Annotated in this window: 43 protein-coding genes and 1 pseudogene; 20 read left to right on the top strand and 24 right to left on the bottom strand. The window is 70.5% G+C overall.

The window, feature by feature from the left end:
* On the top strand, window positions 1-976 hold a 976-nt coding region (locus QMG73_RS35335), incomplete at its 5' end, for a non-ribosomal peptide synthetase (RefSeq protein ID WP_281903131.1).
* Window positions 977-1,843: 867 nt separating this feature from the next.
* On the opposite strand, the gene QMG73_RS35340 is transcribed toward QMG73_RS35335, so the two are convergent.
* From QMG73_RS35340 to QMG73_RS35355, 4 genes are read right to left on the bottom strand one after another with little or no spacing between them, the layout of a single operon-like run.
* Window positions 1,844-3,127: an MFS transporter gene (locus QMG73_RS35340; protein WP_281903132.1), complete on the bottom strand. Its 1,284-nt coding sequence runs from the start codon at window positions 3,125-3,127 to the stop codon at window positions 1,844-1,846.
* Window positions 3,120-4,079, bottom strand: coding sequence for a GNAT family N-acetyltransferase (locus QMG73_RS35345; protein ID WP_281903134.1), 960 nt, complete (start codon window positions 4,077-4,079; stop codon window positions 3,120-3,122). The genes QMG73_RS35340 and QMG73_RS35345 overlap by 8 nt, the downstream gene beginning before the upstream one ends.
* Window positions 4,076-5,245, bottom strand: a complete 1,170-nt coding sequence (locus tag QMG73_RS35350; protein ID WP_281903136.1) for an argininosuccinate synthase domain-containing protein — start codon at window positions 5,243-5,245, stop codon at window positions 4,076-4,078. The genes QMG73_RS35345 and QMG73_RS35350 overlap by 4 nt, the downstream gene beginning before the upstream one ends.
* Before the next feature lie 10 nt (window positions 5,246-5,255).
* The gene (locus QMG73_RS35355; RefSeq protein ID WP_281903138.1) at window positions 5,256-5,792 is read right to left on the bottom strand and encodes a GNAT family N-acetyltransferase; all 537 of its coding nucleotides are present in this window, start codon (window positions 5,790-5,792) and stop codon (window positions 5,256-5,258) included.
* A 277-nt stretch (window positions 5,793-6,069) separates the two neighbouring features.
* On the opposite strand from QMG73_RS35355, the gene QMG73_RS35360 reads away from it, so the two are divergent.
* From QMG73_RS35360 to QMG73_RS35370, 3 genes are all read left to right on the top strand, one after another.
* Window positions 6,070-8,886: an AfsR/SARP family transcriptional regulator gene (locus QMG73_RS35360; protein ID WP_407676898.1), complete on the top strand. Its 2,817-nt coding sequence runs from the start codon at window positions 6,070-6,072 to the stop codon at window positions 8,884-8,886.
* A gap of 84 nt (window positions 8,887-8,970) precedes the next feature.
* Complete coding sequence (locus tag QMG73_RS35365; RefSeq protein WP_281903141.1) at window positions 8,971-9,252, top strand: hypothetical protein; 282 nt, start codon at window positions 8,971-8,973, stop codon at window positions 9,250-9,252.
* A 26-nt stretch (window positions 9,253-9,278) separates the two neighbouring features.
* Window positions 9,279-11,165, top strand: coding sequence for a RiPP maturation radical SAM C-methyltransferase (locus QMG73_RS35370; protein WP_281903143.1), 1,887 nt, complete (start codon window positions 9,279-9,281; stop codon window positions 11,163-11,165).
* 3 nt (window positions 11,166-11,168) lie between these two features.
* Here QMG73_RS35370 and QMG73_RS35375 read toward each other — a convergent pair whose 3' ends face one another.
* Window positions 11,169-11,834 (bottom strand): response regulator, encoded by a 666-nt coding sequence (locus QMG73_RS35375; protein WP_281903145.1) that lies wholly within the window; start codon window positions 11,832-11,834, stop codon window positions 11,169-11,171.
* 243 nt (window positions 11,835-12,077) lie between these two features.
* On the opposite strand from QMG73_RS35375, the gene QMG73_RS35380 reads away from it, so the two are divergent.
* The 3 genes from QMG73_RS35380 (at window position 12,078) to QMG73_RS35390 (ending at window position 14,293) form a co-directional block, all read left to right on the top strand.
* Window positions 12,078-12,608 carry a GNAT family N-acetyltransferase gene (locus QMG73_RS35380; RefSeq protein WP_281903147.1) on the top strand — a complete coding sequence of 177 codons (531 nt, stop codon included), beginning with the start codon at window positions 12,078-12,080 and terminating at the stop codon, window positions 12,606-12,608.
* Between the two features lie 132 nt (window positions 12,609-12,740).
* Complete coding sequence (locus QMG73_RS35385) at window positions 12,741-13,793, top strand: helix-turn-helix transcriptional regulator (protein WP_281903149.1); 1,053 nt, start codon at window positions 12,741-12,743, stop codon at window positions 13,791-13,793.
* Window positions 13,790-14,293 carry a hypothetical protein gene (locus tag QMG73_RS35390; RefSeq protein ID WP_281903151.1) on the top strand — a complete coding sequence of 168 codons (504 nt, stop codon included), beginning with the start codon at window positions 13,790-13,792 and terminating at the stop codon, window positions 14,291-14,293. Before QMG73_RS35385 ends, QMG73_RS35390 begins: the two co-directional genes overlap by 4 nt.
* On the opposite strand, the gene QMG73_RS35395 is transcribed toward QMG73_RS35390, so the two are convergent.
* From QMG73_RS35395 to QMG73_RS35410, 4 genes are all read right to left on the bottom strand, one after another.
* Window positions 14,290-14,973, bottom strand: coding sequence for a cation diffusion facilitator family transporter (locus tag QMG73_RS35395; RefSeq protein WP_281903153.1), 684 nt, complete (start codon window positions 14,971-14,973; stop codon window positions 14,290-14,292). The two genes, QMG73_RS35390 and QMG73_RS35395, sit on opposite strands and share 4 nt — an antisense overlap.
* Entirely contained in the window at window positions 14,973-15,302 is a 330-nt protein-coding gene (locus QMG73_RS35400) for an ArsR/SmtB family transcription factor (protein ID WP_281903154.1), read from the bottom strand. The genes QMG73_RS35395 and QMG73_RS35400 overlap by 1 nt, the downstream gene beginning before the upstream one ends.
* Before the next feature lie 377 nt (window positions 15,303-15,679).
* Entirely contained in the window at window positions 15,680-16,210 is a 531-nt protein-coding gene (locus tag QMG73_RS35405) for a hypothetical protein (RefSeq protein WP_281903156.1), read from the bottom strand.
* A complete protein-coding gene (locus QMG73_RS35410) occupies window positions 16,207-18,120 on the bottom strand; it encodes a hypothetical protein (RefSeq protein ID WP_281903158.1) in 1,914 nt (637 codons plus the stop codon). The genes QMG73_RS35405 and QMG73_RS35410 overlap by 4 nt, the downstream gene beginning before the upstream one ends.
* 295 nt (window positions 18,121-18,415) lie before the next feature.
* Here QMG73_RS35410 and QMG73_RS35415 point away from each other — a divergent pair, with 295 nt between their 5' ends.
* The gene (locus QMG73_RS35415; protein ID WP_281903160.1) at window positions 18,416-18,784 is read left to right on the top strand and encodes a RidA family protein; all 369 of its coding nucleotides are present in this window, start codon (window positions 18,416-18,418) and stop codon (window positions 18,782-18,784) included.
* A gap of 112 nt (window positions 18,785-18,896) precedes the next feature.
* Window positions 18,897-19,403: a nuclear transport factor 2 family protein gene (locus QMG73_RS35420; RefSeq protein WP_281903161.1), complete on the top strand. Its 507-nt coding sequence runs from the start codon at window positions 18,897-18,899 to the stop codon at window positions 19,401-19,403.
* A gap of 91 nt (window positions 19,404-19,494) precedes the next feature.
* Here the strand turns inward: QMG73_RS35420 and QMG73_RS35425 are convergent, their stop codons facing one another.
* The 3 genes from QMG73_RS35425 to QMG73_RS35435 form a co-directional block, all read right to left on the bottom strand.
* A complete protein-coding gene (locus QMG73_RS35425) occupies window positions 19,495-19,743 on the bottom strand; it encodes a hypothetical protein (RefSeq protein WP_281903163.1) in 249 nt (82 codons plus the stop codon).
* Between the two features lie 458 nt (window positions 19,744-20,201).
* A complete protein-coding gene (locus QMG73_RS35430) occupies window positions 20,202-20,828 on the bottom strand; it encodes a glycine-rich domain-containing protein (RefSeq protein ID WP_281903164.1) in 627 nt (208 codons plus the stop codon).
* A 254-nt stretch (window positions 20,829-21,082) separates the two neighbouring features.
* Complete coding sequence (locus QMG73_RS35435; RefSeq protein WP_281903166.1) at window positions 21,083-21,841, bottom strand: hypothetical protein; 759 nt, start codon at window positions 21,839-21,841, stop codon at window positions 21,083-21,085.
* 390 nt (window positions 21,842-22,231) lie between these two features.
* On the opposite strand from QMG73_RS35435, the gene QMG73_RS35440 reads away from it, so the two are divergent.
* From QMG73_RS35440 to QMG73_RS35450, 3 genes are all read left to right on the top strand, one after another.
* Window positions 22,232-22,945 carry a TetR/AcrR family transcriptional regulator gene (locus QMG73_RS35440; protein ID WP_281903168.1) on the top strand — a complete coding sequence of 238 codons (714 nt, stop codon included), beginning with the start codon at window positions 22,232-22,234 and terminating at the stop codon, window positions 22,943-22,945.
* A 326-nt stretch (window positions 22,946-23,271) separates the two neighbouring features.
* Window positions 23,272-23,625, top strand: a complete 354-nt coding sequence (locus QMG73_RS35445; protein ID WP_281903170.1) for an HflX-like GTP-binding protein — start codon at window positions 23,272-23,274, stop codon at window positions 23,623-23,625.
* A gap of 157 nt (window positions 23,626-23,782) precedes the next feature.
* The gene (locus tag QMG73_RS35450) at window positions 23,783-24,226 is read left to right on the top strand and encodes a hypothetical protein (protein WP_281903173.1); all 444 of its coding nucleotides are present in this window, start codon (window positions 23,783-23,785) and stop codon (window positions 24,224-24,226) included.
* Between the two features lie 223 nt (window positions 24,227-24,449).
* On the opposite strand, the gene QMG73_RS35455 is transcribed toward QMG73_RS35450, so the two are convergent.
* A complete protein-coding gene (locus QMG73_RS35455) occupies window positions 24,450-25,388 on the bottom strand; it encodes an SDR family NAD(P)-dependent oxidoreductase (protein WP_281903176.1) in 939 nt (312 codons plus the stop codon).
* Between the two features lie 184 nt (window positions 25,389-25,572).
* On the opposite strand from QMG73_RS35455, the gene QMG73_RS35460 reads away from it, so the two are divergent.
* Entirely contained in the window at window positions 25,573-25,701 is a 129-nt protein-coding gene (locus QMG73_RS35460; protein WP_281903179.1) for a DUF4383 domain-containing protein, read from the top strand.
* Between the two features lie 88 nt (window positions 25,702-25,789).
* On the opposite strand, the gene QMG73_RS35465 is transcribed toward QMG73_RS35460, so the two are convergent.
* The 5 genes from QMG73_RS35465 to QMG73_RS35485 all read right to left on the bottom strand — a co-directional run bounded on the left by QMG73_RS35465 (window position 25,790) and on the right by QMG73_RS35485 (window position 29,408).
* Complete coding sequence (locus QMG73_RS35465) at window positions 25,790-26,146, bottom strand: Rho termination factor N-terminal domain-containing protein (protein WP_281903180.1); 357 nt, start codon at window positions 26,144-26,146, stop codon at window positions 25,790-25,792.
* A 33-nt stretch (window positions 26,147-26,179) separates the two neighbouring features.
* Window positions 26,180-26,749: a hemerythrin domain-containing protein gene (locus tag QMG73_RS35470; RefSeq protein WP_281903181.1), complete on the bottom strand. Its 570-nt coding sequence runs from the start codon at window positions 26,747-26,749 to the stop codon at window positions 26,180-26,182.
* Window positions 26,742-27,959, bottom strand: a complete 1,218-nt coding sequence (locus QMG73_RS35475) for a hypothetical protein (RefSeq protein WP_281903182.1) — start codon at window positions 27,957-27,959, stop codon at window positions 26,742-26,744. The genes QMG73_RS35470 and QMG73_RS35475 overlap by 8 nt, the downstream gene beginning before the upstream one ends.
* Before the next feature lie 375 nt (window positions 27,960-28,334).
* On the bottom strand, window positions 28,335-28,712 hold the full coding sequence (locus QMG73_RS35480) for a peptidase inhibitor family I36 protein (RefSeq protein ID WP_281903183.1): 378 nt from the start codon (window positions 28,710-28,712) through the stop codon (window positions 28,335-28,337).
* A gap of 57 nt (window positions 28,713-28,769) precedes the next feature.
* On the bottom strand, window positions 28,770-29,408 hold the full coding sequence (locus QMG73_RS35485) for a class I SAM-dependent methyltransferase (protein ID WP_281903185.1): 639 nt from the start codon (window positions 29,406-29,408) through the stop codon (window positions 28,770-28,772).
* Between the two features lie 141 nt (window positions 29,409-29,549).
* On the opposite strand from QMG73_RS35485, the gene QMG73_RS35490 reads away from it, so the two are divergent.
* Window positions 29,550-30,197 carry a DivIVA domain-containing protein gene (locus QMG73_RS35490; protein WP_281903188.1) on the top strand — a complete coding sequence of 216 codons (648 nt, stop codon included), beginning with the start codon at window positions 29,550-29,552 and terminating at the stop codon, window positions 30,195-30,197.
* Between the two features lie 13 nt (window positions 30,198-30,210).
* Here QMG73_RS35490 and QMG73_RS35495 read toward each other — a convergent pair.
* Window positions 30,211-30,534 (bottom strand): annotated as a pseudogene (locus tag QMG73_RS35495) (phosphoketolase family protein); the annotation flags it as partial.
* Between the two features lie 4 nt (window positions 30,535-30,538).
* Window positions 30,539-31,516 (bottom strand): phosphotransferase, encoded by a 978-nt coding sequence (locus QMG73_RS35500; RefSeq protein WP_281903190.1) that lies wholly within the window; start codon window positions 31,514-31,516, stop codon window positions 30,539-30,541.
* 207 nt (window positions 31,517-31,723) lie between these two features.
* Between QMG73_RS35500 and QMG73_RS35505 the strand changes: the two genes are divergently transcribed.
* Together QMG73_RS35505 and QMG73_RS35510 are read left to right on the top strand one after the other, a co-directional pair.
* A complete protein-coding gene (locus tag QMG73_RS35505) occupies window positions 31,724-32,440 on the top strand; it encodes a DUF4142 domain-containing protein (RefSeq protein ID WP_281903192.1) in 717 nt (238 codons plus the stop codon).
* Between the two features lie 84 nt (window positions 32,441-32,524).
* On the top strand, window positions 32,525-33,007 hold the full coding sequence (locus tag QMG73_RS35510) for a MarR family winged helix-turn-helix transcriptional regulator (RefSeq protein WP_407676899.1): 483 nt from the start codon (window positions 32,525-32,527) through the stop codon (window positions 33,005-33,007).
* A 27-nt stretch (window positions 33,008-33,034) separates the two neighbouring features.
* On the opposite strand, the gene QMG73_RS35515 is transcribed toward QMG73_RS35510, so the two are convergent.
* From QMG73_RS35515 to QMG73_RS35530, 4 genes are all read right to left on the bottom strand, one after another.
* Window positions 33,035-34,402, bottom strand: coding sequence for a cellulase family glycosylhydrolase (locus tag QMG73_RS35515; RefSeq protein ID WP_281903195.1), 1,368 nt, complete (start codon window positions 34,400-34,402; stop codon window positions 33,035-33,037).
* 80 nt (window positions 34,403-34,482) lie between these two features.
* The gene (locus tag QMG73_RS35520) at window positions 34,483-35,169 is read right to left on the bottom strand and encodes an NADPH-dependent F420 reductase (RefSeq protein WP_281903197.1); all 687 of its coding nucleotides are present in this window, start codon (window positions 35,167-35,169) and stop codon (window positions 34,483-34,485) included.
* Between the two features lie 13 nt (window positions 35,170-35,182).
* On the bottom strand, window positions 35,183-36,214 hold the full coding sequence (locus tag QMG73_RS35525; protein WP_281903201.1) for an LLM class flavin-dependent oxidoreductase: 1,032 nt from the start codon (window positions 36,212-36,214) through the stop codon (window positions 35,183-35,185).
* A gap of 262 nt (window positions 36,215-36,476) precedes the next feature.
* Complete coding sequence (locus QMG73_RS35530; protein ID WP_281903203.1) at window positions 36,477-37,112, bottom strand: SMI1/KNR4 family protein; 636 nt, start codon at window positions 37,110-37,112, stop codon at window positions 36,477-36,479.
* Between the two features lie 36 nt (window positions 37,113-37,148).
* Here QMG73_RS35530 and QMG73_RS35535 point away from each other — a divergent pair, with 36 nt between their 5' ends.
* The 4 genes from QMG73_RS35535 (at window position 37,149) to QMG73_RS35550 (ending at window position 51,379) form a co-directional block, all read left to right on the top strand.
* Complete coding sequence (locus tag QMG73_RS35535; protein WP_281903205.1) at window positions 37,149-37,784, top strand: DUF2461 domain-containing protein; 636 nt, start codon at window positions 37,149-37,151, stop codon at window positions 37,782-37,784.
* A 137-nt stretch (window positions 37,785-37,921) separates the two neighbouring features.
* Complete coding sequence (locus QMG73_RS35540) at window positions 37,922-42,814, top strand: non-ribosomal peptide synthetase (protein WP_281903207.1); 4,893 nt, start codon at window positions 37,922-37,924, stop codon at window positions 42,812-42,814.
* The gene (locus QMG73_RS35545) at window positions 42,801-46,040 is read left to right on the top strand and encodes a non-ribosomal peptide synthetase (RefSeq protein WP_281903210.1); all 3,240 of its coding nucleotides are present in this window, start codon (window positions 42,801-42,803) and stop codon (window positions 46,038-46,040) included. The genes QMG73_RS35540 and QMG73_RS35545 overlap by 14 nt, the downstream gene beginning before the upstream one ends.
* A complete protein-coding gene (locus QMG73_RS35550; protein ID WP_281903211.1) occupies window positions 46,037-51,379 on the top strand; it encodes a non-ribosomal peptide synthetase/MFS transporter in 5,343 nt (1,780 codons plus the stop codon). The genes QMG73_RS35545 and QMG73_RS35550 overlap by 4 nt, the downstream gene beginning before the upstream one ends.
* Window positions 51,380-51,501 lie beyond the last annotated feature (122 nt).

The raw sequence follows: 51,501 nt of genomic DNA on the forward strand, positions 1-51,501 counted from the left end.
GGACATCCCCACCGACCAGATCAGCACCCAACACAACTTCTTCACCCACGGCGGCAACTCCCTGCGCGCCATCCAACTCATCTCCCGCATCCACGACACCCTGGGCCACCACATCGACCTCCGGCAGGTGTACCTGGACGCGACGATCAGCGGCATCGCGGCCGCGATCGACAGGCAACCCGTCCCGGCAGCCGCCCAGCCACGACAGGAGCTGCTCGTGCCGTTGCGCGCCAACGGATCCCGGCCGCCGCTGTTCTGCGTACACCCGGTTGGTGGATCCGCCGCGCCGTATCTGGCCCTGACCGGCCTGCTCCCCGCGGACCTGCCGGTCTACGGGTTCGAGGCGGCCGGACTGCACGGCGGTGAGCCGCTGCGCGCCGTACCGGAGATGGCCGAGCGGTACCTGCCGGAGCTGCTCGCGCGCCAACCACGCGGGCCGTACCACCTGCTGGGCTGGTCGGCTGGCGGTCTGATCGCGCTCGAACTCGCCGCCCGGCTGCGCGAACGAGGTGAGCCGGTGGCGTTGCTGACCCTGCTGGACACCGTCGCGCCCCGCCCCGACGACCCGCTCCCGAACCACGCCGAGCTGCTCGCCCACTTCGCGCACGACGTCGCCGCCCAGGCCGGCGTCCCGGCGCCGGCGTTGGAGCTGCACGGGTTGCCCGAAAACGAGCGGGCCGCGGCCGTGACGAAGGCGTTGGAGCGGGCCGGTCTCGTCCCCGCAGGGATCGAAAGGGAGCTGCGGGCGCGGATGGACGTCTTCATCGCGACGTCGCTGGCAGCCCGCACGTACCGCCTCCCGACCATCCACAGTGGCGCGACGCTGCTGACCGCCCGGGAGCGGCGGGACGGACGGACCCCGCGCTGGCCGGCGCACGCGAGCCGGATCGAGGTGCCCGGCAACCACTACACTGTCCTGCGAGAGCCCCACGTGACCGCCCTGGCCGCGATAGTGACCGACCTGCTCGACAGCTGATCAGTCCACATAGGTCACGAGCGGCAAGACCCGGGGATTTCGAGCTACCGCGACGCTCGTCGCGGTCCCTACCGTTGCTCCCGCGGCCCCACCCTCCGCGTGCCGGCGGGTTTGACCGTGGGAGCGCGTACGGCGAGGCCGCGGGAGCAACGGCCTAGCGCCCGACGGACATCGCGGTAGCCCAGACCTCGCTCCTGGTTTTGACCTTGTCGCGCGCGAGAGGGCCAGACCACCCCGCGCTCATCCTGTCCCGGCGCCGCCGCCCACCCGCGACCGCGCGCCGGCCCCGCCCAGCCCGCCGATCAAGGGCGTATGCCCGTGGTTGGATCTCTAAACCGCGTGCGTCCGCCGCGAGGCCGGCCGGGCACGGCGTGTCGCCACGCCCTGTCCGCCGATCAAGGGCGAACGCACGCGGTTGGATCTCTTCTTCGCGTGCGTCCGCCCCCAGGCCGGCCGGGCACGGCGTGTCGCCACGCCGTGCGCGCCGATCAAGGGCATATGCCCGCCATCTCTTTCCGCGTGCATTTGCCCTTGATCGATGCGAATGGCCTTGATCGGCGCGCACCGCGCACCGCGCACCGCGCACCGCGCGGCGACAGGCCGCCGCCACCCCCAAACCCCGGCGACCAGCCCCGGTCGCGACGGCGCGCGGCCTCACACCCCGAGGGTCCGCCGATCAAGGCCATGTGCGTGGATCAAGGGCGAACGCACGCGGTTTTGAGATCGAACCACGTGCATTCGCCCTTGATCGGCGGAAGGGTGGCGCCGCGCGCGGCGTGCGCCCCCGCGAGCCCCGCGAGCCCGCGGTGCGCGGCGCGAGCCCCGCGCGCGCCGCGCACCCGCGCACCTGGCCCCGCGCGGCGCGGGTTACTTCGTCGCTGCCGCGGCGGGGGTGGGGGTTGGCTCGTCCGGGACCTCTGTGGGGAGTTCGCGGACGGTGCGGACCGCGGGGACCAGCGCGACGAGCACCGTGGTGATCAGCAGGATGCCGCCGCCCACCATCGCCGCCCGCAAGCCGAACAGCTCGCCGGCGAGCCCCGCGCCGAACCCGCCCAGCGACTGGGCGCCGTACGAGATGAACTTGTAGGTAGCGGTCATCCGGCCGAGCATCTGGTCGTTCGTGACCGCCTGCCGGAGCGTGATGCCGACGACGTTCGAGACGATGAGCATGCCGCTCACGGAGAAGGCCACCACGAGCGCCGCGACCGTCACCGGACTGTGCGCGGGGATCAGGCCGAGGCTCAGGACGGAGGCCCACGCCAGGCCCTTGGCCCAGATGTAGGACGAGCCGGCACCCAGCGCCGCGATCATGCGGGTGGCGAGGAGGGCGCCCAACGCGGCCCCGATCGCGCCGAACGACTGGACGAAGCCGATCGTCGCCGCGTTGAGCTCCAGGGTCCGCACGGCGAAGACCGGGAAGAGCGTCATCACCCCGGTGGTGAAGAAGTTGTAGAGCGCTGAGCTGAGCGTCAGCGACCGCAGCACCGGCTGCCGCGCGACGTACCGCAGCCCTTCCCAGATCTGCCGGCGGCGACTCTCGCCGGGTGTCGCGGGTTGGATGGTCTCCTGTACCCGCATCCACCGCAGGCTCACCGCGGAGGCGACGAAGGTGAACGCGTCGACGATCAGCGCGAACGGCGCGGTCACCACCTGGGTGAGCACGCCGCCGATGTTCGTGCCGGCCAGCAGCGCGAAGGAGCCGCTCGTCTGCAGCCGGCTGTTGGCTCGCATCAGATCGGAACGGCGCACGATCGACGGCACGACCGCGTAGTAGGCCACTTCGAACAGGACCGAGCCGACGCCGTAGAACAGCATCAGCCCGACGATGATCTCCAGGTTCACCATGCCCAGCAGGGTCAGGACCGCCACCGCGACCAGGATCGCGCCCCGGCTGAGGTCGGCGAAGAGCATCACCGGGATCCGGCGGCGCCCGTCGATCCAGGCGCCCGCCCACAGCGTGACCAGCAGGTAGGGGACGGTCTCCGCCAGTGTGATGAGACCGACCTCGAAGGCCCCCGCGTCGATGGCGTAGATGGCCAGCAGCGGGAGCGCGACGTACGTGACGTTGATGCCCACGAGCGAGATCGACTGTCCCGCCCAGAGCTTGTGGAAGTTGGTGTTCTGGTTCAGTGCGGGCCGCTCTTCAGTCATCCGCGCTCATCTCCACGGCGAGTTCGTAGGTGACCGTTCGGGTGGTCGCGGTGAAACCGATCCGCTCGTAGACACCGGTCGCGCCGTGCGCGTTGTCGGCGTCCACCTGCAACCGGACGCTGTGCCAGCCAGCGCCGGCCGCGGTCGCCAGCAGCGTCTTCAGCATGCACGTAGCGAGTCCGCGACGCCGCCACGGCTTGCGGACCCCGAGGTGTCCGATGTAGACGGTTCCGGGATCCACCCCCCGGTGCGGCACGATGTAGCCGGCCAGCTCGTCGCCGTCGAACACCAGGACGCACAGCTCCGGCAGGAAGGTGTTCCGCTCGACGTTGCGCGCGGCCCAGCGTTCGTAGTCGTGGACCTGGGTGGCGAAGTGGCCGGCGAAAGCCTCCGTGTCGGCGGCGTAGAGAGCGCGCGCGAAGCCGGGCTGGTAGCTGTCTGCCCGCAGCCCATCGGGCAACGGGACCGGTCGTGCGCCCGCGGTGGGCGCGCTCATGCCCGTCCAGTAACGGCTCGCCGTCATGCCGGCGCGGCGGTACAGGCGTATCGCCGCCTCGTCCTGCACAGGGGTGGTGGCGTGCGCGGTCCAGGCGCCATCCGCCCCGGAGGCGCCGCGCATCCGCGCGGCGCGGTCGAACTGCCAGCGCAGCAACTCGCGGCCGACGCCGGCGGCACGCCGGTCCGGAAGCACGCCGCCGAATAGCCAGACCCGGTCTCCGCCGGCGGGTGGAGCGATCACCAGGCCGGCGGCCACGATACGGCCATCGGCGTCGAGCCGTAGCGTGGAGTCGCGCTCGGGGTCGGCGAGGGCGGTGGTCAGGTACTGCCCCAGCTGCCCGGGCGTGGAGGACGGCGGGAAGCCGACGTGCTCCTCCAGCGCGTTGAACATCGCGGCGAGCCCGGCCGCGTCGGCGGGCGCGTACGGCCGCTGCCGCAGGTCGCTGCCGGTCACTGTCCCGCGACCTGCCAGTGGTGGCCGCCCCGGTCGAACCGGGTCTGCTGCGCGACACCGGGCGACTCGGCGGCGAGGTTCAGGTCGCTGACGAAGATGTTTCCCTTGTAGACCTCGACGGTCACGGTGCCGGTCGCGCTCGCCGCCAGCGCGTCGGCCGACGCCCGCGCGGCCAGGGTCGCGGTCTCGTAGAGGCGGCCCTCGTACACCGCCCGCCCGAGGCGGCGGGACAGCGAGTGCATCAGCTCGGCCGACGCCTTGTCCAGGCTGAGCTGGTACAGCGCGGCGACGCACTGCCCGAGCACCTCCAGGCCGGGTGCCTCGTACACGCCGCGGCACTTCGTGCCGTTGACCCTGTTCTCCACCACGCTGCGCGGCGGGACGCCACCTCGGCCGCCGAACTCGTTGGCCATGAGCACGGCCCGCAACGCCGATACCGGTTCACCGTTGATCTCGACCGGGCGGCCGGCGACGAAGCGGACGCGCATCAGCTCGGTCTCGTCCGGCGCGGCGTGCGGCCAGACCGTCATGATCGGATCGAGTACGCGTGCCGGCGTGCTCACCCGCTCCAGCTGCGTGCTCTCGTGCGCGATGCCACCGAGGTTCTCCTCGACGGAGTAGTCGACGAACCGGCCGTACTCGGCGGGCATCCCGCGATCGAGCAGGTAGTCGGTCATGCTGCGCCGGTTGGGGAAGCGCTCCAGCAGCCAGCTGTTGGTCCACGGTGCGAAGACGGCGAGGTCGGGGGCGAGGGCCTCGGTGTAGCGGGCGAACCGGCCCTGGTCGTTGCCGCCGCCCACACAGCCGTGCGCGAGTACCGTGCAGCCGGCCGCGCGCAGCGAGTCGGCCAGGCCCGAGACGAGCGCCGCGCGGGAGGCGCCGGTGGTGTTCCAGTACCCGCCGTCGTAGGTGGCCTGGTACTTCACGAACTCCAGGTACAGGTCGGCCAACTGCTCGCGGAGGTCGACGACCTGTGTCTTGATGCCCTGGCTGGTGAGCAGTTCGGCGCCCTCGGCCGCGTGATAGGGCGTGGTCTGGCCGAGGTCGGCGACGAAGGCGACCGTCTCCACGCCGTTCTCGGCCAGCCAGAGACCGACCGCCGTGCAGGACAGGCCGCCGGACATGAGAATTCCGACGCGGTGGCTCCGCAGGTCGGCGAGCTTCATGGTCCACTCCTCAGATGGATGGTTGCGGGCGCGGATCGTCGCGCAGCACGGCGTACAGCAGCAGGCTCCGCCAGGCACCGCGGTGGAAGTAGGCGCCGCGCAGCAGCCCCTCCCGCGCGAAGCCGGCGCGCTCCAGAGCCTTCTGCTCGGCGACGTTCTCCACGTCGGTCAGGGCCTCGACGCGGTTCGCGGTCGTGTAGCCGAACAGGTGATCCACCAGCAGCCGTTGCGCCGCGGTGCCCAGCCCGCGGCCCCGGCACTCCGGCACCAGCGCGATGCCGATCTCGTAGCATCCGCCGGGCGGGCCGCCGTGGGGTTTCGGCCAGTAGCTCGCCACACCGACGGCGGGCTGGTCCGCCTCGCACACCGCGAGCGCCGTGTGCTCCGCGCTGACGTATCCGTCCTTCTCCCAGCGACGACGCCGTTTGCGCGGGTCGACGAAGCCGAACCATTCGAACGGGCCCACCGTCTCCGGGTCCGTGCCCCACCGGTCCAGAAAGGAGAGATCCACTTCGGTGAACGCGCGCAACGCGAGCTTGTCTGTCACGGAGCCCCCTCGCTCGACGGATGGCTCGAACCTACGGTCGCGACCGGTCCGCGTCGTCCGTGCCGCTATGAGCCCCGGCGGCGCCCGTGTCGTCACCACGACGACTACCGGTGGCGGTGGCACCAACACGTGCCGTGCGTACCGGGGACGGCTACGATCCGATAGGCCACTCCGGATGGTTGGCTCATTGAAGATCCCAGGTATCTGTCGGGCTAGATCGGTTATCTGTTGAGCGACGGGCCATCGCGCGCAGAGGCAGGTGGACGGGGTGATTGCCTTGCGGATCCAAGTGCTCGGCCCGCTGCGCGCGTGGCGCGGCGAGGAGCCCGTTGAGCTGGGCCGGGTCGGCCAGCGAGCGGTCCTCGGCCTGCTGGCGCTCGCCGGTGGCCAGCCGCTGTCGCGGGCCGAGCTCGTCGACGCGTTGTGGGGCGACGCGCCGCCGCCCAGCGCGGCCAACGTGATCCAGACGTCCGTCAAGCACCTGCGCCGGCTCCTGGAGCCCGACCGGCCGCCCCGCACCCCGAGCGCGATTCTGCCCGCGGTCGGCGACGGGTACGCGCTGCGCCTGCCGGCCGAGAGCGTGGACCTGGTGCGGTTCCGCCACTTGGTCTCCACCGCCACCGGTGCGCAACAAGCCGGCGACCAGCGGCGGGCCGCCGAGCTGCTCGGCGAGGCGCTGCGGCTGTGGCACGGCGGTCCACTGGCCGACATCACCATGCTCGCCGGCCACCCGAAGCTGGTGGCGCTGGCCGAGGAGCGGCGCGCCATCGTGGGCCGCTACGGCGAGCTGATGATCGCCACCGGCGCCGCCGGCGAGGCGCTGCCCGCGCTGGAGGAGGTCGCGGCCGAACAGCCGCTGGACGAGGCCGCACAGGCCCGCTTGATCCGCGGCTATCGGGCCGCCGGGCGCCGGGCGCAAGCCTTCGTCGCGTACGACCGCATCGGGCACCGGCTGGCCGACGAGCTCGGCGTCGACCCGGGCCCCGACCTGGTGGCCGCCCACGCGTCCCTGCTCGCCGAGGACGAACAGCCCAGCGGCGCCGGTACGCCTCGCGTCGCCGCCCAGTACCCGGTGCCTTCGCAACTGCCGGCCGACGTCGCGTCGTTCACCGGTCGCGACAGCCACCTGCGGCAGCTGGACGATCTGCTGGCCGGCATGACCACCGGCCGGCCCAGGGCGGTGGTCATCTCGGCCGTGTCCGGCACCGCGGGAGTCGGCAAGACCGCGCTGGCGGTCCACTTCGCCCACCGGGTCCGGCACCGGTTCCCCGACGGGCAGCTGTACGTCAACCTGCGCGGGTTCGATCCGAGCGGGTCGGTGATGAGCGCCGCCGAGGCGGTCCGCGGCTTCCTGGACGCCTTCGGGGTGCCCGCTGAACGCATCCCGGCCAGCCTGCACGCGCAGGCCGCCCTGTACCGGAGCCTGATCGCGGACCGGCGCGTGCTGGTACTGCTCGACAACGCCCGCGACGCCGAGCAGGTCCGCCCGCTGCTGCCCGGCACGCCCGGCTGCCTGGTACTGGTGACAAGCCGCAACCAGCTCACCAGCCTGGTCGCCACCGACGGGGCGCACCCGGTCACGCTCGACCTGCTGTCGTCGACCGAAGCCAAGGCACTGCTGGCCCGGCGGCTCGGCGCCGACCGGGTAGCGGCCGAGCCCGACGCGGTGGACGAGATCATCACGATGTGCGCGCGGCTGCCGCTGGCCGTCGCCATCGTGGCCGCGCGTGCGACCACCCACCCCGGCTTCCCGCTCACCGCGCTCGCCGACCAGCTGCGCGCGGCCGGTGGCCTCGACGCGCTGACCGCCGACGATCCGACCAGCGACGTGCGCACGGTCTTCTCCTGGTCGTACCACGCCCTCACCGCACCGGCGGCCATGCTCTTCCGGCTGCTCGGACTCCACCCGGGCGCGGACATCACGGCGCCGGCCGCGGCGAGCCTCGCCGGCGTACCGACCGCGCAGGTGCGCCAGCCGCTGGCCGAGCTGGTCGGCGCGCACCTGATCACCGAGCGCAGCCCCGGCCGGTACGTGCGGCACGACCTGCTGCGCAGCTACGCCACCGAGCTGCTGCACGCCCGCGACACCCAACAGAGCCGGCGCGCCGCGCTGCACCGGCTGCTCGACCACTGGGTGCACACCGCCCACGCCGCGGATCGCCTGCTCGACCCGCATCGGGAGCAGATCGCGCTGGCGCCGCCCCAGCCAGGGGTCGCCCAGGAAGCCCTGGTACACCACGAGCAGGCGCTGGCCTGGCTGACCAACGAGCACCCCGCGCTGCTCGCCGGCGTCGAGGCCGCCGCGGCCGAGGGCTTCGACACCCACACCTGGCAGCTGGCGTGGGCCATGACGACCCTGCTCGAGCGGGGCGGGCACTGGCACGACCTGGCCGCGGTGCAGCACGCCGCCCTGCGTGCCGGCGAGCGCCTCGACGACCAGCGCGTGCGTGCGCACGCGCATCGGCGGCTCGCCCATTTCCACATCTGGTTCGGGCGCGACGAGGCGGAGACCCACCTGCTGCGGGCACTCGACCTGTACCGGGATCTCGGCGACGGGTGCGGCCAGGCCCGTACCCACCTGAACCTCGCGGTCATCTGCGAGCGGCGCGGGGAGCACCACGCGGCGCTCAGGCACGCGGAGCAGGCCGCCGGCATGTTCCAGCACGCCGGCGACCGGTCCGGCCAGGCCGACGCCTGCAACGCGGTCGGCTGGTACCAGGCGCACATCGGCAGCCCGCAGGACGCGCTCGCGCACTGCCAGGAGGCGCTGCGGCTGTACCAGTCGGCGGGCGACGAGAAGGGCGAATCACACGCCTGGGACAGCCTCGGATTCATCTACAACCTGCTCGGGCGCCAGCAGGAGGCCATCCGGTGCTACCGGCGTGCGCTCGCCCTGCGGCGCAAGGTCGGCTACCGGTACTTCGAGGCCCGCGCGCTGCACAGCCTCGGCGACATCCAGCGGGCCGTCGGCGAGGTGGACTCCGCCCGCGTCGCCTGGCAGGAGGCGCTGGTCATCCTCGACGCGTTCGGACATCCCGAGGCCAACCAGGTCCGGGCCAAGCTGCACACGGTCGGCGCCATGTCGGCTGGTTGATGACATCGGCATAGGTGAAAGCTTGACGACCCGTAATCGACGCGGGGAGCATTGCTTCGGTTCTCGTTACGTTCGGAGGTCTTCGTGCCCAACATCGAGCATGGCCAGAGCTACACGAACGGCGGCGACACGGACGGCAGCGACAAGGAAGGCGGCGACACCGAGGGCCTCGCGCGCAACCTCCTGGCGGCCGCCGTGCTGTCCGGCATCGTCATCGGCGTTTCCGGCACGGGTGCCGCCGCGGCCGAGCCGGCCGCGACGCGGACGGAGAGCGCCGACAGCATCCGCGCGCAGTTCGACGAGGCGTTCACACCCGGGGAGGAGTGGATCGCTGGCGGGCCCGGCGACATCGGGCTGATCCACTGAGTACGGTGGCTATCTCACTGAAAGCGATGGCTATCCCGTTGGACAGCGCCACCCGCGACCGGCACGCGGCCTGGCCGGTGGTCCTCGTTTCGATGCCGTTCATGGGCATCTACCGCCCGTCCATCCAGCTCGGCCTGCTCAAGGCGATCGCCGGCCAGTACGGCTTCCCGGTCCGGACCCTGCACGCGAACCTCGACCTCGCCGCGCGGATCGGCGCCGACTACTACAGTGGACTGTCCCAGCACCGCGGCCGGATGGTCGGCGAGTGGCTGTTCTCGGTGGCGGCTTTCGGTGACGCCGCGCCCGATCCGGAAGCCAAGCTGCTCGACGAGTTCGCCGACGAGCTGTCGTATCTGGCCGACTCACCGGAGCAGCTGCGAGATCGATTGCGGCGCACCCGCGAGCAGGATGTCCCGGCCTACCTGGACGCGCTCGTCGACACGTACCCGTGGGGCGAAGCGCGCGTCGTCGGTTTCACCTCCACCTTCCAGCAGAACGTCGCGTCGTTCGCGCTGGCACGGCGATTGAAGCAGCGCTGGCCGGAGCTGGTCACCGTGTTCGGTGGGGCGAACTTCGACGGCGAGATGGGACTGGAGGTGGTCCGCTCGGTCGACTGTGTCGACTTCGCCGTCATCGGCGAGGGCGACGTCGCCTTTCCCCAGCTGCTGTCCGCGCTGGCCGCCGGAGCCGACCCTGGCGCGGTGCCGGGTGTCGCCCGCCGGGTCGACGCGACGGTGGCGGCCACCCCGGCGGCGGCGCCGTTGCCGCATCTCGACGAGCTGCCCGTCCCCGACTATGCCGAGTACTTCACCCGGGCCGAAAACCTGTCGCTGCTGCCCAGGGTCGGAAACCGCCATCTGTGGATACCGTTCGAGGCGGCCCGCGGATGCTGGTGGGGAGCCAAACACCACTGCACGTTCTGCGGGCTCAACGGGACGACGATGCGGTTCCGCGCGAAGTCACCGGACCGGGTGCTCGACGAGCTCGCTGAGCAGGCACGGCGGCACGGCAGCTTCCGGTTCGAGGCGGTCGACAACATCCTCGACCCGGCGTACCTGAAGCGGCTCTTCCCGATCCTGGTCGACACCGAGACCGGCTACGAGTTCTTCTACGAGGTCAAGGCGAACCTCACCCGCGAGCAGCTGAAACTCATGGCGTTGGCGGGGCTTCGCCGGATCCAGCCCGGCCTCGAGTCGCTGAGCTCGAGCGTGCTGCGCCTCATGCGCAAGGGCGTGACGGCCGCGCAGAACGTCAACCTGCTTCGCTGGGCGCAGTACTACGACATGGACGTGGCGTGGAACATCTTGTGGGGCTTCCCGCGGGAGTCCACACAGGACTACGCCGATCAGGCCGCGCTCGTGCCGCACCTGCTGCATCTTCAGCCACCGCGCGGCGTCGGCCGGCTCTGGCTGGAGCGCTTCAGCCCGCTCTACGCCGACGAGGCGACGTTTCCGCTGCGCTCTCGGACCCCGGAGCACAGCTACCGCTACGTGTATCCGGACAGCGTCGATCTCGACAAGGTGGCCTACTTCTTCGAGTACGACCCGGTGGAGGCGCTGCCAGACAGCGCGTACCAGGAGCTCGACTCGGCCGTCCGGGGCTGGCAGGCGGCGTGGGCAGGCGACCGGCGACCGGTGCTCACGTACCGGTCGGCGCCGGACTATCTGCAGATCTACGACGGCAGGCAGCCGGGGCGGGAAGGCACGTACGCCTTCCGCGGCACGCTCGCCGAGATCTATCTCGCCTGCGGCGACCGCCCGACGACCGCGTCCGCGGTGCGGGAGAAGCTGGGCGGACGGCTGTCGGTGGAGGCGGTCCAGGAGGTGTTCGGTGAGTTCCAGCGCCGTGGGCTGATGTTGCTCGACGGCCAGCTCGCCGTGGCGCTCGCGCTCCCCGCGGTCAGCGGGCGGTGAGACTCAGGCCGACCGCATCAGCCCCGCGCGGTAGGCGAACGACACCAGCTGGGCGCGATCCTTCAGATCCAGTTTGCCCCGCAGCCGGTAGATGTGCGTGCGAACCGTGGTCACCCCGATGTACAGCTTGACGGCGATGTCTTCTGGCTGCATCCCTTCGGCGAGGAGCAGCAACACCTCCCGCTCGCGGGGGGTCAGGGTCCCGACGACCTTGCGCAGCGTCGTGTCGGGCTGGGTGTCCCGGCGCCGGAACCAGTCCACCAGGCGTTGCGCCACGGCGGGAGCCAGCATGGCCTCCCCGTTGGCGGCCGCGCGGATCGCGGACACCAGCTCGCCCTTGCCGGCGTCCTTGGTCAGGATGCCGCTCGCGCCGGCGTGCAGCACCTCGCTGACGGCGTCGTCGGCGTCGCCTATCGAGTACACGACCACGCGTGGCGCGGGACCGCGATCGTCCTTGGTCAGCTGACGGATGAGCTCGACCCCGTTCAGTCCCAGCAACTCCAGGCCGGTGACCACGACGTGCGGCCGGGCCATGCGAGCCAACATGATCGCGTGGGTGCCGCTGTCGGTGGTATCGACCACCTCGACATCGGGCTCGGACTCCAGCAACGCCCGCAGGCCGTTGCGTACCACGAGAAACTTGTCGCAAATAAGGACGCGCAGCACCATTTCCACCAGGCTCCATCCACGTGTGATTGCATCGTCACTGAGTGCGCTGGACATCGATTGAAGAACGACTGGACGGCGTTGAACTCGGCGATGGCTGTCCACAGTGGATGGGTAAGCGTGGCGTCGAATCGACGTCATCCAGCAATGCGTGTTCGCACAACGCACGGTTCAGGATTGGACGGAAGACGCGGGCGGATACCGAAATGTAGCGTGCGGCAGACAAGATGGCCGAAAGGGGGACGCGTGGAAGAAAAGCTCGTGCTGCGGGCGTTCCGGGAAGATGATCTTCATTTCCTGGACCGGTTGTGCACCGATCCCGAAGCGGTCGGTGAGTTCGAGTGGAAAGGCTTCATCGACCCGCGCACCAGGCGCCGCCGCTGGGAGCAAGACGGATACGTGGGTCCGGGCGTCACGGCGCTCGCCGTGGCCGCGGCCGACGACACCCCGGCCGGCGTGGTGAGCTACCGCCCGGCGCAACGCCGCGGTCCGACCGGTGCGTGTTTCGAAATCGGCATCGCCCTGCTCCCGGAGTACCGGGGTCGAGGGCTGGGCACCGCGACGCAGCGGCTCCTGGTCGACTACCTGTTCGACTACACCACCGCCAACCGGCTCGAGGCGCTCACCGACGAAGAGAACCTCGCCGAGCAGAAGTCACTGGAGCGGGTCGGATTCCGGCGGGAGGGAGTGCTGCGCGGATCGTATTTCCATCGCGGCTCCTGGCGGAACCACGTGGTGTACGCCATGACCCGCGGTGAGGCCCGTCCGGCGGGCTGACTGTAGATCATGACGGGTTGCGGGATCCCGCAACGGATTCCTCGATGATCTCTTCGAGGTAGAGACAATGTCGTACTCCAGTGCAAATATCGCTGCGTACCAGAGTTCGACGGTTCGGGGGGATGGTCGCTCATGGCAGGCAGAAAAACCGGCGTGCTCGCGATCGGCCAGGCCGTCCCGGCGCTGGTCCGCTGGGGTGTCTCGGCGGACGCCGACCTGGTATATCGGTGCCTGCTGACCTTCGGGCCGCAACCCTCCGGCGAGGTCGCGCTGGAGCTTGGCCTGGGGGTCCGCAGGGTCCGAGCCGCGCTCGACGAGCTGCTTGCCGCACGCATCGTCACGGTGGAGCGCGAGCCGTCGGCGTACGGCGTGGACGCCTCGATCTGGCGGGCGCTGCTCGCCGACGCTGTCGTGATGACCCTGCGGCGGCGCGCGTTCCGGCGCGCCGCCGTGGCAACCGGCGGCGATTCTGCGCCATTTGAACGGGGCGGAATTCCGGCGAGGCGGCTGCCAGACCGTGAGGCCCGCCGCCGGCGCATCGCCGAGCTGGCAGACCTGGAGCGGATCGAGCACCTGTCGATGCAGCCCGAGCAGGCCTTCGGCACCGAGGTGCTGGCGGCCGCCGCGCCATTGGACGTCGCGGCCCTGCGTCGCGGCGTCCGGATGCGCACGCTGAGCCGCCCACCCGCCGACGGAGACCGCTCGGCGCAGCACGCGATCGAGTTCGGCCGGCTCGGCGGCGAGTACCGGGAGACAGCGGCGCGCCTGCCGCAAAAGCTCATGATCTTCGATCGGCGGGTGGCGCTCCTCGCCGTCGATCCCTTCGACCTTGACCGCGGCACGTGGGAGATCGACGATCGCGCCACGGTCGATTCGCTTGTCAGGCTGTTCGCCCGTCACTGGAGCAACGGGGTGGACCCAAGCCGGAACGGAGTACCGGCGATCGTGTTGACATCACGGGAGAAAGCAGTCGTCGCGCTGCTCGCACAGGGGCACACAGACGCCGCCTCGGCGCAGCAGCTTGGCATGTCCACCCGCTCGCTCACCTACACGCTGCGGGCGTTGATGGACCGTCTCGGCGTCGACAACCGCTTCCAGTTGGGCCTCGCCCTCGGCGCGCTCAACGTGGCGACGCCAACCGGCGCGCCCACCGACTCCGACACCATCGACGGGGGAGACCGATGAAATACCTGACCGTGCTGGCCGTCGCGGTCTTCGCGCTGTTCGGCGCCGGTTCACCCGCCGCCGCGGATGCCGGCTGGCAGCGCATCCCGTGCTTCTCCGGCGCCGTCGAGCGATCGGAAGCCGCGGCTGGCGACTACCTCACGCTGACCGGATACCTGGATTGCGGCGTGACAGACGACAACCCGCTACCGAGGTGGGGATACGCCGTCTTCGTGGCGGGCCTGCCCTACGGCACCCTGAGCGAAGCGGACATGCGCTGGTACTCCCATGACGACAAGACGGCGTTCTCCGACACCCTGCAGGTGACCAGGCTCCCCGCAGACATAGGCATCTGCGTCGTCACGGACTACGACGTCCGCATCGCCTGCGTCAAAGTCACCTGGAAAAACGCGACCGCGCCGATGATGGTGTGGCCCACGTCCGTCGACGACGGGCTGGTCGCCCAGCCGTTCCAGCGGCGGAACGAGGGAGACCCCACTCCGGTCTGCGGCCACTGCTAGGGCGGTGTGCAGCAGCCGTCGTCGCAGCCCTCGTCCGCGGCCAAGGGCGGGCAGCAGGCGATGCCCCGCCAGGCGTCGCGGCCTTCCTTGACGGCGACGGCGGCGATGACGAGCGCGGCGGCCGGGTCGGCCCACCACCAGCCAAACAGCGAGTTGACGATCAGACCGGCCAGCAGGACGGCCGACAGGTAGGTGCACAGCAGCGTCTGTTTGGAGTCGGCGACCGCGGAGGCGGAGCCGAGCTCGCGGCCGGTGCGGCGCTGCAACCCAGACAGCACCGGCATCACGGCCAGCGACACCGCGGCCAGGACGATGCCGACCGTGGAGTGCTCCGCGCGTTCGCCGCCGAGCAGCGCCCGGACGGATTCGATGCCGACGTAACCCGCGAGGGCGAAGAACGAGACCGCGATGACCCGCAGCGCGGTGCGTTCGCGCCGTTGGTGGTCGGCGGCGGTGAACTGCCAGGCGACCGCGGCGGCCGAGGAGACCTCAATGACCGAGTCCAGGCCGAAGCCGACCAGAGCGGTCGACGAGGCCAGCGTGCCGGCGGTGATCGCCACGACGGCCTCGACGGTGTTGTAGGCGATCGTGGCGGCGACCAGCCACCGCACCCGGCGGGCCAGGACCAGGCGGCGGCCGGCGGACGGGACCGCGAGCAGGGGGAGTGGTTGGCCGGCCATCAGCAGCAGTCGTCGGCGCCGGCGGACGGGCAGGCGGCCGGGTCGACGGCCAGGACCAGGCCGAGCAGGTCACCGAGGGCGTGCGCCAGGCGGGGGTCGGCCAGCTCGTAGCGGCTGCGCCGCCCCTCCGGGACGGCCACGACGAGGCCGCAGCCGCGCAGGCACGCCAGATGGTTCGACAGGTTCTGCCGGCTGGTGCCCAGCAGATCGGCGAGGTCGGCCGGGTAGCCGGGGGCGTCGCGCAGGGCGAGCAGCAGCCGGGCCCGGACGGGGTCAGACAGGGCGTGCCCGAAGCGGGCGAGCACCTGCCCGTGCGTCAACGTCTCCACGTGTCACACAGTACAGCTGTCGCTGTATTCAGCAAAGGATGAACTATTTTCAAACCAGGATTTCGAGCTACCGCGATGCCCGTCGTGCGTCAGACCGCTGCTCCCGCGGCCTCACCGCCCGCGTCCAGTCACGCTCAAAAACCAGCCGGGCGGGGTTGTGTGTCCGCGAAGGGTGAGGCCGCGGGAGCAACGGCCCTGGACCGCCGCGGACGTCGCGGCAGCCCGGAATCTCTTTGAAATAGCGGATGAGCGCCAAGAGCGATACGACAAGAGCGGCTACGCCGAGGATCTGACCGTCAGCCATACCCCATATTGTGGGCGGCCAGCGCAACATCCTCTCATGCCGCGACTAGCGCGGTCGCATTCCGTAACGGAGGCTATCGAGTCGGCGGATCGGGGGAGAAGAGGTCGAGCAGGTCGAACGTGCCGGCGCGTTCGCCGCCGCGGGCCTTGGCCAGCTCGGCGCGCCAGTCGAACCCGCGCTCGGCCACGCCCCAGGCCATGACCGTGCGGACCGCGTCGAGCTCGTCATGCAGTGCCCGGCCCAGCGCGACCATCTTGTCGCGAAGGTGGGGCTGCTCCTCGAAGGCGCGCTGCTCGATCGACAGCTTGACGCCGTCCATGTAACCGTCGTTGTATTCGCTCAGGAACGTGCAATTGACGAACGTGTCGTCGATGTCGTATTGCACGAGGCCCAGGCGCGGGCTTGCGGAGACCGCGGCCAGGGCCTGCTCGACGTCGATGATCTGCTCCGGCTCGGCGTCGTCGTCACCGCGGTCCACAATGTACACGTCGACATCGCTCGTGATGGCGTCGTGCCCGCGCATTGTGGCATGCACCTTCAGGACACCAGCCGTGCCTGGCATCGGGGCGCGCTGGAGGACGAACAGATCGTATGTGCCGCTCATGGTGCCTGTACCCGCACTTCGATCCCCTTGCCCTCGCACCACTTGACCAACGCCTCGCTAGGCTGATGCGTGAAGTAGTAGACCAGCTTCTTCGGTGGCAGCTTGACGCCGTCGGGGCCGACGCGCATCTGCTCGTTGTAGATCCGGGTGTTGTTGAACTGGGTGAGGTCGTCGCCGGACAGCTTCGTGGCCTTCGAGTAGTCGCCGCCCTTTACCTGAATGATTTCGTCGACCGTCTCGACGTCCACCTCGGTCAGCGTACCTTTGCCGCTTCGACGCGGGACCGTACGGCCGATGTACTCGACGGGCTGACCTCGCCGCATCGCGTCCAGCGCGGCCTTGGCCTCCTCGATCGCCGCGGCTCGGCGTGCCGGGCTGAAGGTGGCGAGGCTGTTGTACCACTCCTCGCCACCGGGCAGGCGCCGGATCGTGGCCACCTGCTCCGCGGTGAGGTCTCCGGTCAGTGACCCGCCACCTCCGCTCCCGCCTGCCCTGCCGCCCTCCTCCTCGGAGGTCATAGCGACGGCGTTGCCGACCGGCCCGAACGGCGTGGGCGGGCCGAGCGCCGCCGCGGTGCCCGCCTCGGTCCCCGCGCCGACCCCGGTGCGCCCACCACCGGCGACCGCGAACGCGGGGGGCATCGGAGGCGTCATCGAGTTGGCGATTTTGACCGCGTTGCCGACGTTGGCGCGGACGCCGAGGTACGCCAGCGCGGCCATCGCGATGGCCACCAGCATCCGGAGGAACTCCTTGCTTGCCTCGGCGAGCATCGCTTCGTCACCGTTCGCCTCCCAGGCCAGCGTCAGCCAGTTCGACGCGTGCTTGAGCGCGGCGACGCCCGCGGTGGCAAGGCCCGCGGCGCCGAACGCGGCCAGCCCAAGTTGGATGACCAGCGCCACGATCTGGCCGACGCCCGTCGGCGAGGCGGCGAGCAGCATCGAGCCGACCTCCGCCGTGACGAACAGGGCGACGATGCCGATGATCTCCGGTAGGTGATCACGGATCGCCTGCGCGTACTCGCCGGCCACGACAGCGAAGTACCGTGGCGAGTCGGTGACGCTTGCCAGGATGTCCTGCAGGTGGCCGCCGAAGCGCTTCACCTTGGCCACCGCGCCGCCGGTCAGCGATCCGGAAGGCACGACATCCTTGAGCGCCATCGCGTACGCCGGGCTCACCAACCAGATCCGGTGGCCGGCCACCAGCTGGATATTGTCGGCGCCGCCACCGAAGACGCCCGGGTCCTGGTACTGGCCGACGATGCCGGCCCGGCGCCGCTCCCGGTTGACATACAACAGCACGTTCTCGTAGTAACGCAGGTCGTGGCCGTCCTGTATGGCGGTGGAGAATTCCTGCACCGCCAGCCCTTCGGCGTTGTCACCGCCGCGGATCTGGTACAACTTCGCGGTCGGCTCCGGAAGGTCCGTGGTGATCCGAAAGCCCTGCACGTACCCGCGCAGCAGCGCGCCGTCGAGCAGCGCCGTGACGTAGCTCCACTCCGGCGCCTTCGGGAAGGTGCCGCTGACAAACACCTGCGTGGCCGGCGGCAACGGCTGCGGGTGTACCGCCCGGCCACCGGTTTCGGACGGCCCGTCGCGTAGGTTGGCGCCGTCGCTGTGGTCGATGAAACCAGTCTTGTTGACGCCGGGCACGGGAGGCGTGATGGCACCGTCAGCCGTCACCGCGGCCGGCTCTGCGTCACCGCTCGCGAGGCCAGCCACCACCCGATTGCTGACACCAGCCCTGGTCAGCGCCTCCACCAGCAGCGGCCCCGAGCCGCCACCGTCTAATATGGACGCTGCAGCCGCGTTCGTCGCCCCTTTCGCGTTGGTCGGCACCGCGTCGGCCGCCTTGGCCGAGCCGCCTTGTCGAGCCGCGCCTTCACGCTCCGCTGGCCCCTCTCGGTCAGGCATTCTTCAGCCTGACCCGCGCCTGGCCCAACTGTCAGGGCCACCGGGGCAGCCTTTCGCGCAAGTCAGGGCCATGCCACTGCGCCGCCCCTGCCTCACCGGCATAGCCGCCATCACCAATGGCCACCAGCCGGAGCCGAACCGTCGCAGGCAAGCAGAAGCGACCCACATGCCTACTTTACGGATCTGCCGAAGACAGTGCGTCGCAGAGGCGACGGATTCGCTGTTGGCCGCCGGGCTTCCTGCGACAGGAGAACCGACTGGACGCGACCGGACGATTGCACTTATCGTGCCCGCCGTGCAGATCACTAGCCTTGGCTCACAACCTCGGTCCTACGCTCAGGGCGCCCTGGTTACCGGCGCCGAGCGAACCTTGTTCATCAGCGGGCAGGTCCCCGAGGCGCCGGACGGGACCGTGCCGGACGGGTTCGAGGCTCAGTGCCGTCTGGCATGGCGTAACGTGCTGACCGTCTTGACGGACGCCGGCATGACCGAGCGCAACCTCGCTAAGGTCACCGTCTTCCTGTCCGACCGCCAGTACCGGGAAGCCAACGCCCGCATTCGCCACGAGGTGCTCGGCGACCACAGCCCCGCGCTCACCATCATCATCACCGGCATCTACGACGAGGCGTGGCTGCTGGAGATCGAGGCCATCGCCGTCGCCTGAAGCCGGGCCGCCGTGAGCACCCAGCTCGCGGACCGTCAGGCCCTCAAAACAGCCGATTATTGCCTTGCTGTTCTGCCGATGTGAGGGCAGCCAGTGGATCACGTCCGCGAACGTGACAACCGATTTCCGCCAGCGCATCCGGACGTCGTCGGCCAGTGTGTTAGGCATGATCACGCGTTCGACAATGACCGACCTGGCCGTGCTACAGGGCATGTACGCGGCCGAAACGCAGTACCTCGCCGCGGGCGGGCCAGGCACCGCGGATTTCGCGCCGCTCGAACCGTTCTTTTCGGCAGACGTCGTACTTCACCAGGCGACAAGCCTCCCGTACGGCGGAACCTGGCGGGGACACGAAGGCATGGAACGGTTCTTCCTCGCTATGAGCCAGACGTGGGACATCTTCGAGATGGTCGAGCAACACTTTCTGGCCACCACCAGTCCCCTCGTCGTGCTCACCTACGTCCACGCACGCGCCCGAACCACCGGACGCGAACTCGATTTCCCGATCCTGCAGACGATCACCGTAAAGGGTGAGCGGATCACCGAGGTTCATCCTTTCTACTGGGACACCGCCGCGATCGCCGACGCCTGCACAACACACTTGCCGAACGGCACCTGACACGTCCGCTCATGCCGCGATCTGCGCTGTCCCGCCGGGGTCGGGCTACTTCACCGGCCTCGCCGTGTTTGGCTGTGGATGCCGCGCCGTCTCAGTCCTTGATGTGGTCGACGGCCGGATCTTTGGTAAGCCGTCCGGGTGGCGGCCAGACGGTGGTGAAGGCATCCTGCGGCCATCCAGGCTGGAGGCTGCGGGTGATCATCACGTAGACCGGCCCGTAGGAGGTCTCGATCTGCCAGTTGTCCCACTGATCCAGGTCATGGGACACATACCTGGCAAGCAACTGTCCGAGATCCCGCACCTCGGCATCAGTGAGAGGTCCGCCAGCGTCGGTTGTCATCCGAATAGGATGTCAGCGGTATCTCGTGCCGTCACTGGGGTCGGCCCGGCTCTGGGGCCATATGATCTCTCGAGTCCTGACGCCATTACCGACCACAGTGGACAATGGATGGGTCTGCCTCGGGCGCCTCCCTCGTTGGTGAGCGTCAACCGGCCGTCGCAGCGAGTGCTACGGCGTCAGCGCGGAGGAGTTCCCGCATTCGTGTAGCGAGTTCGCCCTGGTGGAGGAGCGCGCCTGCGTGACCCGGGCGAGCGTGTTGATGGCTCGGACGGCCGGCACCGCTGTGGTTTGCGGCGCGGATGAGGCACACGACGAAGCCGTGCCTTGCCCAGTGGCTCCCAGGCGTGCGGATGATCGCGTCGAGCGACCGGGATCGCTGCCAGCCGAGGACGGCGCGGCACCGCCCGTCGTTGTCGGCGGCCCTGTGCTCGCACTCGCGGTCTGCTACCCGCGGCGGTTCAGGTGCCACCGCCGTCGCCGAAGCCGCTGACATCGGCGCCGCCGGCGTAGCCGTAGCGGCTGTCGTGGAAGGGTAGATCGCCGCGGATACCCCCGACTCTGAGGCGCTTGCCTGGCCCGCCGATGTGTTGCAGGCAGATCATGCCGCGGACCTGGAAGCATTCGCCGCGGCCACCGCAGTCGGCCAGGTAGCTGAGGCCGTCTTGAATGGCGAGGCTGTGATCTACCCGGAACAGCAGCGGCAATGCCGTTGGGCCGCAGTTCTCGTCCTGGCGGCCGTAGCGGAGCGTCGCGAGCGTGCCCGCGGCGGTCGTCTGCCTCGACGCGGGAGTCAATCGGCGCCCGAACGCGGCGTCGCAGAATGCGGCGTACTCGCGGGCGTCCAGCGCCAGTTCGCTCCATAGATCAGCTACGACCAACGACGGCATCGACAGAGTCGCTCTGGGATGTCGGGCGACGATCCGGAACCACTGGCGGGTCGCGCCTTCGACCAGGCGAATATCGTCACCGCTGAGATTGTGGTGCTTATTCGTGAGACGCTGGCGTCCACCGGCGGAGAACTGCAAATCGTCAACAACAGCGACTCGGCGGGCGGATCGGATTTTCGTCAGCCTTTTCCAGATCATGTCGCACCCCTCAATTCGCGGCCCTTTGATAGTAGGTGCGGGCCGCAAAGCAGTCGTGCTTCGCGGCCCGGATGGTGTTGCTGAGATACCTGAATACCAGCGTGTAACCGGGATGACCGCGCGCGCACCCGCGCCGTGGCCCGACGACCGCACCGTGCTGCACTGGTGGCGGTATCGCGAGACAGGCTTCTGGCGACGCGACAGTTGAGCTGTCGGACAGCCCGATGCCCGCAAAGCGACTGTTGCCGTTGGGGTCAGTGTGCGGTTGTCGGGTTGACTTGTCCGCCGGTCGTGGTGGTTCGCCATAGGCTGCTCGCGGTTCCGGCGAATCCTGCGGTCAGCAGGATCGCGCCGAGCAGTGCCAGTGGGCCGAGGTCCACGCCGGCCACCAGGAGCAGCGCGGCCTTGATGATGCCCAGGCCGCTGCCCAGCCCGAGGAGGAGGCCGACCCAGCGGGGCAGTACGCCGCGCCAGGTCACGATCGTGACGAGCAGCAGCCCGGCGTTGGCTAGCAGGCCGCCGGCGCTGAAGGTCACGTTGATCAGGTTCAGCAGTTCGCGGTACGCCTCCAGCAGCGCAGGGCGATCACTTGCCGGCGTTGAGAGGTACCGGCTTGCGAGTTCGGGGGTTGCGGATAGGCGCAGACAGGCGCCGAGGAAGCCGATGAGGGCGGCGGCGCTCGAAGCGGAGATGAACGTTGCCCGCGTCGGTGCGTGGTGTCGCAGGGCGGTGCCCCACGCTAATAGGAGTCCGCCGATTCCCAGCCATGCCAGGACGTCGAAGACGATGGTCAGCCGGTACAGCCCGGGTGCGATGCCTGCGACATCGAGTTCAAGGAATTCCTCTGGTAGGGAGCCGCTGCCGGCCGGCAGAACGAGGGTGACGAACAGGACCATCAATCCGAGGTAGGCGAGTGCGGTTGGTATCGACCAGCGCGACAGGAAACGCAGCCATCGCTGGGCGTTGTCGCCTATCGCGGGGACGACGGCGGGCGGGACAGGTCGTGTGTTCATGATCGCGGGCCTTTCGAGCTACAGGGATGGAATGGCTTTGATGGATCGCAGTGGCGAAGAAGGCGTCCGGTCATGCCAGCAGGCGCGTGTTGCCGGATCGGTCCAGCCAGGTGCTGAATGCCATGAGGGTGGCGTGGGCGTTGCGCAGGGGAGTGTGGTATCTCGGCGCCGATGGCGGCGAGTGCGGCGGCGGCCGCCGGCGCGGTGTCGTCCCGGACGAGGGCCCTGGTTCCCTGTAGCGCCGGTGACGAGGACCGTCTTGGTGCCGTTCATGACTCGCTCCTGTTGGTCGGTGTCGCGACTGCGTGATGACGATATGACGAAATTAGAAAACGCGTCAACTACAAGTTTCTGTTGGGCAGATCTCACATCTGGTCATAAGATCGCTTCGTGAGCACCAGCGCCGAGCGACTCCGCAGCCCCCAGCAGCGCGCCGAGCGAGCCGTCCGGATCCTCGACGTGGCGGCGGACCTGCTGCTGCGCCACGGCTACCGGCGAGTGAGCATCGACGACGTGGCCGCCGGTCTGGGGATCGGGAAAGGCACCGTCTATCTGCACTGGAAGACGCGCGAGCAGCTGTTCAGCGCCGTCTTCGCCCGCGAGGTGCTCCACGCCGTGGACGAGCTGCGGCAGGCGCTGTCTCAGGATCCGCGGGCGTGCCTGCTGCACAACTTCGCCCGCGCCTACTTTCTGGCCATCGCGAAGCGCCCGCTCCTGCGCGGGTTCCTCCTGGACGACCCCGACCTGCTCGGCAAGCTAGCCAACTCCGTGGACACCGCCCGCGATGACCGGCACAGTGCCATGGCGCGCGACTACTTCGGACTGCTCGCCGACCACGGCATCCTGCGCGACGACCTGGGGGTCGACGAGATCGGCTACGCCTACCAGGCACTCTTCGAGGGCTTCCTGCGAGCCGAAGGCGCCGCCCCGGCCAGCGGCCAGCAACAGCGAGCGGACCTGCTCGCACGCACCATCGAACGCGCGTTCGAGAGCGAGTCGGCCATCCCCGAGACCACCCTGCACGATCTCGCCGCCGCCACCATCACGTTGCTCGGCAACCTAATCGATGCCGACCGCATCGCCTCGGGTCTCCCCGAGAACTGACGAAGCGAACATTCACGCCGGTAGTGGCCGGACCTTTTGGGGTCAGGTTCAGGATCGAGCTTGAGCTACCGCGATGTCCGTCGCGGTCGATGCCCGTTGCTCCCGCGGCCTCACCCTCCGCGGCTCGCTCCACCAGCACCGCGCATTGTGGACAGACAAGAAACCTCCACCCCGGAAGATCTCTATCTATTGGTGTCCGGGGTTTGAGATGTGCATAGTGCCTATACCGCCGCGCACGGAGCGCCTAAAAGCGGACCGTGCCTTCGAGGTCGCCCTCGGGCGTAGGACGCACGAATGTCCGTCGGGTGCCTGGCATCATGGGGCGCGTGTTGGCTGGCGCTGATGTGTTGCTCGTGGGCCTGTTCTCGGCGAACGACAAGGAGTTCGTCGCGAAGCTTGATGTGCTGGCGGCTTTGGTGAATGTCCATGGTGGACGCGTGGTGGGTCGGCATGTTCAGCGGCGGGGTGTCTCGCGCGGTGGTGCGGCCAGGATGACCGAGTCGTTTTCGCGGCGGACGTTGGTCAGCGCTGGCAAAGCAGACGAGATCGCGCGTGCGTGCCGGGCCGCGCAGGTTGGCATTGTGGTCTTCGTGAACCCGCTGACCACATACCAGCGGGCTGTCTTGGGTGACATGTTCGGGTGTCTCGTGATCAGCGGCGAGGACCTTGTCGGCCGCTAGACCGTCGATCACGGACGAGCTTGCCATCCGGCAGCGAGCCGAGCACCCGGCGTCCGGTGGTGTTCAGTGGTGTTCAGGATGGCCGGCGCGGGGCGGCGCACCGCGCGCAGAATCGGCGCGACCGAGGAACAGCCCCGTGACATGTAGGAGGTCGCCAGTGCGCCGCATCCTCACCGCAGGATCTCTCGCCCTCGCCCTGCTCGCCACGATGTTCGCCGGCACCGCCGTGGCGGCACCACCACAGACCGCCCCGGCCGCCGCGACCCGGGTGCTCGGCGCCCAGGCGGCCAACATCCCGCCGGTGTACAACAACTACCTGGTTTGCTTCAACGGCTGGGTGTACACCGACTTTACCGACCCGGACGGCAACGACCTTCAGCTGCGGACGTTCGTCTTGATCTACCTGCGCAACGGCACCGCCCGCTGGATCCAGATGGGCAACAGCGGCGGCGCGGGGCACGGCGTGTTCTTCTACCTGGAACTGGCGTCCGTCGGGATCAACCCGAGCGACGTCACCGAGTACTGGTTCAACGCCATCGACTCCCCGTGGGGTCAATGGGCCGGCTACGTCCGGGCAAACTCGTCCTGCAACCTGATCTGACCTTCCTTCGGTTCGCCCGGTCGCCGTTCCCGCGACCGGGCGAGCGGGGGTTGTGGGAACGCGGCGGGTGAGGCCGCGGGAGCGACGGCTCGGAGCGCGGCGGACGTCGCGGTAGCTCACATTTTTCTTGGTTTTAGGCGAGGTCCGGCGCCACCTCCTGGGAAATGGTCACGTCGTCGATCTTCTGGCCCGGGCACGGTGCGGATGCTCAGGACCGACGGCGTCACAGCCCAGGATGGTGAGGATCTCGGCTGCCGGCCGCCGTCGCCGCGCCCAGCCACTCGCCGAGTCGACGGCGGATCCTGCCGCGGCGGTATCCACCGTGGACCGCACCGGTCGGCGGTGGTTCGAACAGTGAGCCAGACCCGGCCGCGGCCGCGAATGGCTTGGTGAGCAGCGTGGCGCTCCATCGCGCGACGAACCATTCGGCGGTACGCGGAGCCACTCGATGGGCGGCCAACGCCAGGTGTGCGACCACCCCGGTCGTCGCCTGCCGGCGAGGTCGGCGGGCGCACGCCAGGATCGTGGCGGCAAGACGCTCTGGCGCGTACGCGGGCGGGATCGCGCGAAGCCGGCGGCCGGTGTGGTTGGCGGCACGGACGAAGAACGGCGTGTCGACCGGCCCAGGCAACACCAGGCTCACGTGTATACCGGGGTCACCGGCAACCGCCTGCTGAAGGTTCAGCGCGAGCCCCCTGATCGCGAACTTTGTCATCGAATAGAGCGGCACCAGAGGATTCGGAAACAGTGACAGCAGTGACCCGACGATCACAAGGACGCCGTTTCCCTGCCGCCGGAACGTGGCCAGGGCGGCACGAGCGCACAGCACCGTGCCGAACACGTTGGTGTCCACGAGCCGGCGAATCTCCGCCACGGACTCCGAACCCAACTGCCCGGCGACTCCGACAGCGGCGGCTTCGATCCAGACATCAATCCGACCGAACCGTCGCACCGCCAGCTCGACCAGCCGCTCGACCGCCGCCGCGTCGGCGATGTCGGTCGGCACGACCAGTACCTGCCCACCCCGCTCGCGGCAGTCCCGCTCCACCTCCGCGAGGGCTTCCTGGCCGCGCGAGACGAGTACCAACCGGGCCCCTTCGGCAGCGAACGCCAGCGCGGTCGCGCGCCCCACTCCACTGGTCGCCCCCGTGATCACTACCACCGCGTCACGGAAGGATTTGGGTCCGGCCATTTCCACTACGTACCCAACGCGTTTATCGCCCAACCGGACGGGGCCACGAGATCCGGATCCGCCGCCGCGCGTCAGGTCCACGCCCGGCCGCTGGTCAGCACCGTCGCCCTCGCGGTCGCGGTGGTTTTCCTACTGGTCGGCATCATACGGCTTGGTGATCGATCACGGCAGCGGGGCGAACTTCGTACCGTTCAACACGGCCGACGACTGGCTGCACCTGGCGCTGGCCATCGGCATGGTCGCTCTTGGCCTGCTGGTGTCACCGCGCCGCGGCGACGCATGACCGTGACAACCGCCATCCCACGTACGCCGGCCCTCGTTCGGGGCCGGCGTACGTGTGACGGCGGACGGTGTGGCGTCGCCCGCGATGGTCATTCGCTGTCACGTAGTGCTTCGGTGAGTTCGTCTTTGGTCATGGTGGAGCGGCCGGGTATTTCGGCCTCCTTGGCCATTTCGTAGAGCTCCGTCTTGGTCGCCTGTTCCAGGTCCTCGTCCGGTCCGGCGGCGGTGGATTCGTGCTGGCGCACCGCGGCGACGAAGGCTTCGAACGCCTCGTCGAAGTGTGGCGACACGGTGAGATTGCGAGCCTTGCGCAGCAGGTGGCTGGCCTCCTGCGCGTGAGCGCGCGCGGTCAACCGGTGGTTGATCTGCTCGAGCAGGGCGACCCGGTCGCCATCGCCGGCGCTCACGCGTTCGAAGAGGGCATCGAGAGAACCGTCAGCCATCATGGTGGTGCTCCTTTCCGCGCCAGGGGGTGGGCGTCAGTCGGCGGCACTCCGGATGGCGTCGCGGATGCGGTCGATGACGGTGAGCGGGATTCCAACCACGGCGTTCGCGGTCGCCGACTCCGCGCCGGGGTGGGGGCGGGTCGGTGCGGCGGCCTCGGCGGCGCGGACAGCGGTGGCGAGTTGTCGCAGCCGGTCGGCGGGAACGTGCTGGCGCAGCCGGGGAAACTCGTACCGTTCCTCGTGCCGGGCGTGTGCCAGGACGCTGGTACGCAGCAACAGCACGCCCTCGTCGAAGCCGTCCGCGTCGACGCCGCCCTCGATCAGTACCTTCAGGGTCTCTTTCGCCTGCCGTTCCTCGGCGAGGCGTTCGTCGATCAGCGCGTCGTTGTCGCCGGGCAGCGTGCGGCTCAGCGGGTGAACGACCTCTTCCTCGGCGGTCTCGTGCACCGCCAGCAGCCGGACCAGGTCGTTGAACGCCTCGGCCCTGGTCTCGCCGGTGCTGCCCGTGACGAGCAGGAACAGCTCCTCGATCCGGGCGTGCTGGGTCAGCAGCAGGCTGACCACGTCTTCGTTCGGGCCAGGAGTGGCCGGTGCTTCAGGCACGGCGGTCTCCTTCGGCGGCGCGGAGCGACTGGACCGGGTGCGGCCCTTCGGTCTCGATGCGGTACTCGTCGCCGAACTGCTCGCGGTGCATGTCGATGACCTGCTCGCTGGGCGGCTTCTCGCCGGCGTGCAACTGCTCCTGCATCCACTCGAACCGCTCGTGCGCCTCGCGGACGTACCCCTCGCCGAGCTTGTTCAGGTCGATCTGGGTCGCCAGCAGGTGCCGCAGGAACTGCTTGTTCGGCTCGAACAGCAGCGGCTCCGGCACGCCCGCCGACCCGACGATCTCCTCCGGCTCGCGCCCGTCGTGCCGGCGTAGCAGGTCGGCGGCCTGCTGCAGGTGGCCGAGCTCCATCTGCAGGTGCAGCTCCCACACCGCCTTGATCCGCGGGTCGCTCTCCTGCTCCATGAACGAGTGGTACAGCCAGCACTCGTTGTACTCGTGGGTCAGCAGCCGCTCCCACCAGTTCTCACCCGCGTCCAGCAGCGACTCGTAGTGCGTGACGTGCTCCTGCTCGATCAGGCTGATCTCCTGGTAGAGCTGGCGGGCGATCGGCTCCATGTACTGCGGGCCGACGTTCATGTAGTAGATCGCCACCTGCTGCTCGGCGGACAGGATCGTCAGCGCGTTCAGCTTCGACTGCGGGTTGACCGAGTCCTTGTCGTACGGGGCGCGGACCTCGTCGAATGGGTGGCGGTGCTCGTGGACGGTGGGCCGGCCGGGCATCACCTCGGTCAGGGCGTCCACGACCTTCTCGGCCTTGCGGCGCTCCACCATCTCGTACAGGTTCGCGTACCGGTACAGGTGGTCGAAGTCCTCCAGCACGCCGAACTCGTACGCCTGCCGCAGGTACGGGTCCGGCTCGTGGCGCGCCACCCACGCGGTCAGGTCGACCGCCACCTGCTCGTAGCCCAGCGTCGTCTCCAGCACGCTGGCCAGCCCCGGAAGCAGCCAGTTGACCACCCGTTGCTGCTGGTTCTCCACGTACCGGGTGTAGGCCAGCTGCCGGCGCACCTCGTCGTCCGGACAGTTGCGGGCGAACTGGTGCGAGAACAGGATCGCCTCGACCTCGATGCCGTTCATCGTGATGATCCGGCACCGCGTATATGGATCGACCGCCTCCGGGTCGATCGGGTCGACGTTCAGCTCGCGCCACGACCGCAGCTGCTGGTCCGGCGCGAGACCCTTGTGCTCCAGCGGATTGAACATGTGCACTCCCTCGATGGACGTGCACGCCGCGTACCCGATAGAGGAGCGACGAAACGACGAGAGAGCTCAATGCGCGCGATCCTGACGGGCGGCCTCGTCGACCCGACGGCGTTGCGCGAGGACTACCTGGACGAGCTGCTAAGCGTTGGCCGCCCCGGTCGACCTCGGTCCAAGAGGGAGCTGGTCCAACCTGGGATTTCGAGCTACCGCGATGCTCGTCGAGGCCCATACCGTCGCTCCCGCGGCCTCACCCTCCGCGTCCAGTCACGCTCAGATCCCTGACGCTGCTCGTCGTGGCTGGGCGTCGGCAGCGTCTGTAGCGACCGGCTGCCCCAACAGGGGCAGCCGGTCGCCACGAACGTGAAGGCTGGGCGGTCAGGGTACCCAGATGCTGTCAGGCGTGAACCCGCCGAAGCTCGGACGCGAGCTGCCGCCGGAAATCTGGAAGGGGCCGCCGAGACAGTCATCATTCATGAACAGCGCGGCGCTGCCCGTATTGGTGTTGATCGCCGAGTGGGCTCGATCCGCCCAGCCGTGGTCGACCAGGCTCACGCAGACGCCCGAGGACGACAACGAGCTGACCGTGAAACGGTCTCCCGTGAAGTTTTCCCCCTCGAACAAGCAGACGGTGTTCACGAATGGACAGTCGCCACCGGAAGGTGCCGCCTGTGCCGGACCGGGCGCGAACCCGACCAGACTGATTGCGACCGATACGACGGCTGCGAGCAGGGCTTGTCTTTTCAAAAAGTCCATTGAAAGATGATAATGGATGGCGGCTCGAAATCTCCTCAACGCTCGCCGATGTTGGACCTATGTGGATAGTTCCGGCTTGCGGGCGTGGACGCGGTCGATGGTGCCGGCCTTGAGCCGTTCGTGCTCGACGACCTCGAACCCGGCCGCCTGCACGAGTGGAAGTTGGCGGCGGGTGAAGTGTTCGCCGGCGGCGCGGATGGTCATTCTTTCGAGCAACCACTGAGCGGCGCGGATGGGTGGCCAGGTGCTGGCGACGTGGTCGAGCAGCAGCAACCGCCCGCCGGGCACGAGTACCCGTTTCATCTGGACGATCGCGGTGGCCGGGTCGGGAATCGTGCACAGCGACAGCGCGCAGACCACCGTGTCGAACGACTTGTCCGCGAACGGCAGGGCCTGCGCGTCGCCGGGGAGCAGGGCGACGGTGCGACGTAGCTCAGCGGCCCGCCGCCGGGCAATGGCCAGCATCGCAGGGCTCAGCTCGATGCCGGTGATCGTGACCCCGGCCGGGTAGTGGGGCAGGTTGAGGCCGGTGCCGATCGCGACCTCCAGGACCCGGCCCGCGGCGCGGGCGCCGAGCCATTCTCGCCCGCCGCCGAACCAGATCCTCTCGAAGAAGGCGATCTGCCTGTCGTAGCCCGACGCTGACCTCTCCCAGGCGCGAAGAACCTTGGCGGTTTCGTCCGGTGTCGCGTTCACAGTGCGAGCTCCTTCGGCGATACAGCCCCATCGTGCCGCCGATTCGCGTCGAAGGCAAAGCCGCCCTTTTGGGTATATCGCAGTCTTTTGGTCGTGAGGTTGGTACGGTCGGGGTGATCCCAACGGTGGGGGTGCTGTGCGATGCCGCTGACCCCGGCCGACGTCCGCAACGTCGCCTTCAGGAAGCCCTCGATCGGTAAACGGGGGTACTACGAGAGTGACGTCGACGCGTTCCTGGACGAGGTCGAGCACGAGCTGACCCGCCTCGTCGAGGAGAACGAGGCACTGCGCGCGCGGGCCGAGCGTGACAGCCCTGGTGGCTCCGAGCTGGCCGAGTTGAGGGCGCGACTCGATCGTGCCGAGCGTGACAGGGCCGCCGCGGAGGCCGCGGCCCGCGCCGCCGAAGCCGAGTTGGAGCAGGCTGCCGCGCAGGGCGGTGCCGCGGTGAGCGGCGACCGTGACCGGACGCTGCGGGTCATCGAGATGGCGAGGCGTACCGCCGAGGACCACATCGCCGACGCCCAGCACGAGGCCGACCGGCTGGTGGCCGAGGCACACGCGACTGCCGACAAGCTCCTCCACGACGCCCACGCCGCCGCCGAGGCGCTGGCGCGCGAGGCACGCCACCGCCACCAGCAAGCCATCGCCGACGCCGAAACCAACCGAACGGTCGCGCTGCGGCAGATCGAGGACATGCTGGGGTTCCAGCGCGAGTACCGCAGCCGCCTGGAAGCGCACCTGCGCGGCCAACTGCGCGACCTGGAAGGCCCGGAGGAAGGGCCGCAGTGACCATCGCATTCGGTTAGGGCGTGGTCTTGGCTTCCTCGCGGATCCAGCGCCATTCGGTGACTTGTGGGGCGTCTTCGCCGTATCGGCGGGTGTGGTCGCGGCATTGTTGGCGGGCGTCGACCATGGCTTGGCGTAGGTGGGCGGCTCGTGCGCCGAGTCCGGGTACCCGGTCGATGACGTCGATCGTGGACAGGTCGCGGGCCACGATGGCCCGGTTGAGGTGTACGTAGAGCAGGTTGAGCCCCGGGCTGGTGCCCCAATGCCCTAGCAGGCGCGGCTTGACGTGCTCGGGCGTCAGCGGTTCGCGCAGCAGCGGGTTGTCCAGCAGGTAGATCTGTTCGTCAGATCGCGGCGAGCGCCTTGGTGATGTTCCATTCGGCCAGGTCCAGCATCCACTGCCGGTCCGGGAAGTCGGTGTCCGCGATGCGGAGCGGCCCCTCGATCAGAGACAGGACCTGCGCGTACCGGTAGAGCTCCAGCCGGTGCCCATCGAGTTCGACCGGGCGCAGCGCTGGATAGGTGTCGCCGAAACGCATCTGTAGCCAGGCGTGGTCCCATTCGACGTCGAAGTAGGCCAGGCCCTCGAAGTCGATGACGACGGCTTCGCCGGCCGGGGTGACCAGTACGTGGTCCGGGCCGAGCTCGCCGTGCACCAGTCCATATCGCTGGCGCGGCGTGACCGTGCCGCGCAGGTGCCGCACGTGGGCGGCGATCCGATGATGCGCGTCGGCGAGGCGGGTGTCGCGGATCGCCGACGCGTCAAGGTGTCCGAGCGCCCGGTCGACGATGATGTCCTCGGTGCGTCGCGTCTGGGACGCTTCGCCACGGGCGATGATGGCGACCTTGCCGTAGCTCGCGTTCAGCGTGGTGTGCATCCGGCGCAACGCGTCGCCGAGTGCGGCCAGTGGCGCGGCCGCCGCGGCGGAGTCGCGTTCCTGCAACGCCTCCAGCCGCACCGCTCCGGCGTCTTCGACCAGCGCGATGTCCGCGTCGAGATAGCGGCGGTCACGGTCGAGCATCACCAGCTGGGGGATACGCACACCGGCGGTGAGCAGCGCCGCGTGGCTGGCGGCGAACAGCTCGGCACCCGACGCGTCGGTGAACGGGTCGTCCGGCACCACGGCCGCGGCTGGCCAGTAGTTCTCCTCCGGCGCCCAGACATACAGCATCACGGTTGTCCGGTCGTTCAGGCCGAGCCGGTAGACCCCCTTCTTGGTGCCGCCGGTCAGCCGATCCAGCGAGGTAAGCCGTTGGTCGGTTCCGAACTGATCCGCTACCAGGTCATGCAGGTCGTTGACCTGCAGAAACGCCCGCGCCATGATCGCCTCTCGTTGGCCGGCCGCCAATGCTGCCAGGCGCGCCAGCAGAAGACCACCGAAAATTCCTCCGTGGTTTGAACTGTTCCGGTCGGCCGATCGGGTGAACTACGGAACGTCATCACATGACTTAGTGTCGATCTAGTCAATCAATGCATGGATGCACGTACTGACAGCAGTCACGGGATCCATCTCGGAGGTGAAGGTCTGGTGTACGCACGTCGACGCTGGGCGGTTTCGGCCCTGGTCGGATTCGTCGCTGGCACACTCGCGCTGCCCGCCATCGCCGTCGCGGCTCCGGCGCCCGCACAGCTGAGCGCCTCGGATCTGGCGCTGTTCGACGGCGTTCGCCTCGCCGGGCTGTGGGAGATGCCCGCCGGCCAGATGGCGGCGGAGCGAGGCAACAGCCAGCGGGTGCGTGAGGTCGGGGCGGAGATCGCCGCACAGCACGCCGAACTGGACCAGATTGTCGTCGACGCGGCCAACAAGGTGGGTCATCAACTGCCCGTCAAGCCGAACGACACCCAGCAGGGGTGGCTCGACGAGATGCGTACGGCCTCGTCGGACCGGGAGTTCGATCAGATTTTCGTGGATCGGTTGCGTGCGGCACACGGCAAGATCTTTCCGGTGATCGGCGCTGTCCGGTCCGGTACCCGCAACGCGGTGGCCCGAGACCTGGCACAGGAAGCCAACCGGTTCGTGCTCACCCACATGACCCTGCTCGAAAGCACCGGCCTCGTGCGATACGCGGCGTTGCCGCCTGCCGGGTTGCCCGCCGACCAGCCGCCGGCTGGCTCGCTGGACGAGGTGGCCCTGGCGCGGACAGCGACCGGGAGCGGATTCAGCCCGGCGGCGATCTGGGGTGTGCTGCTGATCGCGCTGACGATCGGCGGGGTGTTCACCTACCGGACGTTCCGTCCGCGGTAGCCGCTCATGTTCCAAGTCGCGGATGTACGAGCGCGTCCTGCCGAGGCGGGAGCGGCGGGTTCCCGTAAGCCGTCGACCGACGCCATGGTGACGGATGGGCTGTTGGGGACCAGCCGGGTACTGGTCGCGTTGGCGGCCCGTTCGTTGGGCCAGTTGGACGCCGACGTCACGCTAGTGCAGTACCGGACCCTGGTCGTGCTCGCCTCACACGGACCCCAGCGGACCGTCGACCTGGCCACCGAGTTGGAGGTGGCGCCGTCCACCGTTACCCGGATGTGTGACCGGCTGGTCCGCAAGGGCCTCGTATGCCGGTACCGCCGCGTCGAGGACCGGCGCGCCACCTGGGTCGGGCTCACCGAGGCGGGACGGGATCTGGTGGGCGAGGTGATGCGGAGCCGGCGCCGTGCCATCGGTCAGATGGTGCGCGCGGTGCCGGTACCCGATCCGGCCGCCCTGGCCGAGGTGCTGGAGGCGTTCGTGTACGCCGCGGACGAGCTGCCAGAGTCGGTGTGGTGGCAACGCTGGCAGGTGTCCGCGATGCCACCACCCGATACCGCTACGGCCTGACCCGTACGAGGCGCCGGCCGACTTGTGTCACCTCAAGCTCGCCACGACGAAGGGTCCGTGGCCGCGCAGGTAGTTGGTCCAGCCACCGGTGACCGGCGCGCCCGACGAGAGCAGGTTCGTGGTGTCCGTGCCGACGTCGAGCTTCCACGCGGTCCAGGAGATGCCGTTGGCCCGCATCCAGTCGATCCACGCCTGTGCCTCGGGTTGGCAGATCCTGCCGTCGAGGCCGCCGTCGGCGTGACTGGCGCCCCACTCGGTGACGAACAAGGCCAGGCCGGCCCGGATCGCCGCGTCGCCCTTGGCGCGCAGCGAGGCGCCGTGCGTGCAGGAGTAGAAGTGCAGCGTGTACATCAGGTTGGTGCCGGACACCGGGCTGCTGGCCGCCACGTCCACGTCCTGCGACCAGGTGGGCGTACCCAACACGATGATGTTGTCGGGATCGGCCGCGCGGATCGCGGACACCACCGCCTGGTGGTAGGGCTTGATCACGCTGGTCCAGCTGACCTGTAGCGGCTCGTTGTAGGGCTCCCAGATGACGTTCGGCAGGTGTCCGTAGCGGCGGGCCAGATCGGAGAAGAACGAGACCGACTGCGACTGGTTGTTCTGTGCCTCGTGCGCGTGCCAGTCGACGATCACGTACACCCCGGCGGTGACCGCGTTGTTGATGATCGTCTCGACCTGGCCGCGGGCCTTGGTCGGGTTGCTGAGGTACGCGCCCGCCGGCTCCACGCCCATCGCGGCGCGGATGACCTGCAGGTTCCAGTTGTCCCGCATCCATTGCAGCGCCGAGAGGTTCTCCGCGTACGGCTGGGTCTCCCAGTTCAGCCACATGCTGCTGATCCCGCGCAGCTGTACCCGGGCGCCGTTCTTGTCGCACATCGCGGCGCCGCACACGCGCAGCTGGCCGTAGCGGGCGACCGGTGTGTTGCCGGAGGGCGGCGGCGAGGTTGTGGGCCCGGCCGTCGGCGTCGTCGGCGGGGTTGTTGGTGAGGTCGTCGGGGTGCCGCCGCCCGAGCAGGAGCCCCCGTTGACGGTGCAGCCCGTCGGGGTGCCGCTGCCGTTGACGATGAACCCGAACGAGGTCGAGGCGCCCGCGCCGAGCGTGCCGTTCCAGGCGACGTTGCTGAAGGTGTACCGGTTGCCGGACGTGGACTGCTGCGTGTTCCACGACTGGCTGACCGTCGAGCCGGACGGCAGGTCGAACTGCACCTGCCACGAGGTGATCTGTGCGGAGGTGTTGTTGGTGACCGTGAACTGGCCCTGGTAGCCGTTGCCCCAGCTGTTGACGATCGAGAACGCGGCGGTGGCGGCGTTGGCTGAGGGAGCGACAAGGACGATCGTGGCGGCGACGATGCCGGCGGCGGAGAGGGCGGTGGCGATTGTCAATCTTCGCATGGCGGTCCGCTTCGTTATACAAAGGCGAGTATCGATGCCTCCAGAGGCTATCCTGGGAGCGCTTCCATGGTCAACCAACGCTATGTCGGCGTTCCGGCGCGGGCGTGGGCGATGGTCCGGCCGCGTTCGGTGGCGGGGAAGCGGTCGAGTCGGGCGCGTACCTCGTCGGCGTCGACGTCGGCCCCGAACAGCTCGGTGCCGGGTTCCATGCGTACGCCTTCGGCGAGAGGGCCGGCGATGACGGGTTCGAAGCCGAGGCTGTCTACAAGCGACGATACGGTGGCGAGGTCGTCCGGATCGTCGCCCGCGATGGCGACGGCGACGCGTCCGGGCTGTCCGGCAGGGCGGGCCTTGTCCTCGATGTCGTGGTAGCCGACGTGGTTGAACGCCTTGACGACGCGGGCGCCCGACAGGAACTCCCGCACGGTTTCGCTCGACGAGGTCCGCGGGTCGGTGAGGTCGTCGCGGATACCGTCGACCTCCCACCAGTAGTTCATGGCGTCGATGACGAGCTTGCCGCGCAACGCCTCCACGGGAAGGCTGCGGTACTTGCCCAGGGGCAGCGCCAGTATGACGATGTCGGCGCGCGCCGCGGCCTCGGCGGCCGTGGTGGCGACCGCTCCGGGGGTGAGCACCTCGACGGTGAGGGCGATCTTCGCGGGGTCGCCGGAGCCGGCGATGAGCACGCGGTGGCCGGCGGCCAGGGCGAGCCTGGCCAGTACGGTGCCCATCTTGCCGGCCCCGAGGATGCCGATGGTGGCGTTCATGTCTGGCTCCGGTTCAGCCGGCGATGATGTCGCGGACCATGGGGATGACCTTGGTGCCGTAGAGCTCGACGGCGCGCAGGCGGGCGCTGGCTGGCACCGAGCCGGCGGTGTAGATCAGGTCGAACCGGCCGACGTCGAGCGCCTTGACGGTGCCGGCGATCCTGCGGGCGACCGTCTCCGGTGAGCCGATGTACAGCGAGCCGTGCTCGATGTCGGCGTCGAACTCCTCCCGGCGTACCGGCGGCCAGCCGCGCAGGGCGCCGATGCGGTCGCGGATGACCCGGTACCGCGGCCAGACGATCTCCTTGGCCTCCTCGTCGGTGTCGGCGATGAAGCCGGGGGAGTGCATGCCGACCGGGTGGGCGGTGGTGCGGAACTGCTCGGCGGCGCGCCGGTACAGGTCGACGTAGCCGGCGAAGCGCTTGGGCGGGCCGCCGATGATGGCCAGCATCAGCGGCAGGCCGTAGTGGGCGGTGCGGATGACCGACTGCGGCGAGCCGCCGACGCCGACCCAGGTGCTCAGCCGCCCGGACTCGGTCTTGGGGAACACGTCGGCGTCCCGCAGCGCCGGCCGCATCGTGCCGTTCCAGGTGACCGGCTTTTCGTCCAGGAGCTTGACGAACAGTTCGATCTTCTCCTCGAACAGCTTGTCGTAGTCAGCCAGGTCGTAACCGAACAGAGGGAAGGACTCGGTGAACGAGCCGCGTCCGAGGATGACCTCGGCACGCCCGTTCGACAGCGCGTCGACGGTGGCGAAGCGCTGGAAGACGCGGACCGGGTCGTCCGAGCTGAGCACGGTGACGCCGGAGGCGAGCTTGATGCGCGAGGTGCGGGTGGCGATGCCGGCCAGCACGGTTTCCGGGGTGGAGATCGAGTACTCAGGCCGGTGGTGCTCGCCGAGGGCGATGGCGTCGACGCCGAGCTCGTCGGCCAGTACCGCCTCGTCGACGACCTGCCGGATGGCGGCGGCGTAGGACAACAGGGCGCCCGAGTCGTCCTCTGGCACGTCGCCGAAGGTGTCGAGGCCGAACGTGAGGTCTGACATGAGCCGCTCCTAGCATTTGATGACTCGTCAACTATACATAGCTTGATGCGTCAACTGTCATGCATCCGCGAGCCGCGGCATCGGGGAGGTTTGTCGCTTCGTCCGCGCGGGTTGTGGGGCCGCGGTGGGCGAGGCCGCGGGAGCGACGGTCTCGCCCACGACGGACGTCGCGGCAGCTCACATCGGTCTTGGCGTTTGGGGGTTGATCCCGTCACCGACGTGGGGTGAGAGTTGACCCTGCTTTGCTCTGCTTCCCTGACGGCTACACCTGGCGGAGGAGTGCGGTCCATTCGCGGGCCGTCGCGGAGGTGGGGTCGATCCGGCCGTCTGATTCGGCGCGGAATGGCCACCATTGCACGTCTTCGGCACCCGGGCAGGCCAGGGGGATCCAGCGTGCGAGCAGGTCTTCGAACGAGTCGGCCATGACGTGGCCGTGGCCCTCGCCGCCGTCATGGCTGAGGTAGACGGCCCGGCCGTGCTGATCCAGTGCGACGAGGTCGCCGTTGCCCACGTCCATGAACGGCACCTTGTCGTGCCAGACGCGGTGGTAGGGATCGGACGGATCCGGGAACGCGTGCTTGATCCAGCCGCGTGCCGCGTCCATCAGTGTGGGCAGGGCGTCCAGCGACCAGTGCAGGTTGCCGGCGAAGATCTCGTCGAACGGCTCGGGAAAGGCGAGGTCGCTCGGCGCGAACCACGTGAACTCCAGCCGGCCCGCCACGGCCGTCAGTACGTGCCGCAGCGACCCGGGCACCGCACAGCCAAGCCGCTGCTCGACCTCGGCGATCCGCTCGGGCGAAGCCGGCGCCTCGACAACCAGCGGCCGCGTCTCGAAGCCCTGCGCCGCGAGACCGTCCAGCATTTCCGGAAGCCCAGCGACGAGCCCTGCCGCGTCCATCAGCGCAGTGTGCCACCCGGTGGCTAGGATTTCGGGGTGGGGTTTCGTGGGTGGCCGGGTGAGGCGATCGAGTTCTATGAGGGGCTCGAGGCTGACAACTCGAAGACGTACTGGACCGCGCACAAGGACGTCTACGACCGCGCGGTGCGCGCGCCGATGGTCGAGCTCCTGGCCGATTTGGAGCCGGAGTTCGGCGCGGGGAAGATTTTCCGGCCAAACCGGGACGTGCGGTTCAGTGCCGACAAGTCGCCGTACAAGACGTCGATCGCGGCGACGCTGGAGCGCGGCGGATATGTGCAGCTGACCGCGCACGGGCTGGGCGTCGGCGCGGGCATGTACATGATGGCGCCGGACCAGCTTGCCCGGTACCGGCAGGCGGTGGCCGACGACCCGAGCGGCAAGGCGTTGGAGCGGCTGGTCGAAGAGGCCGCCCGGCAGCGGATCGAGATTGTCGGCCACGAGCGGCTGAAGACCGCGCCGCGTGGCTACCCCGCCGACCATCCGCGCGTCGAACTGCTGCGCAACAAGGGTTTGGTCGCGTGGCGGGAGTGGCCCGCGGCCCGCTGGCTGGGCACCTCGGCGGCCAGGACCCGGATCGTCGAGGTCCTGCACGCGACCCGCCCGCTGTGCCAGTGGCTCGACCGACACGTGGGGCCGTCAACCAGCGACTGACCTGGGACGGAGCGATCGGCGACCGTCTGTTGTGGAGCATGACTCGGTCGTCTTTCATTGACGGCACTAGATGCTGCATTATTTTCTCGTCGGAGGTACGGGCCGCGCACAAAAACTACAAGCCTGGGGAGGCTTGCGTGTCCCACCCTGCCCATGTTCAGGTCGCGTTCGAGGAACAGGCGCGACGTACCCCCGACCGGATTGCGGTGATCGCCGGCCAAATCCGCATAAGCTACGCGGATCTCGACGCCCGCGCGAACCGGATCGCCCGGGAGCTGCGCCGGGCCGGTGCCGGGCCGGGCGGTCTGGTGGGCGTCTGCCTCGGCCGCGACGAGCACCTGCTGCCCGCGCTGCTGGGCGTGCTGAAGACCGGCGCCGCGTACGTGCCGATGGATCCGGCGTACCCCGCGGAGCGGCTGGCCTACATCGCCGCCGACGCCCAACTGTCCATTGTGGTCACCGCGCGCGGCGAGAGCCGGCTGGACGTCGCCACGGTACATGTCGACGAGATCCCCGACGAGGCGGACAGCACGCCCCTTGAGCAGCGGGGCGACGGCTCCGAGGCGGCGTACGTCATCTACACCTCGGGTTCGACCGGCCGGCCCAAGGGCGTCGTCGTCGAGCATCGCAACACGATGAACCTGCTGCGGTGGGAGGCGGAGGCGTACACCGAGGAGGAGCTGAGCGGCATGCTCGCCACCGCCTCGATCTGCTTCGACCCCTCGGTCAGCCAGCTCTTCCTGCCGCTGATCACGGGCGGCACCGTGATCCTCGCCGACAACCTGCTGGCGCTGCCCACCCTGCCCGCCCGCGACGAGGTCACCACCGTCTACGGCGTGCCGTCGGCGCTCGCCGCGCTGCTGCGCGAGCCGCTGCCGGTGGGCGTACGCGCCGTATTCGCCGGTGGCGAGCCGCTGACCCGGGCGCTCGTCGACCGGATCTACGCCAATCCCGGGGTGCGCCGGGTGCTCAACCTCTACGGCCCCACGGAGTGCACCACCACCTGCGCGATCGCCGAGGTCGGCCGCGACGACGCGGGCGAGCCGCCGATCGGGCGGGGCATCGCGGGCGCGGTGCTGACCGTACGCGACGGCGCCGGCAACCCCGTCGCCGACGGTGAACTGGGCGAGTTGTGGATCGGCGGGCCGGTGGTCGCACGCGGGTACCTCGGCCGGGACTCGGACGCGTTCCGCACCGAGGCGGACGGCACTCGCGTGTACCGCTCCGGCGACATGGTCCGCGCCGCGGGCGGCGCGCTGCGGTTCGCGGGCCGCCGCGACGACCAGGTCAAGGTCCGCGGATACCGGGTCGAGCTGGGAGAGGTCGAGGCCGTCCTGGTACGGCATCCGGAGGTACGCCGCGCGGCCGTGCTCGCCGCCACCGACGCGGACGGGGCGTCGTACCTGGTCGGTCACGTCGAGGCGGCGGTTAACCCCGACAGCGGACTCGACGAGCGAAGCCTGCGTGACTGGCTGCGCCAGCGGGTGCCGGAGCACCTGGTACCGACCCGGCTCGGTATCGCCGAACGGCTGCCGCTGAGCCCCAACGGCAAGGTCGACCGGGCTGCCCTGCCCGCGCTGGCGGCACGGCGCACCACGGGTACGGCGTACGTCCCGCCGCGCACCTCCGCGGAGGCGGCGCTGGCGGCGATCGTCGGTGACGTGCTGGGCCTCGCCGAGGTCGGTGTCGAGGACCGTTTCGCCGAGCTGGGCGGGCATTCGCTGGCGGCGGCCCGGGTCTGCGCGCTGGCGGGCCGCGAGTTCGGCACCACGGTCACGCTGGCCGACTTCCTCGCCGAGCCGACCGTCGCCGCGCTGGCGGGGCTCGTCAAGGAGGGCGCGACCCGGCTCGTCGATCGACCGGTGCGGCACGACGGTGCCAGCGAGTACCCGCTCACGCCGACCCAGCGCGAGCTGTGGACGCTGCGGCAGGTCAGCCCGGTGCCGGCCGTGACAACGGTGGCGTTCCGGGCCCGGCTGACCGGCCCCGGGTCGAGTGGCTCTGCCGGGTCGAGTGGTTCTGCCGGGTCGAGTGGCTCTGCCGGTTCGAGCGGCACTGTCGGGGCGGACGCGCTGCGGTCGGCGCTGGCCGCGATCGTGTCGCGGCACGAGGTGCTGCGCAGCCGCATCGTCGAGCGCGACGGTGAGCCGGTCGCGGTGGTCGGCGCGTACACGGCGGTGCCGGTGACCGAGCACGACCCGCGCGACCTGCCCACCGCTTTCGCCGCCGCGGCCACTCACGCTTTCGACCTGACGGCCGCCGAGCCGCTGCTGCGCGTGGACCTGGTACGCCTCACCGATGACGTGTCGGAGCTGGTGGTCGTCGCGGATCACATGGCGTTCGACGGCTGGTCCACCGGAGCGTTCCTCACCGAGCTGGCCACGGAGCTGGCCGCGCCCGGCACCGTCGACGAGCCGCCGCTGCAGGTCGGTGACCTGGCCCTGGCGCGCGATGCTGGGGCCAGTATCGAGGCGGGGGCCGGAGAGGCGGCGCGGCTGTGGCGGGACGAGCTGGCGGGCGCGTCACCGCCGAGCGAGCTGTTCGCCGGGGCGGGCGGGTTCCGTGGCGGGCGGCTGACTCGGCCGGTACCGCAGCGGCTGGTGACCGGGCTCGCGGATGCCTGCGCGGCGAGCGGCACCACGACGTTCGCCGGCTGGCTGACCGCGCTCGGCCTGCTGCTGGCCGGTCTCACCGCGCGCGCGGATGTCCTGGTGGGCGCGGTCGCGGCGCGGCGCGCGGACCCCGAGCTGGATCGGGTGATCGGCCCGCTGGTCGACGTGCTGCCGGTCCGGCTGCGGCTGGACCCGGCGGCCACGGTCCGCGAGACCATCGCGGCGGCCTCGGCGACGACGGCGCGGGCGCTGGACCGGCCGCGACCGTCTACAGAGGACCTGTTTCACGCGGTCGGCACCCAGCCGCGCGGCGCGATGCTCACACCGGTGGTGCTGTCCGCGCAGCCCGCCGGCATGCCGGTACGCGTCGAGCGTGGCGGCCTGCGGCTGGAACTGCTGGGTGAGCTGGGGTGCGGCGGTGCGCAGAACCCACTCACCGTCTTCGTCAACGAGACCGCGGACGGCACCGAGCTGCAGCTGGAGTACGACCTCGACCTGACCGACCGGGCCGGTGCGGAGGCGTTCGCAGACCGGCTGCTGCTGGTAGTCGAGGAGCTGACCGCCGACTCAGCGCGGCCGCTGGGGCGGCTGCCGCTGGTCACCGCGTCCGAACGCGACGAATTGCTGAGCCGTGCCTCAGGACCGTCACTGCCGGCGGACACCCCCGCCACCGTCGTCGACGCGGTGGCGCGGCAGGTGCGGCAGCGCCCCGACGAGGTGGCTGTCGTCGGGGCGACCGCCGAGCTGACGTACCAGCAGATGTGGGACCTCTCCACCGAGGTCGCGGCGGCGCTGCGCGCCCACGGCGTCGCCCCGGGCGAGGTCGTCGGCGTCTGCCTGCCCCGCGACCACCGGCTGCCCTCGACGCTGATCGGAGTGTGGCGGGCCGGTGCGGCGTACCTGCCGCTGGAGCCGGAACTGCCCGCGGAGCGGCTGGCCTGGCTGGCGGCCGACGGCGGCGTCCGCACCGTCCTCTGCCGCACCGAGACCGCGGCGGCGGCAGCGTCCATCGCCGGCACCACCCCTCTAGTGATCAGGGCGCCCCTGAAGCCGCTAGGGCTACTTGAGGGACACCCTGATCACGAAAGCTTGGCGTATCTGTTGTATACGTCGGGGTCGACGGGGACGCCCAAGGGGGTTGCGGTCGCGCACGGCGGGCTGGCCGCGTTCGCCGAGTCGATGCGCCACGAACCCGGGATCGGGCCGGGGGACCGGATGCTCGCGGTGGCGACGCTGAGCTTCGACACCTCGTGCGCGGAGATCTGGTCCGCGCTCGGGGCGGGCGCCTGCTGCGTGGTGGTGGAGCGCGACAGCGCGGTCGACGGTCACCGGCTCGGCGAGCGCATCGCCGCGCACCGGGTGAACGTCATGAACGTACCGCCGACGATGCTGCGCACGCTGATCGCCGCCGGCTGGGCGGGCGACCCCGGCCTGCGGGTGTGGGCCGGCGGCGAGACCCTCGACGCCGCCCTGGCGCGCGAGTTGCTGCCGCGCGTGGGAGAGCTGTGGAACGTGTACGGCCCGACCGAGGCCACCGTGCTGTCGGCCGCGCATCGAGTGTCCAGTGTGGACGATATCGTGCCGATCGGGCATCCGCTGCCCGGTGAGCGGCTCTATGTCATGGACCCGTTGGGGCGGCTCGCGCCGCCGGGCGTCGCGGGTGAGCTGTGGATCGGTGGCGCCGGGCCCGCGCTGGGCTACCACAACCGTCCCGAGCTGACCGCGGCCGCGTTCGTGCCCGACCCGTTCGTCGCGGGCGGGCGCTGCTACCGCACCGGAGACCTGGTCCAGCGGCGCCCGGACGGGGAGCTGGTGTTCCGCGGCCGCCGCGACCACCAGCTGAAGATCCGCGGGTACCGGGTCGAGCTGGGCGAGATCGAGGCGGCGCTGCGCGACCACCCGCTCGTCGAGCACGCGGTGGTGACCGTGCGGGGCAGCGGCGCCGAGGCGCACCTGATCGGGTACGTCGCCGGGCCGGTCACGGAGGCGCAGGCGGCCACACACCTGCGCGGCCGCCTGCCCGAGTACCTGGTGCCGCACCGGTGGGTGGTGCTCGACGCGTTGCCGACCATGCCAAGCGGGAAGGTCGACATGGGCGCCCTGCCCGAGCCGGGCGCGGACCGGCCGCACGTGCCGCCCCGGTCGATGATGGAACAGTTGGTCGCCGACGTATGGGCGCAGACCCTTGAGGCCGACCGGATCGGCGTCGACGACAGCTTCTTCGGCCTCGGTGGGCACTCGCTCGCCGCGACCCGGGTCACCGGGCGACTGCGTGACGCGCTTGGCTGTACGGTGCCGGTGCGGCTCCTGTTCGACCACCCAGTACTGGCGGACTTCGCCGAACGGCTGGAACGCCTCGTTATCGCGGACATCGTTGCCAACGTGGACACCCCTGGAGAGCAACATGACCCTGTCTGACCAGGACACCCTGCGCGCGTTGATGGAACGGCGGGTGGCGGCAGCGCGCGCCGCCGCGCGGACGGAGACCGGAGCGGGGATCCCGCGCCGCACCGACCCGCACGCGCCGCAGCCGCTGTCGCCATCGCAGCGCCGGTTGTGGTTCAACGCCCAGTTCGAGCGGAACACGTCGATCTATCACGTGCCGGCGGTGCTGCGGCTGACCGGCCCGCTGGACGAGGAGGCGCTGCTGGCCGCGCTGCGCGAGGTCGCCGCGCGGCACGAGGTACTGCGCAGCATCATCGCGCACGCCGGTGACGACCCGGTGGCGATCGCGGGGCCCGCCGACCGGATCGAACTGTCGATTGTGGACACGGATGAGGCCACGCTGGCGAAGGCGGCGCGGGCCGAGGTGAGCCGGCCGTTCCAGCTCGACCGGGAGCCGCCGATGCGGGCGGTACTGTTCCGCCTCGCCACCGACCACCACGTGCTGGTGCTGACCGTCCACCACATCGCCACCGACGCGTGGTCGCAGGACCTGATGCTCGACGAGTTGGGCACCCTGTACGCCGCCCGCCTCGGCCAGGCCCCCGCACCCGCGGCGCCCCGGCTCCAGTACGCCGATGTCACCGAGTGGGAGGCTGGGCGGACCGCGGACGGTGACGGCGACGCTGGCTGGTGGGTCGAGCGGCTGGCCGGCCTCGCGCCGGCACTGGCTCTGCCGGTTGACCGCCCGTACCCGGCGGTCGCCGACTGGACCGGCGGCTACGTGCCGGTCGTCGTGCCGCCGGCGCTGGCCGCGCGGCTGCGGGACACCGCGCGGGAGAGCGGCGCGACGCCGTTCATGGTGTTGCTGGCGGCGTGGCAGGCGCTGCTGGGCCGGCTGTGCGGCAGCGACGACATCGCGGTCGGCGTGCCGGAGTCCGGGCGCCGCCACCGCGACGCCGAGGGTGTCGTCGGCTGCTTCATCAACACGCTGGTGATGCGCACCGACCTGTCCGGCGATCCGACCGGGCGGCAACTGCTGCAGCGGGTACGGGAGACCACCCTCGAAGCGTTCGCGCACGCCGCCGTGCCGTTCGAGCGGGTCGTCGAGGCGGTCGCCCCGGAGCGCTCCACCGCCACCACACCGATCTTCCAGTCGATGCTGTTCCTGCTCGACGCGCCCCAGAAGGACCCGGTCCTGCCGGGCGTGCGTGCCGAGCGGCTCGACTCCCCATTGGACTCCAACAAGTTCGACGTCAGCCTGTCGCTGACCGGCACGCCCGCCGGGTACGAGGGGTTCGTCAGCTACCGCCAGGACCTGTTCGACCGGCTGACGGTCGAGCGGTGGGCGCGCTGGCTGCTCGTCCTGCTCGACGGCATGCTGTCCGACCCCGACCGCCCCATCGCGGCGATCGACCTGCTCGACGGGGACGAGCGGGCCGCGCTGGTGGCTCTCGGCACCGGGCCGGACCTGCCCGCCGGAATTCCTGCCACGATGCTCGACGCGGTGCTCGCACAGGCCGCCGCGCGGCCCGTCGCGGTCGCCGTGGACGGACGCGACGGCACGCTCAGCTACGGCGACCTGGCCCGCGCCTCGGCGCGCGTCGCCACCGCGCTGCGCGCGCACGGCGCCGGGCCGGAAACGCCCGTCGGCATCTGCCTGCCCCGCGACCGGCACCTGCCCGCCGCGCTGGTGGGCGTGTGGCGCGCCGGCTCGGCGTACGTGCCGCTGGAGCCGGACCACCCCGCGGAACGGCTGCGGTACCAGCTCACCGACTCCGGCGCGGGCGTGGTACTCGCCGGCGGGGAGACCCTCGACGTGGCGAGGCGGCTCGTCGACGGAGCCGGGACTGACGGTAGAGGGACAGTGGTCGTCGACCTCGCCGAGGCCCTGGCGACCGAGCCGGGCGACCTGCCCGCCGTCGGGCCGGACGACCTCGCGTACGTCATCTACACCTCCGGCTCGACCGGCCGGCCCAAGGGCGTGGAGCTCACCCACGGCGCCCTAGCGGCGTACGTCGCCGCCAACTGCGAGCCGATGCCCGTGACACCCGACGACGTAATGCTGGGCCTGACCGCGCTCTCGTTCGACGTTGCCGGGCTGGAGCTGTGGGTCGGCCTGGGGCGCGGCCTGCGCCTGGTCATGCTGGAGCGAAGCGTGGCCGTAGACGGGCACCTGGTGGCTCAGCGGATCGCGGAGTCCGGCGTGACCGTGATGACCGCGACACCGACCACCTTCCGGCTGCTGGTCGCCGCGGACTGGCGGGCGCCGGCCGTGCGCGCCGTTGCCATCGGCGAGGCCGTCGACCCGGCCCTCGCCAGGGAGCTGGTGGACCGGCTCGGCGAGTTCTGGAACGGGTACGGGCCCACCGAGACCGCGGTGACGTCGACGATGTACCGGGTCACCGCACCGGTCGGCGACACCGTGCCGATCGGCTCGCCGATGGCCGGCGAGTGGGTGTACATCATGGACTTGGACCACGCCGGCAGGGCCGGACGGCTCGCCCTGCCGGGCACGGTGGGGGAGCTGTGGATCGGCGGGGCCGGCGTGGCTCGCGGGTACCGCGGGCGGCCCGACCTGACCGAGGCGGCGTTCGTCGCCGACCCGGTACGCCCCGGTGAGCGCTGCTACCGCACCGGCGACCTCGTGCGCTGGCGCACCGACGGGCTGCTGGAGTTCCGCGGTCGCCGCGACCACCAGGTGAAGGTGCGCGGCCACCGCATCGAGCTGGGCGAGATCGAGGTGCGGCTGCGGGCCACGCCGGGTGTGGCGGAGGCCGTGGTGGCCGTCGCCGATCCGGGCGGCGACGCGCACCTGGTCGGATACCTGGTGCTGGAGCCGGGAGCCGTCGTGGAGACGCCCGAGCTGGAGACCCGGCTGGGTGCGGCGCTGCCCGAGTACATGGTGCCGCGCCGCTGGATGACGCTGCCGGCGTTGCCGGTCAACGGTTCCGGCAAGGTCGACCGCACGGCGCTGCCCGAGCCGCGGGACGAGATACGGGAGCGGGTCGCACCCCGCGGTGAGGCCGAGCACCTCGTCGCCGAGGTCTGGAGTGCTGTGCTCAAGCGAGACGAGCTTTCCGTGTACGACAACTTCTTCGCCCTCGGCGGGCACTCGCTGTCGGCGACGCTGGTCGTGGGCCGGCTGCGCGACGCGCTGGACTACCCGGTGCCGGTGCGGCTGCTGTTCGAGCAGCCGGTACTGGCCAACTTCGCCGCCGCCCTGGAGACGCTGCTGCTGGCCGAGGTGACCGAGGCGTGAGTGTCACCGACAGCCGGCGGTCGCTGATCCAGGAGCGGCTCGCCGGGGCCCGCCGTGCGGCCGCCCGCGCCACGACCACCATTCCCGCGTCCGATCAGGACACTCCCGCGCCGCTGTCACGGTCGCAGGCGCGACTGTGGTTCCTGCACCAGTTGGAGCCGGACAGCAACGCCTACCACGTGTCGGCCACCGTCCGGCTCGCCGGCGCGCTGGACCCCGCCGCCATGGCAGCCGCCGTGGGTGACCTGGCCACCCGCCATCACGTATTGCGCAGCCGGTTCGTCGACCAGGACGGCGAGCCCGTCGCGATCGTCGGCGACCCTCCAGTCATGATCAGGGCGTCCCTCAAGTCGTTAGAGCTACTTGAGGGACGCCCTGATCATGGCAGCAGCGAGGGTGCCGGCGAGGCCGAGCTGTCCGCGGTGCTGGACGCCGCGCGCCAGCGGCCGTTCCGGCTCGACGAGGAGCCGCCGCTGCGCGCGCTGCTCTGCCGCACCGGCCCGGACGAGCACGTGCTCCTGCTCGTGGTGCACCACATCGCCTTCGACGCCTGGTCGGTCGACCTGGCCCTTGGCGAGCTGGCCGACCTGTACGCCGCGCGGGTCGCGGAAGGCCCGGTGCCGGGCGCGCCGGCGTTGCAGTACGCCGACTTCGCCCGCTGGGAGGCAACCCGCGCGGAGACCACGCGGCCGGAGAGCGGCCTGGACTGGTGGGTCGAGCGGCTGCGGGGCCTGGCACCGGTGCTGGAGCTGCCCGCCGACCGGCCCCGTCCGGCGGTCGCCGGCGCCGAGGCGGGGCAGGTGCCGGTGGCGGTGCCGGCCGCCTTGGCGGGGCAGATCGCCGGTCTCGCCGCGGCCTGTGGAGCCACCCCGTTCATGGTGCTGCTCGCGGCCTGGCAGGCGCTCCTGGCCCGGGTGTGCGGCACCGACGACATCCCGGTGGGCGTGCCGCACGCCGGCCGGCACCACCCCGACGTCGAGAAGATGATCGGCTGCTTCATCGGCACGCTGGTACTGCGCACCGACTGCTCCGGCGCGCCGACCGGCCGCGAGCTGCTGGCCCGGGTACGCGAGACCGCGATCGACGCGTTCGCGCACGCCGAGACGCCGTTCGAGCGGATCGTCGACCGGGTGCGGCCGGAGCGAAACCTAGCCACCACGCCGATCTTCCAGGTGCTGCTGAACGTGCTGGAGAACCCGGCCGCGCCGCTGCGCTTCGCCCACCTGGCCGCGGACGCGGTCGAGCTGCCGATCAGCACCACCAAGTACGACCTCAATCTCGCACTGTCGCGAGTGGACGGAGGGTACCGGGGCTCGCTGCTGTACCGTACCGACCTGTTCGACGCGAGCACCGCCGAGCGGCTTACCGGCTGGTACCTGGCCCTGCTGGCGGGCATGCTCGCCGAGCCGGACCGCCCGGTCGTCGAGCTGCCCCTGGAGCCCGGTGTGCCGCCCGGGCCGTCCGGGCCGCGTGTCGAGTACACATTGGACCGTCCGCTGCACGAGCTGATCTCGCGGCACGCCTTGCGGGCGCCCGACGCGACCGCGGTGGTGGCGGCCGACGGCCGGCTGTCGTACGCCGAACTGGACCGGCGCGCCGGTGCGGTGGCAGGGCGGCTGCTGGCGGCCGGGGTGCGGCCGGAGGAGCCGGTGGCCGTGTTCACCGAGCGGGGGCTCAGCCTGCCGGTCGCGATGCTCGGCGCGCTGAAGGCCGGCGCCGCGTACCTGCCCGTCGATCCCGCCTACCCGGACGGACGGGTGGCGGACATCCTAGACGCCGCCGGGGCGCGGTTCGTGCTCACCGAACCGTCCTTCGTGGACCGTGTGGCGGGGCGCGAAGCCATCGTCGTAGCGGACGAGACAGGTGCCCCCGCCGAGCCAGTGGTCGTTCCGATGGACCACCTCGCCTACCTCATCTTCACCTCGGGCTCGACGGGGCGGCCCAAGGGCGTCGCGGTCGAGCACCGGCAGATCGCGCACTACCTGCACGCGGTCGCGGACCGGATCGGCCACCACGCCTCGTACGCGCTGGTCTCCACGCACGCGGCCGACCTCGGCATGACGAACCTGTTCGGGGCGCTGACGACCGGCGGCACCGTGCACCTGGTCGACCGGGAGGTGGCCACCGATCCGGAGGCGTTCGCCGGATACCTGGCCGCGCACCCGGTCGACGCGATGAAGCTGGTGCCCAGTCACCTGGAGCTGCTGGCCGCGCACGGCGACCTGGCCGCGCTGCTGCCGCGCGAGCTGCTCATCCTGGCCGGCGAGCCCTGCCCGTGGGAGCTGATCGAACGCGTCGAGCGGGCCCGCCCCGACCTCGCCATCCAGGTCCACTATGGACCGACCGAGACGACGGTGTCGGTACTCGGCTGCGACGTAAGCGAGATACCCGCCGAGCGCCGTCACGGCATCGTCCCCATTGGACGCCCGTTTCCGAACGTCGACTGCCGGGTGACCGACCAGGCGGGCCGCCCGGTACCGGCGGGAGTCCCCGGTGAGCTGCGCATCGGCGGCCCCAGCGTGGCCCGGGGATACCTCAACGTGCCCGGCGACGGCAGGTTCGCCGGCGGCTGGTACCGCTCCGGCGACCGGGTGCGGGTCGACGCACACGGGTTGGTGGAGATCCTCGGCCGGGTCGACGACCAGGTGAAGATCCGCGGTTTCCGGGTGGAGCTCAACGAGGTCTCCTCCGCGCTCCGCGCGGTCGACGGCGTCAGCGAGGCGGTAGTGCTGCCCGTCGGCGAGGCGCACACCCGCCGGCTGGCCGCGTGGATCACGCCGTCGACCGCCGACCCGGCGCTGGTCCGGGCCGCGCTGCGGGAGCGGCTGCCCGACTACATGGTCCCGTCGGCGCTGGTCGTGCTCGACGCGCTGCCGCTGACCGCGAACGGCAAGGTCGACCGGGCCGCGCTGCCCGCCCCCGCGCCGCCCGCCGCGGCGACCCGGGTCGCACCGGAGACCCCCACCCAGCTGCGGATCGCCGCGATCTGGAGCGAGATGCTCGACGGTGCGCAGGTCGGGCTCGACGACGACTTCTTCGCCCTCGGCGGCGACTCCTTCAAGGCCGTACGCGCGGTCCGCGCCATCGACCCGCGGCTGCGCGTCATCGACCTGTTCACCCGCCCGACCGTCCGCGAACTGGCCGCTCACCTCGACGGAGACGGTGGCCCGGCCGGGCTGCTGCACCGGCTCGCGGGGCCGGCCACGGCCACCCTCAACGTCGTCTGCGTCCCATACGGGGGCGGCTCGGCGGCCGCGTACGGTCCACTCGCGACAGAGCTGGCACAGCGCCTGCCCGGCGCCGCCGTACTGGCGATCGAGCTGCCCGGCCACGACCCCGCGCGACCCGACGAGCCGACGCTGCCGATGGGTGAGCTTGTCGACCGCGTGATGGCGGAGCTGCCGCCCGGCCCGGTACTCGTCTACGGCCACTGCGTCGGCTCAGCGGCCGCCACCGAACTGGCGCTGCGCTGCGAGGCCGACGGGCGCGAGGTCGTCGGGCTCGTCGTGGGCGGCAGCTTCCCCGCCGCCCGGCTGCCCGGCCGCGTCTCCGCCTGGCTGCACAAGCGAATCCCCGCCACCTGGTGGACCTCCGACCGGGCGTACCGCGACTTCCTGCGCGTACTCGGCGGCCTCGACGAGGACGGGCTGGACGTCGAGGTGATCCTGCGCGGGCTGCGCCACGACGTCGACGAGGCGCAGACCTGGTTCACCCGCGAGCTGACCCGTCCGGACCGGCGCCGCCTCTCGGCGCCCGTACTGTGCGTGATCGGTGCCCGGGACCGCTCCACGGAGCTGTACGAGGAGCGGTACGCGGAGTGGGGCGCGTTCGCCGACCGGGTGGCGCTGTCGGTGGTGCCCCGGGCCGGGCACTACTTCCTCAAGCACCAGGCCGCGGTGGTGGCCGAGAGCATCGCCGGCGCCGTGGGGCAGTGGCGCGCGGGCCGGCTGCCCGAGGCGGTCGGCACCGCGGTCACCGGTGGCCGGGCCCGCCGCGACCTGCGCGAGTTCTACCTCATGGCGAGCGGCCAGACCGCCTCGCTGATCGGTGCGGCACTGAGCTCCTTCGCGCTCGGCGTGTGGGCGTACCAGCAAAGCGGGCGGGTCGCCGACTACGCCCTCGTCACGATGCTGGCGCTGGTGCCCTCGATCGTGATGCTGCCGCTCGGCGGCGCGGTCGCCGACCGGTTCGACCGGCGGCGCGTCATGCTCGCCTGCAACGGCGCGGGCGCGGCGGTCATGTCCGTGGTGGTGGCCCTGCTCGCCGTGGACCGGTTGCAAATATGGAGCGTCGGGCTGCTCGTCGGTCTACTGTCGACGGTCACCGCGTTCCACCGGCCCGCGTACCTGGCCGCCGTGGCGCAGCTGGTGCCCAAGCCATACCTGGGTCAGGCCAACGCGCTGGCCAACCTCGGCCCCGGCCTGGGCATGCTGATCGCACCGCTGGCCGGTGGCGCGCTCATCACGGCGCTCGGCATGCCGGCGGTGGTCGCGGTCGACGTGGTAACGCTGCTGGTGGGCGTCGGCACCCTGCTCCTGGTCCGCCTGCCGAACAGGCTGTTCCGCCGCCAGGAGGAGACGTTCGTCAAGGCCATCGTGGGCGGCTGGCGTTTCCTCTCCCGCCGCCGGCCACTGATGATCATGATCGGGTTCTTCATCGTGGAGAACTACCTGGCCATGCTCGCCCTGGCGGTCACCGTGCCCACCGTGTACGCCTTCGGCGGCACCGCGGCCGTCAGCGTCGTCACCGCGTGCAGCGGCATCGGCGCGGGCCTCGGCGCGCTCGCGATGGTCCTGTGGGGCGGCGCCCAGCGCCGCGCCACCGGCATGGTCGGCTTCGTCGTCGGCGTCGGGCTCGGCGCGCTGCTCGTCGGGCTCCGGCCCTCGATCGCGGTCGCGGCCGTGGGCAGCCTCATCTGGTACGCGTCGCTGAGCATCCTGAACGCACACTGGCTCGCCATCATCCAGGTCAAGGTCGGCCTCGAACTCCAGGGCCGGGTGCTCGCCACCAACCAGATGCTGGCCGTGGCGATGACCCCGGCCGCGTTCCTGACCGCGCCGATACTGTCCGAAGCAGTCCTGCCACTCCTCAAACCCGACGGCGCCCTCGCCGGCACGGTCGGGCGCGTGGTGGGCGTCGGCGCCGACCGCGGCACCGGCCTGATCCTGGTCGCGTGCGGCGTGCTGCTGGCGGTGTGGGGCGCGCTGGGCCTGGCCTACCGCCCCCTCCACCACATGGAAGACGACCTACCCGACGCGGCCGCCACCGCCGAAATCCCCGACACCCTGGACGAAATCCAAGCCACCGCCACCCAAGCCCCCACCCGCACTCCCTCCTAACCCCCGCCCCGCGCCGCCCGCCCTGCACGCCCGCGCCCGCGCCGCACGCGCCCGCGCCGCCCGCGCCCGCGCCGCACGCGCCCGCGCCGCCCGCGCCCGCGCCGCCCGCGCCCGCGCCGCCC

Origin of the sequence: Phytohabitans aurantiacus (assembly GCF_027923225.1) — a bacterium.
Lineage (GTDB): Bacteria > Actinomycetota > Actinomycetes > Mycobacteriales > Micromonosporaceae > Phytohabitans > Phytohabitans aurantiacus.

Excerpts from the sequence above, each read along its gene's own strand:
- QMG73_RS35340 (WP_281903132.1), bottom strand. The coding sequence starts at position 3,127 with ATGACTGAAGAGCGGCCCGCACTGAACCAGAACACCAACTTCCACAAG.
- QMG73_RS35350 (WP_281903136.1), bottom strand. The coding sequence starts at position 5,245 with ATGAAGCTCGCCGACCTGCGGAGCCACCGCGTCGGAATTCTCATGTCC.
- QMG73_RS35370 (WP_281903143.1), top strand. The coding sequence starts at position 9,279 with ATGGCTATCCCGTTGGACAGCGCCACCCGCGACCGGCACGCGGCCTGG.
- QMG73_RS35375 (WP_281903145.1), bottom strand. The coding sequence starts at position 11,834 with ATGGTGCTGCGCGTCCTTATTTGCGACAAGTTTCTCGTGGTACGCAAC.
- QMG73_RS35385 (WP_281903149.1), top strand. The coding sequence starts at position 12,741 with ATGGCAGGCAGAAAAACCGGCGTGCTCGCGATCGGCCAGGCCGTCCCG.
- QMG73_RS35390 (WP_281903151.1), top strand. The coding sequence starts at position 13,790 with ATGAAATACCTGACCGTGCTGGCCGTCGCGGTCTTCGCGCTGTTCGGC.
- QMG73_RS35395 (WP_281903153.1), bottom strand. The coding sequence starts at position 14,973 with ATGGCCGGCCAACCACTCCCCCTGCTCGCGGTCCCGTCCGCCGGCCGC.
- QMG73_RS35405 (WP_281903156.1), bottom strand. The coding sequence starts at position 16,210 with ATGAGCGGCACATACGATCTGTTCGTCCTCCAGCGCGCCCCGATGCCA.
- QMG73_RS35410 (WP_281903158.1), bottom strand. The coding sequence starts at position 18,120 with ATGCCTGACCGAGAGGGGCCAGCGGAGCGTGAAGGCGCGGCTCGACAA.
- QMG73_RS35425 (WP_281903163.1), bottom strand. The coding sequence starts at position 19,743 with ATGACAACCGACGCTGGCGGACCTCTCACTGATGCCGAGGTGCGGGAT.
- QMG73_RS35430 (WP_281903164.1), bottom strand. The coding sequence starts at position 20,828 with ATGATCTGGAAAAGGCTGACGAAAATCCGATCCGCCCGCCGAGTCGCT.
- QMG73_RS35435 (WP_281903166.1), bottom strand. The coding sequence starts at position 21,841 with ATGAACACACGACCTGTCCCGCCCGCCGTCGTCCCCGCGATAGGCGAC.
- QMG73_RS35465 (WP_281903180.1), bottom strand. The coding sequence starts at position 26,146 with ATGATGGCTGACGGTTCTCTCGATGCCCTCTTCGAACGCGTGAGCGCC.
- QMG73_RS35475 (WP_281903182.1), bottom strand. The coding sequence starts at position 27,959 with ATGTTCAATCCGCTGGAGCACAAGGGTCTCGCGCCGGACCAGCAGCTG.
- QMG73_RS35480 (WP_281903183.1), bottom strand. The coding sequence starts at position 28,712 with ATGGACTTTTTGAAAAGACAAGCCCTGCTCGCAGCCGTCGTATCGGTC.
- QMG73_RS35490 (WP_281903188.1), top strand. The coding sequence starts at position 29,550 with ATGCCGCTGACCCCGGCCGACGTCCGCAACGTCGCCTTCAGGAAGCCC.
- QMG73_RS35500 (WP_281903190.1), bottom strand. The coding sequence starts at position 31,516 with ATGGCGCGGGCGTTTCTGCAGGTCAACGACCTGCATGACCTGGTAGCG.
- QMG73_RS35510 (WP_407676899.1), top strand. The coding sequence starts at position 32,525 with ATGGTGACGGATGGGCTGTTGGGGACCAGCCGGGTACTGGTCGCGTTG.
- QMG73_RS35515 (WP_281903195.1), bottom strand. The coding sequence starts at position 34,402 with ATGCGAAGATTGACAATCGCCACCGCCCTCTCCGCCGCCGGCATCGTC.
- QMG73_RS35520 (WP_281903197.1), bottom strand. The coding sequence starts at position 35,169 with ATGAACGCCACCATCGGCATCCTCGGGGCCGGCAAGATGGGCACCGTA.
- QMG73_RS35525 (WP_281903201.1), bottom strand. The coding sequence starts at position 36,214 with ATGTCAGACCTCACGTTCGGCCTCGACACCTTCGGCGACGTGCCAGAG.
- QMG73_RS35530 (WP_281903203.1), bottom strand. The coding sequence starts at position 37,112 with ATGGACGCGGCAGGGCTCGTCGCTGGGCTTCCGGAAATGCTGGACGGT.
- QMG73_RS35545 (WP_281903210.1), top strand. The coding sequence starts at position 42,801 with ATGACCCTGTCTGACCAGGACACCCTGCGCGCGTTGATGGAACGGCGG.